Annotated in this window: 53 protein-coding genes; 28 read left to right on the top strand and 25 right to left on the bottom strand. The window is 64.3% G+C overall.

Features of this window, described 5'->3' with window-relative positions; all coding sequences use genetic code 11:
* Positions 1-144 precede the first annotated feature (144 nt).
* From VF992_10845 to VF992_10835, 3 genes are all read left to right on the top strand, one after another.
* The gene (locus tag VF992_10845) at positions 145-768 is read left to right on the top strand and encodes a hypothetical protein (GenBank protein HEX9341647.1); all 624 of its coding nucleotides are present in this window, start codon (positions 145-147) and stop codon (positions 766-768) included.
* A 740-nt stretch (positions 769-1,508) separates the two neighbouring features.
* Entirely contained in the window at positions 1,509-1,931 is a 423-nt protein-coding gene (locus VF992_10840; GenBank protein ID HEX9341646.1) for a hypothetical protein, read from the top strand.
* Positions 1,918-2,664 (top strand): hypothetical protein, encoded by a 747-nt coding sequence (locus VF992_10835; GenBank protein ID HEX9341645.1) that lies wholly within the window; start codon positions 1,918-1,920, stop codon positions 2,662-2,664. Before VF992_10840 ends, VF992_10835 begins: the two co-directional genes overlap by 14 nt.
* Positions 2,665-2,803: 139 nt before the next feature.
* On the opposite strand, the gene VF992_10830 is transcribed toward VF992_10835, so the two are convergent.
* Both VF992_10830 and VF992_10825 read right to left on the bottom strand, forming a co-directional pair.
* Positions 2,804-3,697: a DNA methyltransferase gene (locus VF992_10830; GenBank protein ID HEX9341644.1), complete on the bottom strand. Its 894-nt coding sequence runs from the start codon at positions 3,695-3,697 to the stop codon at positions 2,804-2,806.
* Positions 3,694-4,023: a hypothetical protein gene (locus VF992_10825; protein ID HEX9341643.1), complete on the bottom strand. Its 330-nt coding sequence runs from the start codon at positions 4,021-4,023 to the stop codon at positions 3,694-3,696. The genes VF992_10830 and VF992_10825 overlap by 4 nt, the downstream gene beginning before the upstream one ends.
* On the opposite strand from VF992_10825, the gene VF992_10820 reads away from it, so the two are divergent.
* The 3 genes from VF992_10820 to VF992_10810 all read left to right on the top strand — a co-directional run bounded on the left by VF992_10820 (position 4,022) and on the right by VF992_10810 (position 7,724).
* Positions 4,022-4,510, top strand: coding sequence for a hypothetical protein (locus VF992_10820; GenBank protein ID HEX9341642.1), 489 nt, complete (start codon positions 4,022-4,024; stop codon positions 4,508-4,510). The two genes, VF992_10825 and VF992_10820, sit on opposite strands and share 2 nt — an antisense overlap.
* Positions 4,503-6,794, top strand: a complete 2,292-nt coding sequence (locus VF992_10815; GenBank protein HEX9341641.1) for a hypothetical protein — start codon at positions 4,503-4,505, stop codon at positions 6,792-6,794. The genes VF992_10820 and VF992_10815 overlap by 8 nt, the downstream gene beginning before the upstream one ends.
* A 237-nt stretch (positions 6,795-7,031) precedes the next feature.
* Positions 7,032-7,724 (top strand): hypothetical protein, encoded by a 693-nt coding sequence (locus VF992_10810; protein HEX9341640.1) that lies wholly within the window; start codon positions 7,032-7,034, stop codon positions 7,722-7,724.
* On the opposite strand, the gene VF992_10805 is transcribed toward VF992_10810, so the two are convergent.
* Entirely contained in the window at positions 7,712-8,689 is a 978-nt protein-coding gene (locus VF992_10805) for a hypothetical protein (protein HEX9341639.1), read from the bottom strand. The genes VF992_10810 and VF992_10805 overlap by 13 nt on opposite strands.
* Before the next feature lie 8 nt (positions 8,690-8,697).
* Positions 8,698-9,567: a hypothetical protein gene (locus tag VF992_10800; protein HEX9341638.1), complete on the bottom strand. Its 870-nt coding sequence runs from the start codon at positions 9,565-9,567 to the stop codon at positions 8,698-8,700.
* A gap of 615 nt (positions 9,568-10,182) precedes the next feature.
* Here VF992_10800 and VF992_10795 point away from each other — a divergent pair.
* The 3 genes from VF992_10795 (at position 10,183) to VF992_10785 (ending at position 12,036) form a co-directional block, all read left to right on the top strand.
* Positions 10,183-10,644, top strand: a complete 462-nt coding sequence (locus tag VF992_10795) for a chlorite dismutase family protein (GenBank protein HEX9341637.1) — start codon at positions 10,183-10,185, stop codon at positions 10,642-10,644.
* 143 nt (positions 10,645-10,787) lie between these two features.
* On the top strand, positions 10,788-11,363 hold the full coding sequence (locus VF992_10790; protein HEX9341636.1) for a proteasome subunit beta: 576 nt from the start codon (positions 10,788-10,790) through the stop codon (positions 11,361-11,363).
* A 1-nt stretch (position 11,364) separates the two neighbouring features.
* Entirely contained in the window at positions 11,365-12,036 is a 672-nt protein-coding gene (locus VF992_10785; GenBank protein HEX9341635.1) for a proteasome subunit alpha, read from the top strand.
* A 126-nt stretch (positions 12,037-12,162) separates the two neighbouring features.
* Here VF992_10785 and VF992_10780 read toward each other — a convergent pair whose 3' ends face one another.
* Positions 12,163-12,828 (bottom strand): hypothetical protein, encoded by a 666-nt coding sequence (locus VF992_10780; protein ID HEX9341634.1) that lies wholly within the window; start codon positions 12,826-12,828, stop codon positions 12,163-12,165.
* A gap of 203 nt (positions 12,829-13,031) precedes the next feature.
* Between VF992_10780 and VF992_10775 the strand changes: the two genes are divergently transcribed.
* From VF992_10775 to VF992_10765, 3 genes are read left to right on the top strand one after another with little or no spacing between them, the layout of a single operon-like run.
* Entirely contained in the window at positions 13,032-13,949 is a 918-nt protein-coding gene (locus VF992_10775) for a cobalamin-binding protein (protein ID HEX9341633.1), read from the top strand.
* On the top strand, positions 13,946-14,494 hold the full coding sequence (locus VF992_10770) for a cob(I)yrinic acid a,c-diamide adenosyltransferase (protein HEX9341632.1): 549 nt from the start codon (positions 13,946-13,948) through the stop codon (positions 14,492-14,494). The genes VF992_10775 and VF992_10770 overlap by 4 nt, the downstream gene beginning before the upstream one ends.
* Positions 14,495-14,550: 56 nt before the next feature.
* Complete coding sequence (locus VF992_10765; protein ID HEX9341631.1) at positions 14,551-14,859, top strand: zinc ribbon domain-containing protein; 309 nt, start codon at positions 14,551-14,553, stop codon at positions 14,857-14,859.
* Between the two features lie 82 nt (positions 14,860-14,941).
* Here the strand turns inward: VF992_10765 and VF992_10760 are convergent, their stop codons facing one another.
* Positions 14,942-16,000: a glycosyltransferase gene (locus tag VF992_10760; protein HEX9341630.1), complete on the bottom strand. Its 1,059-nt coding sequence runs from the start codon at positions 15,998-16,000 to the stop codon at positions 14,942-14,944.
* Positions 16,001-16,146: 146 nt separating this feature from the next.
* Between VF992_10760 and VF992_10755 the strand changes: the two genes are divergently transcribed.
* Both VF992_10755 and VF992_10750 read left to right on the top strand, forming a co-directional pair.
* Entirely contained in the window at positions 16,147-16,623 is a 477-nt protein-coding gene (locus tag VF992_10755; GenBank protein ID HEX9341629.1) for an ester cyclase, read from the top strand.
* Between the two features lie 102 nt (positions 16,624-16,725).
* Positions 16,726-17,766 (top strand): DNA primase large subunit PriL, encoded by a 1,041-nt coding sequence (locus VF992_10750; GenBank protein ID HEX9341628.1) that lies wholly within the window; start codon positions 16,726-16,728, stop codon positions 17,764-17,766.
* Here VF992_10750 and VF992_10745 read toward each other — a convergent pair.
* From VF992_10745 to VF992_10735, 3 genes are read right to left on the bottom strand one after another with little or no spacing between them, the layout of a single operon-like run.
* Entirely contained in the window at positions 17,763-18,389 is a 627-nt protein-coding gene (locus tag VF992_10745) for a CDP-alcohol phosphatidyltransferase family protein (GenBank protein HEX9341627.1), read from the bottom strand. The genes VF992_10750 and VF992_10745 overlap by 4 nt on opposite strands.
* On the bottom strand, positions 18,380-18,901 hold the full coding sequence (locus tag VF992_10740) for an adenylate kinase family protein (GenBank protein HEX9341626.1): 522 nt from the start codon (positions 18,899-18,901) through the stop codon (positions 18,380-18,382). The genes VF992_10745 and VF992_10740 overlap by 10 nt, the downstream gene beginning before the upstream one ends.
* A 33-nt stretch (positions 18,902-18,934) precedes the next feature.
* Entirely contained in the window at positions 18,935-19,741 is an 807-nt protein-coding gene (locus VF992_10735) for a tRNA pseudouridine(38-40) synthase TruA (protein HEX9341625.1), read from the bottom strand.
* 53 nt (positions 19,742-19,794) lie between these two features.
* Between VF992_10735 and VF992_10730 the strand changes: the two genes are divergently transcribed.
* Together VF992_10730 and VF992_10725 are read left to right on the top strand one after the other, a co-directional pair.
* Positions 19,795-20,499: an RNA methyltransferase gene (locus tag VF992_10730; GenBank protein ID HEX9341624.1), complete on the top strand. Its 705-nt coding sequence runs from the start codon at positions 19,795-19,797 to the stop codon at positions 20,497-20,499.
* Positions 20,500-20,569: 70 nt separating this feature from the next.
* Positions 20,570-21,163 (top strand): hypothetical protein, encoded by a 594-nt coding sequence (locus tag VF992_10725; GenBank protein ID HEX9341623.1) that lies wholly within the window; start codon positions 20,570-20,572, stop codon positions 21,161-21,163.
* Between the two features lie 39 nt (positions 21,164-21,202).
* Here VF992_10725 and VF992_10720 read toward each other — a convergent pair whose 3' ends face one another.
* Positions 21,203-23,875: an ABC transporter substrate-binding protein gene (locus tag VF992_10720; GenBank protein HEX9341622.1), complete on the bottom strand. Its 2,673-nt coding sequence runs from the start codon at positions 23,873-23,875 to the stop codon at positions 21,203-21,205.
* A gap of 241 nt (positions 23,876-24,116) precedes the next feature.
* Between VF992_10720 and VF992_10715 the strand changes: the two genes are divergently transcribed.
* Complete coding sequence (locus VF992_10715) at positions 24,117-25,634, top strand: hypothetical protein (protein HEX9341621.1); 1,518 nt, start codon at positions 24,117-24,119, stop codon at positions 25,632-25,634.
* Here the strand turns inward: VF992_10715 and VF992_10710 are convergent.
* The 6 genes from VF992_10710 to VF992_10685 form a co-directional block, all read right to left on the bottom strand.
* A complete protein-coding gene (locus VF992_10710) occupies positions 25,594-26,535 on the bottom strand; it encodes an ABC transporter ATP-binding protein (protein HEX9341620.1) in 942 nt (313 codons plus the stop codon). The two genes, VF992_10715 and VF992_10710, sit on opposite strands and share 41 nt — an antisense overlap.
* A 76-nt stretch (positions 26,536-26,611) precedes the next feature.
* The gene (locus VF992_10705) at positions 26,612-27,853 is read right to left on the bottom strand and encodes an ABC transporter ATP-binding protein (GenBank protein ID HEX9341619.1); all 1,242 of its coding nucleotides are present in this window, start codon (positions 27,851-27,853) and stop codon (positions 26,612-26,614) included.
* Between the two features lie 14 nt (positions 27,854-27,867).
* Positions 27,868-29,271 (bottom strand): ABC transporter permease, encoded by a 1,404-nt coding sequence (locus tag VF992_10700; protein ID HEX9341618.1) that lies wholly within the window; start codon positions 29,269-29,271, stop codon positions 27,868-27,870.
* A 58-nt stretch (positions 29,272-29,329) separates the two neighbouring features.
* Positions 29,330-30,214 (bottom strand): ABC transporter permease, encoded by an 885-nt coding sequence (locus VF992_10695; protein HEX9341617.1) that lies wholly within the window; start codon positions 30,212-30,214, stop codon positions 29,330-29,332.
* Between the two features lie 345 nt (positions 30,215-30,559).
* Complete coding sequence (locus VF992_10690) at positions 30,560-31,129, bottom strand: hypothetical protein (protein HEX9341616.1); 570 nt, start codon at positions 31,127-31,129, stop codon at positions 30,560-30,562.
* 169 nt (positions 31,130-31,298) lie between these two features.
* Positions 31,299-32,318: a type II glyceraldehyde-3-phosphate dehydrogenase gene (locus VF992_10685; protein HEX9341615.1), complete on the bottom strand. Its 1,020-nt coding sequence runs from the start codon at positions 32,316-32,318 to the stop codon at positions 31,299-31,301.
* A 108-nt stretch (positions 32,319-32,426) separates the two neighbouring features.
* On the opposite strand from VF992_10685, the gene VF992_10680 reads away from it, so the two are divergent.
* The gene (locus VF992_10680; protein ID HEX9341614.1) at positions 32,427-32,636 is read left to right on the top strand and encodes a hypothetical protein; all 210 of its coding nucleotides are present in this window, start codon (positions 32,427-32,429) and stop codon (positions 32,634-32,636) included.
* 49 nt (positions 32,637-32,685) lie between these two features.
* Here the strand turns inward: VF992_10680 and yjjX are convergent, their stop codons facing one another.
* Genes yjjX through VF992_10660 form a run of 4 tightly spaced genes read right to left on the bottom strand, consistent with a single transcriptional unit; the run spans position 32,686 to position 36,873 of the window.
* Entirely contained in the window at positions 32,686-33,660 is a 975-nt protein-coding gene (yjjX, locus tag VF992_10675; GenBank protein HEX9341613.1) for an inosine/xanthosine triphosphatase, read from the bottom strand.
* A gap of 35 nt (positions 33,661-33,695) precedes the next feature.
* Positions 33,696-34,739 (bottom strand): homoserine dehydrogenase, encoded by a 1,044-nt coding sequence (locus tag VF992_10670; protein HEX9341612.1) that lies wholly within the window; start codon positions 34,737-34,739, stop codon positions 33,696-33,698.
* Position 34,740: 1 nt separating this feature from the next.
* Positions 34,741-35,727 carry an ornithine cyclodeaminase family protein gene (locus VF992_10665; protein HEX9341611.1) on the bottom strand — a complete coding sequence of 329 codons (987 nt, stop codon included), beginning with the start codon at positions 35,725-35,727 and terminating at the stop codon, positions 34,741-34,743.
* A gap of 12 nt (positions 35,728-35,739) precedes the next feature.
* Positions 35,740-36,873 (bottom strand): aminotransferase class I/II-fold pyridoxal phosphate-dependent enzyme, encoded by a 1,134-nt coding sequence (locus VF992_10660; GenBank protein HEX9341610.1) that lies wholly within the window; start codon positions 36,871-36,873, stop codon positions 35,740-35,742.
* 267 nt (positions 36,874-37,140) lie between these two features.
* Here VF992_10660 and VF992_10655 point away from each other — a divergent pair, with 267 nt between their 5' ends.
* From VF992_10655 to VF992_10645, 3 genes are all read left to right on the top strand, one after another.
* Positions 37,141-37,395: a Gar1/Naf1 family protein gene (locus tag VF992_10655; GenBank protein ID HEX9341609.1), complete on the top strand. Its 255-nt coding sequence runs from the start codon at positions 37,141-37,143 to the stop codon at positions 37,393-37,395.
* Positions 37,355-38,290 (top strand): transcription initiation factor IIB, encoded by a 936-nt coding sequence (locus VF992_10650; protein HEX9341608.1) that lies wholly within the window; start codon positions 37,355-37,357, stop codon positions 38,288-38,290. Before VF992_10655 ends, VF992_10650 begins: the two co-directional genes overlap by 41 nt.
* A gap of 150 nt (positions 38,291-38,440) precedes the next feature.
* Complete coding sequence (locus VF992_10645; GenBank protein ID HEX9341607.1) at positions 38,441-43,210, top strand: Ig-like domain-containing protein; 4,770 nt, start codon at positions 38,441-38,443, stop codon at positions 43,208-43,210.
* Positions 43,211-43,239: 29 nt separating this feature from the next.
* On the opposite strand, the gene VF992_10640 is transcribed toward VF992_10645, so the two are convergent.
* A complete protein-coding gene (locus tag VF992_10640) occupies positions 43,240-43,899 on the bottom strand; it encodes a hypothetical protein (GenBank protein HEX9341606.1) in 660 nt (219 codons plus the stop codon).
* A gap of 17 nt (positions 43,900-43,916) precedes the next feature.
* Positions 43,917-44,828 carry a PhzF family phenazine biosynthesis protein gene (locus tag VF992_10635; GenBank protein HEX9341605.1) on the bottom strand — a complete coding sequence of 304 codons (912 nt, stop codon included), beginning with the start codon at positions 44,826-44,828 and terminating at the stop codon, positions 43,917-43,919.
* Positions 44,829-44,852: 24 nt separating this feature from the next.
* Here VF992_10635 and VF992_10630 point away from each other — a divergent pair, with 24 nt between their 5' ends.
* The 4 genes from VF992_10630 (at position 44,853) to VF992_10615 (ending at position 49,206) form a co-directional block, all read left to right on the top strand.
* Complete coding sequence (locus tag VF992_10630) at positions 44,853-46,139, top strand: aminotransferase class I/II-fold pyridoxal phosphate-dependent enzyme (GenBank protein HEX9341604.1); 1,287 nt, start codon at positions 44,853-44,855, stop codon at positions 46,137-46,139.
* A 1-nt stretch (position 46,140) separates the two neighbouring features.
* On the top strand, positions 46,141-47,697 hold the full coding sequence (locus tag VF992_10625; protein HEX9341603.1) for an amidohydrolase: 1,557 nt from the start codon (positions 46,141-46,143) through the stop codon (positions 47,695-47,697).
* Positions 47,698-47,883: 186 nt separating this feature from the next.
* On the top strand, positions 47,884-48,336 hold the full coding sequence (locus VF992_10620) for a hypothetical protein (GenBank protein ID HEX9341602.1): 453 nt from the start codon (positions 47,884-47,886) through the stop codon (positions 48,334-48,336).
* 126 nt (positions 48,337-48,462) lie between these two features.
* Positions 48,463-49,206, top strand: a complete 744-nt coding sequence (locus tag VF992_10615) for an HAD family hydrolase (GenBank protein HEX9341601.1) — start codon at positions 48,463-48,465, stop codon at positions 49,204-49,206.
* A gap of 75 nt (positions 49,207-49,281) precedes the next feature.
* Here VF992_10615 and endA read toward each other — a convergent pair whose 3' ends face one another.
* Positions 49,282-50,334, bottom strand: coding sequence for a tRNA-intron lyase (gene endA, locus VF992_10610; protein ID HEX9341600.1), 1,053 nt, complete (start codon positions 50,332-50,334; stop codon positions 49,282-49,284).
* Positions 50,335-50,450: 116 nt separating this feature from the next.
* Between endA and VF992_10605 the strand changes: the two genes are divergently transcribed.
* Positions 50,451-51,392: a transcriptional regulator gene (locus tag VF992_10605; protein HEX9341599.1), complete on the top strand. Its 942-nt coding sequence runs from the start codon at positions 50,451-50,453 to the stop codon at positions 51,390-51,392.
* The gene (locus VF992_10600) at positions 51,392-52,003 is read left to right on the top strand and encodes a hypothetical protein (protein ID HEX9341598.1); all 612 of its coding nucleotides are present in this window, start codon (positions 51,392-51,394) and stop codon (positions 52,001-52,003) included. The genes VF992_10605 and VF992_10600 overlap by 1 nt, the downstream gene beginning before the upstream one ends.
* Here VF992_10600 and VF992_10595 read toward each other — a convergent pair.
* Complete coding sequence (locus tag VF992_10595; GenBank protein HEX9341597.1) at positions 52,000-56,013, bottom strand: FG-GAP-like repeat-containing protein; 4,014 nt, start codon at positions 56,011-56,013, stop codon at positions 52,000-52,002. The two genes, VF992_10600 and VF992_10595, sit on opposite strands and share 4 nt — an antisense overlap.
* 142 nt (positions 56,014-56,155) lie before the next feature.
* Between VF992_10595 and VF992_10590 the strand changes: the two genes are divergently transcribed.
* On the top strand, positions 56,156-57,247 hold the full coding sequence (locus tag VF992_10590; protein HEX9341596.1) for an ATP-binding protein: 1,092 nt from the start codon (positions 56,156-56,158) through the stop codon (positions 57,245-57,247).
* Here VF992_10590 and VF992_10585 read toward each other — a convergent pair.
* The coding region (locus VF992_10585) for a PAS domain-containing protein (GenBank protein ID HEX9341595.1) at positions 57,223-57,671 on the bottom strand (449 nt) is incomplete at its 5' end. The genes VF992_10590 and VF992_10585 overlap by 25 nt on opposite strands.

Below are 57,671 nucleotides of genomic sequence, written 5' to 3'. Positions count from 1 at the left end.
GGTAGCTTAGACCTTTTCCCCCGAGAAGGCCAGCAGGCGATCTAGAACTTGGAAGGCGAGACAATCGCATCATGCCGCCACTCTAGAGGCATAGGCCGAAAGAATTATGGCCCTACCGAAGGGGTTCGTGGCTGGCAAGCAAGCTTGACCGCTTTCGAGGATTTCGGGGAGAACATCAAGTCGGCACGCAACTTGATTGCAATCTATGACAAAACGGCTCGCACCGCCGGCCTTCTTACCGAGGACAGGAAGGAGCTTCTCCGGTCTGCTGTTGTCTTCTCGTTGAGCGCTCTTGATGCCTATTTCCACCAGAAGATTGAGGACGCCATCGTTCCGATTTTGAATGCGGACATCGAGAAAATGCCGGGGCCTCTAGGCAACATGGCCATGCCGGTCCTCGAGGTGGAGAGGATGCTGCGATACTACAACAGGCCACACGAGAAAATCAAAGCTGTCCTGAAGGATCGGCTGTATACGCTGTCCTACATGAAACCTGACAAGGTCCTCGACGCAGTCAAGCTTCTCGGCGTTGAGGATTTCTTCTCGAAAGTTGGAGAGGAAATAGACCTCGAGGAGGACACCATCAGATCCCGCTTGTCCAGATGGGCCGAAAGACGAAACCAGATCGCCCACGAACACGACCGCATAGGCAGGCGAAGGGGTGGTGGAAGACGACGAGATATCGCCAGGGCGGATGCAGAGTCCTGTGCTGACTTCATCGAGAGGTTCGTAAATGGAGCAGAAACAGTCCTTTCCTCGGAGCTCTGAATTCGCGCGATGCTCTTCATGCGAACAACTGAAATGGAGGAACCTGCGGGGAAGACAATCGCGTCATAGTGTTGCTATCGAATGCTGAGATTTCAGCCATATCGTATTATGGCGATGGCGCGCGAGATTATCAGTGACATATATCAGTGATATACTTATATAGTATCGTTGCAGTACGATATAGCATGCCGGCCCCAGAACCGCTCGAGTTCTATATCATCGATCGACTCCATCTCCCTGAGAAATCACTCAAACGCGAGCCTGCAGTCGACTCAATTCGACCAGATTTTACCGCAAGAGACGGTCGGACTCTCTACGTAATCGAAGTGAAAGCCAGGCGCGCTACACAGAGCGATGTTGCCCAACTCGCCTTGTATCGCGATTTGTACGAGGCTCGTTATCCAAATCTGAAGATCCGGCCAATCCTTGTGTCACGGGAGGTGCCCCCGAGTGTCGACGGCCTTCTGCGCAGGATCGGAGCTGATGCACTTGAGCCCCCGCCACAGCTCCTGTCCAGGGAGATCCAGCCTTCACAGGGTCCCGGGTCACGTGAGGCTTCACGGTTGACTGGTCCGAAGGCCTGGCGGGTAGTCTGCCGACTTCTCGAGCTTCGAACCACGAGCATACGCCAACTCGCTCTGAAGTCCAAGGTGTCGTATGCCTGGGCGCATGCGACGGTCCAGAGGCTAGTCAGAGAAGGCATTGCAGGTCGGCAAGGCTCAATGGTGCGATTCCTTGACGTGGAGAAGCTTCTCAATGGTGTTGCCTGGGAGAGGCCTTTCGAAAGCCTCAGAGTCGGCGTCTTTGCGTCAGAATACGACAATGCGTTCGAAGGAGCGCGACAACTAACGCGAATCCTCAAGCGGGCTGGGGCTCATTTTGCATTCACAGCGCGAACCTCTGCAACCCTTCGCACAGGATATTCTCGGCAGTTCAAGTCGATCGATCTCTATCTCGCTGAAGATGATCTGGGACTGGTAGGCTCGGGCGCAGGCAAAGTCACGGCTAACGTTTTCAAACCAGACCGGCCGTTGGAGGGGCTGGAATCCATCCAAGGTATCCTGATGGCCAGTTGGGAACTGACTCTATTGGATATCGCAGGGCTGGGGTTCAGCTCACGTGATCTTGCGCTCGAGATGGTGAAGCCCTATGCCCATCCGTGACACTCTCGTCGAACTCAGCTTTCGAGAACTCGAGATAATACTCGCAAAAGTCGCTGAATACAATAAGAGCGGCGGACCTGGCCTGCAGCCTGCCGTTCTCATCGGCGGCTGGGCGGTATACCTGTACAACGACTATTACGGTAGCGTCGACATCGACATCGTGACTAATTCTGAGACTCGAAAACGGCTTGGTTACTGGCTTGCCAAAAACCATGGATACACCGAAGACAGAACCGAGTCACGACGATGGCTTACGATGAGGAAGGGGACCCCTCCCGACGAAATCGTGGTCGAGTTTGCCCGTCGAGAGGCAGATGACTATTTCATGGGTCGAAAACACAGACTGAACTTCTCGATTTTGGAGGGACAGACCATAGAACGCACTCTCGGTAGGATACCCGTGCTGGTCCCTTCACGTGCGTTGCTCGTTCTGTTCAAGCTGAAAGCTGCCTACGACCGATCGTACCGCCTTGAGAATAACCAGAGTCGAAATCCAGCGTGGGAGAAAACAAAAGTCATCAAGGACCGAAGTGACATCATTGCGCTACTGGATCCAGATCGCGGAGGCCGGGAAGTTGATGTCTCGGTCCTCGGAGCTGCATTGAAGAAATTCGAGTTCCTCGTCGGCGTTCTCAAACATGCCGGAGAAGACCCTAATGCGGCCGCCAAGTACGAAATCTTGCAGAAAGAGGCTTCGCGCATAGTCAGTAACGCAGTTCGGCTCGTCACATAACCCTCGTGCGACCCGCATCATTTTTGAGGATGCTGCGCCCCAGATTGGGGTCCAAGACGATTGCGCCAAATCACCACCGTTCGCCAGTGAGTAATCGCTCCAAGTCGACACGCTCCCCAGTGTAAGAGTGAACGGAACCCTATAGTCCGTTCATGCCGAAGACTCGAGAAGGATTTGGTGCCGAGCGAACTGGTCGCTGGAAGATCAGTGCGTACTGATGATGGATATTCGGAACAAAGTCAAAGGGGTATCCGTAGGGAAACAACCGCTTTTCGCCTTGGATGAGCAGGAGTACCCCGCGAAGGCGGAAACCGGCTTTCTCGCCTTCAACCGCAGCGTGGATGTGGAATGGGTAGAACACGCTTTTGTGACGGAAGTCGCCGACAATCACCACCATGTATCGTCCACGCTTGAGAACCCCAAGGCATTGCCGGAATGCTCGACGCAACTTCATCAAATATGTGTCATAATCATCGACATTCCCCAGGTCCGACAGGCTCTTCGAGTAGCGAGTCTCTAGACCTCGATCTAATCTCTCGGAGATTACTTTGTGATCGGGATCCTTGTTGAGAATGTTCCAGTAGGGGGGGCTGGTTACAATGAAGTCCACGCTCTTCCTCGCGAGTTTCGGAAGCCTTCTTATGCAATCTCCGCGGATGAATCGGATTCGGACTTTGGATCGAACATGCTCTGGTAACTCCTCCTCAAGACGGCGTTTCCCCAAGCGTACCCAGCGAGGTGAAAGTTCGATCCCGATCGCATTCCTCTCGCACAACGCAGCGGCCTTCAATGTTGAAGCCACGCCGCAGAATGGATCGAGGACAGTCATGCCTGGCTTTGTGAAAAACTGCACAAGTTTGCGGATGTCGTGAAACGAGAATGGAGCGGGATGCATTGCCTCGATTGAGGCCTCAGGATGGTTCTTGCCAAGCCCCGTCTGGAACCACCATGAACGAGACAATTGTAGCCACTCCTTGCCGGTGAGATCATTCAACCGGTTGCGAGGGTCAACCGATCGCTTCGCTCGAATCATGAAGTCCTCTGATGGCCGGTCTTCTTACGTGCCCTGTTCTTAATCGCCTGAAGGGCGAACCCTTTCTCAATCAACCAGGAAATCACAATCGTCCTCACGGCCGCTGCGTCTCCTCTTCCCATTTCCCCTTTCAGCGACTCGATGATTCGCCATTGCTCTGGCGTAAAAGTCACAAGGACTCGTTTTGGAGCTGCCAGAGTATCGCCTGATATCGTTTTCGTATCGCGTAGGATATGAATTAGACATACAATACTCTTTCTGGCCGCCTCTGCGACCCAAACCGCCGTAAAGTCTATAAACATTATAGCGTATAGAGGATACGCCATGAAGGTCCGCGAAGAACGGTTGTTCAAGATTCCAGTCGAGGAGATTCGGGATCTCCTGAAGACACAGTATGGAGTTGACCTAGCTGGGGTAGATCCCTATCTGGAGAAGGACCATGTTGTTTTCGCAGTCCTCGTGGATGATGAATCCGGGGCCCACCCGGCGACGGAAAGGGTCCACCCATCGACGGAAAGAAGGCCTGGGAGAGCACGCCGGCGCAGACGCAAAAGGAACCGTGTCAGGACTCGTGGATGGAACGTGGTCGCGAAGATTCAGAATTCCAAAGGTCTTGTCGCGAACATTTACGAACCCCTCGTGAAGGCTCTCGAGCGGAGAGAAATCGCGAAATCGGAACAACGAAAGGTTGTTCGACAGATCCTCATCGCGAACGGTAATGATCCCTCCGAGGAATCAGTTGAATACTTCCTCACAAACACGCTGGAGTTTCTTGCGCAAAAGGAGACTGGAGCACTGGTAGCCGATGCGTGATTCTGAACTCAACGAGTTATTGATGGCGACTACAGCTGGAGATGTGGAGAAGGTAATCGAGCGTCTCAGTAACAGAATCGAATGGGTTCCCCTTGGCGGCAACGCGGGCAATTATGGGATTATTTCCATGGGCGCGGATCCCTACGATGGGATTACCGAGAGAATCACAAACGCCATCGATGCTATGATTGAACTCCAAGTCGAACTCCGACCTGAGCTCAAGAGAACCACTAGCCCGCGGAAGGCGGTCGAAGCGATTTACGAGTTGAAGGACGGCAAGCTAAGGTGGTGCGAGCAGAGGAGAATCGGCGAACTCGCTTCACACATCAAAGTCAAGTTCATGGATAGCGAGAGTTCGAAGCGCCCAACCATCGAAATACAAGACCAAGGCATCGGTCAACACCCACTTGACTTCCCCGCGACGTTGTTAGGGTTGAACGAGGACTACAAAGTGTCGAAGCTGTATCTGATGGGTGCGTTCGGACAGGGTGGACAGACTTCGTTCGCCCATTGCACGTACGGGATCATTGTATCAAGAAAAGAGTCGAGCCTATTGAAAGCCGGCCGGGACGACCTGGTCGGCTGGAGCATCGTCCGCTATCGAGACATGACAACACCAGACGTCATTTTCAAACGAGGTCGTTGGGAATATTGCGTTGAAGCTGGAACCAGGAGGGTTCCTACCTGTGACCCCCGCGAAATCCGTATAGCCTTCGAACATGGCACCTTGATTCGTCTGGTGTCATACGACCTGCCAAAGGGTACCAGCGACGTGCTTCAGCCGGCAAGTACGGCCTGGAGCTTTCTCAGCCAATCACTCTTCGATCCTCTCCTGCCAATGAGGCTCTACGAGTCTCGTGTACAATATGAGAACCGAAATCGAGCGCTCGCAGGCCTGGCAAACAGGCTCTGGAGTGGAGGGCGGGGAGACAAGGCGCAGATCTGGAGTTCCGACTCATACGAACTAAGGCTCGGGACAAGAGGTTCGGTGACAATCAACTATTGGGCTCTGTCGCCAGCGGACGAGCTAGAGAATTGGCGCGATATCAAGAAAGGTTATGTCTCGGGGAATCACGCGATCTATGTGACTCTGAACGGACAACGTCATGGAGTCGAACAAACGACCTTCCTGCGCGACCGGGTGAATCTAACCTATTCGCATGACTACCTGATCGTTCAGGTCGACTGTGACGGGCTAACAAATCAGTCGAAGAAGGAACTCCTGTCTAGTACGCGTGATCGACTGAAGGAAGGTGAGTTCAAGGAAGACCTAATGGAGGAGGTGGCTCAACACCTGCGCCAAGATCGAAACGTCCTGGCTTTTGAACGAGATAGGAAGGTCAAAATTCTGTCCGCGAGATCAGAGCGCGACACGTCGAAAATCCGAAGTCTTGTTGGCCGATACATTGGACAAAACCCGGAGCTTGCCGAACTGATTCTGGCACGGGGAAAAGAGCCCCTCGAGGGTCAGAAGCAAAAGAAGCAGGAAAGAGAATACGCAGGACCTGAGGAAATTCGAGAGGAGGAACTCGATCGTCCTGACCTTAAGCCAATTCCAACTTATCTCCGAATCACAAACGTGAAGGACCCAATCCCGATTGAGAAGGGTGGGAACTCTCTGGTAAGGCTAGAAACCGACGCCGTCGATTCATATTTCGAGTCGGATTGGGACTCACACTTCCGCGGAGTTCACAAGACCGGCTTGACTATTCGCAGAAGTAGCTCCCGTCTTCGCAACGGGAAAATCTCCTACTTTGCACATTGTCCCCCCTCAGGAAAGACCGGGACCCAAGAGGAGCTGCGTTTCGAACTCGACCTCCCAGACGGTTCAGTCCTCGCCGTTGAGAGAAGCATAGTAATCGTACCGCCCTTCGAGAGAAAGAAGGAACCCGGGGAGGAGAAGCTTCCGGAACCGAGAATTTTCCCCGTATCGAAAGCCGACAACGCTGCGGTGTGGGCCGCTTTTGGGTGGGACGAGAGGTCGGTAGGCAAAGTTGTCATCGAGAAAGCGAAACCGGAGGATTCGGGTATTTACGTGAGCTTGGACAACCTCAATCTCGCAAAGGCACTACGTAGAAGGAAGCTCGAAGCGGATGTCTCGCGTGCAGTCGAAGATCGGTACTTGGCCGGTGTCGCATTCTACTTGTTGCTGCGAAAGGTACATGAAATCAAGGGAAAGTCCTTGCCTGATTCGGAACCAAACGGCTCGAGCGACAGTTCAGCTGAACTGGATCGCGTGGCTCAGGTGGTGTCCGTTCTCTCTCTTCCTATCGAAGCTCTGTAGCGTTTCGCCGGACCACCGAACCCGATGGTGCGCCATCGGTAGTGATTGCTGTGAATCGTCTCCTGCCTGTCCGCCCCCTTATGTCCAGGAAGTTCGACCGATCTGTAATGCTCCACCTCCTAGCCAGCCTTTGGACCACAACGCTTTTAGCATCCAGAACCGAGTTCCTCCGCCTTGCTAACACTAAGGACGAACAATCCTGCGATTCTAAGGCTGTGGTCGAACGCGTTCCCTTCCGTGGCCTTCGAGACAATCTCGTTCCATTGGAACGCCACCCGACTCCGCTACGAGGCAATGTCGAAAAACCGCAATCTGGTCGGTCACCTCGACATAAAACCGTCCGCTTTTTCCAGCTATGAGTGCAAGGAGCCGGGAGACATCTGTCTTTTTTCTGCACATGTCTCAAGCGCATTGGATTTCGCGTTGATTGGCCGACACGAGAACGCACCGGTTGACGCAGCACTGCAGTTCGACAATGCTCGAGTCCGGGTTCGGGTTTCAGTTGAGGGTTGGGGCAGTCTGACCAGAATCTTGAGGCACGTCCCCGATGCGCTACTCGCGCCCAAAACCGACCTTGACTTTGGTAAGGCTGCCAGTTGCACCCCTCAGTCTGTTGAACTGCTTCGGGAGGTTCATGACGCGATGGGGACGACTGAGACGCTCAAGGTCTCGTTCAGGAAGGACGGAATATCCTTCGCTCACCCGAACTCGAAAGATGATCGATTTGAGCCCGCGAGCGTGACATCGAGCTCGGAGGCAACAACCCTTCTCGACAGGGCGGCTATTGACTATGCGTCAAGGATCATTCTTCACGAGAAGCCGTCAAGCCTTGAACTCTCACTGATTGACGACGGTCAAGCGCGGGTCAGATATCTCTACCCAAACGCAGTCTTGGTGTATTTCATCGGTGCGGTCATTCAGGATGAGTAGAGCGACAACGGACCGCCGTAGGGCCGCTCGTGCCACATAGTCACTTCCTTGCCATTGCGAACCTGCGTCACGTTAATCGCTCTCAGCACATCCTCCGGCTTGACGCCGGGCTTCGGATCGAGTCCGTGGCTTCTCTGCGCCGACTCGAACTTGTGTAGTCTGCCGAAAGACTTCACACGACTACCAACCATCTCTCCCTTTACAGCGCCGTGTTCCAGTACGAGGATCAGGGCTTTCGTCATCGAATTCACCCTATAAATGTCAAACCAGTGCTTGCGCATCGAAAAGCTGTCCGTAAGATTCTTGTCGACAATCCCTTCAGCACAGTAGAATCGGTTGTAGAAATCATGCCGATTCTGGATCGTCTTTGGATGAGGGAAGCAGTAGCGCGGACTTCCTTGGGGGCCGCCTACCGTAATAAGCTGTTCCTGAATCTGAAGCCAACGGACGTCGCTCCATAGCGTCGTATAGGTGGTACGAACGGTTCCGCTGCCTACAAGCCGACTGTAGAGTTCGGCGACATAGAGACCCGGACTGATCTGAAGTGTTGCAAAGATGGCTCTGTGTCTCGCTTGTCTGTTACGCACCTCCCGAGGTCCAACCGCCTTAAGAAGGTGGCTTGTGATTCTCTCGTACAGATCCCGGTATTCCGCCGTCGGCGCCAAAGACTCCTCCCTGTCCAGAAGGTACCGCATTCGCATCTGGACCGAAACGAGAACCTCATCCGCGGCCGAAAGATCCTTCCAGAAGCCTTCGTCGCGTTGTCGATTGCCAATCCTCTCAAGCAGCATCTTTAGGAATTCTGCGTCGTCAAGGTTTGAGGAAAACCTCGCAACAATGTCCCTCATTTCCTTGACAACTTCTTGATCGAACGAGAGAGTACCATTCGAAACCGCCTTCAACAGATCCTTCCGGAACTCGGCCACCTTGTGCGATGCTTCGAAGAGTTCGAATTCGTCACGCAAGTGGAGACTCATGGTTTCTCGAACCCCTCCGCCGCTTGATAGTTCATGGACAGTAACGCCGATCGTGTTCTGTCGCTTGTCCGACCTTGGTAGATGTCCTGCCAGAGCTGAGGATCCCGGCTCAGCCTAGAATAGCGCGGGAGAGCTTCAAGAACTTGCCGCTCCAGTCGTCGCTGGTCCTCGAGATCCTCGGGACGACAAACGACGGTCGACACCCTTCCGAGCTCTGCCAATGCAAATGCGTGCACTCGGCCACCTGGCCATATTTGGTCCGAAACGGCCTTCAAAATGGAGATTCTCATAGCCAAGCTTGGGTGTCGCCGATCAGGAAGACGAGCTGCCTCTGGGCCTACCAGCTCGACTAGGGCCCTGGTTGACATGAGAAAACAGGGTCCGGCGAGGCAGAGGGCAACCAGGTCGCAACAGGCCTCTCCAAGCCAGCGCACTCGAATAGAACTGTCTGCGACCAAGTTTCGGATTTCGAAATCGCAATGAGCGGCTTCATGAACGACCCGAGGAAGGAGAGGTAGCTTGTCGTAGCCGACTCCGGGTTTGACAAAGAGCACGAAACTGACTTCGTCGGACGAGACGTCCAGTTTCGATTCTAGACTACGAGTCTCCAAAGGAGAGTCTACCACCACAATGTCTCGGATAAGGGCCGCTCCCGAGATTTCTATAATGGATTCCTCGAGCAACTCGTGAATGACTCTGTTAGATGTGACGAGGCCTCGGGAAAGCGCATCCACCAACGCGCGGATTCTTAGGAAATGTGCCGAGATTGCAGAAATTAACCTGAGTTGCTCTTCGGCGCCGTAGGACGCGAGCTTCCGGATTTGCTTGTCAACATCCTCCGCCCACTCTTCGAGCAGGCGAGCCATGCCTGGTCGGGCTATTCGGCGTCGCCGAACCTTGACGAGGTCCTTTCGCAATCTCGCCCAGTCGGGGTCAAGCGGATTCGGGGACGGCTGTGGCATGGCTCTGCCATTTCATGGATTATGAGACCAGTACATAATAGTAAAGCGGTGTGAGATCCGTTGCCTGCTCAGAATCCCTGGCTCTTCAGCATCCCTGGACTGCTTGTCTGAGATGATTCCGTTCGAATATTGACAGACACATACTTTTCGCCGAGACAGATGCGTCCTGGGAGAGGGTTGACTCGTTCTCTCTATGGTCTCTCTGTCACACTCGGTGTGAAGTGCCACGGATGCACAGACGCCCATCAGATTGACCCTCGTCTTCAGTTGAGCGATTGCATCGAGTATCGTCTCCTGAAAAGTGTCTCCCAGAACTCACAACGAAGGAATGTTCTGCAGCTCTCTGTCAAGCCTTATGTAAACCTGTGACGTGCACCGTCTGTGCGAAGGCTCGCCTCACGGTCCATTCTGAGTACGAACCAAGAAAAACAGGCCCCCGGAATCATACAGACGACTTTCGTGGGAAGCGCGGTGGGGAAATGGAAAATCGTGAAGCGGGACGCCGTTCGCGGGCCATCGTTGGCCCCGGCGAGTCACCTCCAAGTCGTTCTCGACTCACCGCTGAAACCGCCGGGCGCCGCCTGGGTGCTCCGTGGAGTGGCCAGCCACGAGAGGTACGCGACACGGGCCGAGCACGAGCGGCTCGCCGCTCTACAGGCTCCCCTCGATCGCGCGGAGGCGACACGAGCTGCCCTCATCCCCATCAAGAAATCAGCCGAGTGGTGGGAGCTCTCCCAGGAGGAGCGGCGCACGATATTCGAAGAGGACTCACACCATATTGCGATCGGCCTCGAGTACCTCCCGGCCATCGCCCGACGACTCTATCACTGCCGCGACCTAGGCGAGCCCTTTGATTTCTTGACTTGGTTCGAGTATGCGCCAACCGACGCGGCCGCATTCGAACAATTGGTCCTGCGGCTTCGTGAGACGCGAGAATGGGATTACGTTGAACGAGAAGTCGACGTCAGGCTGGCGCGGTAGGCTCCGCTGGGCTTTGTCCCCCGACGGGCCATCCGGCTGCAAGAACCACTACTGGGAAGGAACGATTCATAGTGAATTGTGACTGAAGGCCCACGATTCGAGTCAACATACTCGACCACCGACATATGCCTTCGAGGTTCGACATGACCACAACGGTCGGAATACGAAGCAAGGACGGCGTCGTCCTCGCGGCCGACAAGCGTGCGTCGAAGGGGTTCTTCGTCGGATCCAAGGTGGTCCAGAAGATCTTCTCCCTCGACGGCGCGACCGCGGTGGCGATCGCCGGTGCGATGTCGGACGCGGAGTACCTCGTCAATCTCGCGAAAGCCGAACGCCGGCTCCTCGCGCTGCGACGCGGCTACCCGCTGTCCGTCAAGGAGAGTGCGAAGCTGATCTCGAACATCGTCTACTCGTCGATGAAGAGCTACAACCCGTTCTACGTGGAACTCGTCGTCGCCGGCGTGGACCGGGACGGCGCGCACGTGTACACGAGCGACATGAGCGGCGCGATCACCTCGGAGGACTTCATGTCCTCGGGCAGCGGCTCGCCGATCGCGTACGGCGTGCTGGAGCAGGGATTCCGGAAGGAGTTCTCGCTGGACGACGCGACGAAGCTCGCCGAAGCCGCCGTGCGGGCGGCGATGGAACGCGATCCGGGGAGCGGGAACGGCGTCGACGTGCTCGCGATCCCGAACGGCCACGCTTGGGAGGCGAACTGACATGGCGGCGGAAGTGGGACGGATGCCGTTCTTCTACAACCAGGAAGGCCGGCTCGTCCAAGTGGACTACGCCCTCCAAGCCGTCAACCGCGGCTCGACGACGCTCGGCCTGAAGACGAAAGACTTCGCGCTCCTGACGAGCCAGGTCAAGCCGACCCGGCCCCTGATGGAGCCCGCGGAGAAAGTCTTCGTCGTGGACGACCACATCGGTGCGACTGGGAGCGGCTACATCGGCGACGTGACGACGCTCCTCGACCAGCTCCGCGTCGCGGCGCAACGCCATCGTATCGTCTACGACGAGCCGATCGACGTCGGCACGCTCTCGCGGAACCTGTCGGAGTACCTGCACGAGTTCACGATGTACGCGGTGCGCCCGTTCGGCGCGTCGATCATCGTGGCGGGCGTCGACGACCTCGGCGTGCAGCTGATCCAGGTGGACCCGAGCGGCACGACGTTCAAAGGCTCGGCGTTCGCGATCGGCCAATCGTCGGACGAGGCGCTCGAGACGATCGTCAAGGGCTACCGCCCGAACCTGAACGTCGAGGAGGCGATCGCCCTCGCCACGCAGGCGGTCGAGGGCGTGAACGGCGGGGCGACGCAGATCGAGCACGGGGTCGTGACCGCGCAGGCGAAGCGGTTCGAGCACCGGCACAACGGGAACCAGGCCGGGTAAGCCCCGGCCTTCTCCCCCCCTTTTTGCCCCCGTCCGATTTCTTGATGCGATAGACTGCATGCTTCGCCCCCCGCGCCCTCAATCACGCCGCGGGCCTTGAGGTCGTCCGTGACTTCGCGAGGCAGCCTACCGCTCGGGCGGAAATTGAGGTGGTTGCGTTGGCGGTTGACCCGGCGGTTGCGGTGGCACCTGAGCGTAGGAGTACGCTGGGTAGACGGGAGTCGCGGGCGGAGGTTTCTTTCGGATGAGAACCACGACGACGGCGACGACAATCGCGATCGCAACAACGCCCACGAGCGCGATGATGCCGAGCGCGAGACCTCCTGAGCCTCCCACTCCGCCTGCCGTGGGTTGCGGGTACACGGGGAACTGGAAGTCGACAGCGTCCGAAGTGGGCGTTCCCCAACCTCCGAATAGCCCGGGATCCGCCGCCTCGATGCGGACGGTCGCAATGTGAATTGCGTTCGTCGTGATGCCCTGTGGGACGTGAACCTCGAACGAGAAAGTCCTCGTCAGGCCACTTGCTAGAGTCAGGGGGAGCCCGGACGCGAAGTAGTAATAGGACTCCGCAACCCAATCGAATCGAAGTCCGACGGATGAGATTCTCATCGAGTCGGGTCCCGTGTTGTCGATATCGACGGAGAACGCGTACGTGGTGTCCTCGTAGGTCGTAGACGGAGGGTGGAATATTACATCGGCCTGCCAGGCGGAGACGTCTGCCGAGCCCGCTACGAGAATCCCAAGAGCCACGACTACGATGATGCTACTCGAAAAAGCCCGAACCGAACGCACAACGCTCCCCCAAGACGGCGGGGCATGAACATTGTGCCTATTTAGGTCTATTCTTGATCCGGCAGTTCTTGGTCGGAGAAGGGCGAATGGGCGAGTCCGGCCACAGCGGTTCGAAAAATCTCAGACCGCATTCGCCCTGGGTCCCGATGAAGGGCGCATAAACCCTTTTAGCGGCTCGCGGGCTATCGTGCCGGTCGACTCGGATGCGGATCGTCTCCCTCCTCCCCGCCGCCACGGAGATCGTCTACGTCTTGGGCCTCGGGGACGACCTCGTCGGCGTGTCGCCCGAGTGCGACTATCCGCCGGCAGCCCGCGAGAAGCCGGTCGTCAGCCGCGCCCTCCTCCCGTATGAGGGGACATCGAGCGGCGAGACGAGTCGCATGGTCGGCGAGAGGCTGGAATCGGGCGGGGCGCTGTACCAAGTCGACGAAACCGCGCTCCACGCCGCACACCCGGACATCATCGTGACGCAGGGCCTCTGTGTCGTCTGCGCGCCGACCCTCGGCGACGTCGAAGACGTGGCCCGGCGCCTCCCGCAGACGCCGGCAATCCTCTCGCTGGACCCGCACCGCCTCGAGGACGTCTTCGAGGACATCGAACGGGTAGGGCGTGCTTGCGGTGTCGAGGATCGAGCCGCGCAGGTCGCCGCGACGTTGCGGGAGCGGGTCGACCGCGTCGCCCAGCGGGCCGCAAGGGCGATCGACCGCCCGAAGGCCCTGTGTCTCGAATGGCTCGACCCGCTCTTCCTCGGCGGCCACTGGGTCCCCGAGATGGTCGACCTCGCGGGCGGCGTCGACCCGCTCGGGCGGCCGGGAGAGAAATCGCGCCGGATCGAGCCGAAGGACGTCGTCCTCGCCTCCCCTGACGTTGCGGTCCTGATGCCGTGCGGCTTCGACCTCGAGCGCACGCGGAAAGAGGCGCCCATCGTCACGCGGGCCCGATGGTGGGCGGACCTCCCGGCGGCGCGCACGGACCGCGTATGGGCCGTCGACGGCTCGAGCTACTTCAACCGGCCCGGACCCCGCCTCGTGGACGGGCTCGAGATCCTCGCGCACATCCTCCAGCCGCGGTTGTTCCCGAGGCCTCCCGGAGCGACGGACGCGCATCGGGAGGTGGGCTGACGGCGAAGCTCTACACGCGGACCGGGGACACGGGCGAGACGGGGCTCCTGGGCCCGGAGCGTGTCTCGAAGGACGACCCGCGCGTGGAGGCGATGGGCGCGGTCGACGAGCTGAACGCGGTGATCGGCCTCGCGCTCGTCTCGCAGAGAGAGAAACGAATCCGCGAACTCCTCCTGAAGATCCAAGACGACCTCTTCACGGTCGGAGCGGAGATTGCGATGGCCCACGCCTCGAAGGAGACGAGGGTGCCGAAGATCACGGAATCGCACGTCGCCCGGCTTGAGGCGGGAATCGAGGCAATGGATGTTGGCCCAATCAAGGAGTTCATCCTTCCCCGGGGATCGGAAGGTCTTGCCCGACTCCATTGGGCCCGCACGGTCGCTCGCCGCGCGGAGCGCCGGGTCGTCGCCCTCTCGAAGCGAACGACGCTGAACCCCGATTTGTTGCGATACATGAACCGTCTCTCCTCCGTCCTCTACCAGATGGCGGTATGGGTCCAGCGCAGAGAAAGGAAGCGCGTCGAACATCCGACCTATCGTACCTAGCTCGCAAAGGCAGGATTCATTAGCCACGAAGCCGATCGGGAACGCGGAGGGATCGCGTGATCGTTCGGCACGTCTTGGTTGGAGGCTTGTTCACGCTGGTGGGGGTCTTCAGCCTCCTGGTCCCGGAGGTCCCGTTCATCTGCATCGGGGCGCTCATCTTCGGACCGATCGAACTCTTCGCGGGTCTGTTCGGGACCAATAAACCGCGTCGCTCGGGGCATCGCATCGCTGTCGCAAGGGGACAGGGCCCACCGTCCTCCTTCGTGCCGGCGAGCGAGGAGAGCGTAAGGTTCTGCACGCAATGCGGGATGAAGAACGACGCCGTTCAGACATACTGCACGAACTGCGGAGTCAGGCTGTCCTAGTTGATCCGAGCGGCGACCTCGGGGCGACTGAGGCGAAATCCCTGCCTGGCGGAGTTGTCCGCGGCCTCGTCCTACGGGCGATCTAGCGGTTCCCGACCGTCTCGAGGAATTCGGCCAGGAATCCGATAGCTTCGGCATTTCCCGTCCGCGCGGGAGGGAGCCGACCGAGGGCGAGTTTCGCGGGGATCATCTCCTTCAACCGCTGGACGTCTTCGTGTCCGTATCCGAGTGCCGCCGCGTTGCGCTCCGCCTCGGCGTGGCCCCTCGGCGGGATCGCGATTACCGGGGTGCCCGCCGCGAGCGCCTCGTTGACCGTCCCCTTGCCGGCCGTCGTGATGACAAGGTCCGCCGCCAGGACGTAGTCGTGGAGGTTCGGGAGGAACCCATACGTGTAGACGCCCGGGGCGGGCTCTACCTTTAACTTCGGACCGCTCACGACGACCATCGAGACGTCGTCGAGGTTCAGCTCGCGGAACGCGTCCATCGAGGCTCCAATCAGGAACTCGCCGATCGCCGTGCCGCCGCCCGTGACGAGGATCGTCTTCTTCCGAAAGAAGAAGTCGTCCCGCAACCGCTCGCGCGGCGCGCTGAACGGGCGCACGATCGGGCCGACGCGCCGCACGTTCGGCCACGCAGGACCGGGCTCGGCCGTCAGGACGAGGTCCACCTTCCGCGCGAATCGGGAGAGCCAGACGTTGCCGCACCCTTCGACGAATCGAGACAGGGGGTCGCGGGCGAACTCGTGCCGCGTCGCGTCGAGGATCAGCGCCGTCGGAATCCGTCGCCGGACCGCCTCCCGGGCGGTCGCGAGCTCGCTGTCCGAGATCACGAACCGGTAGTATCCCCAGTCCGCCTCCTTCCGTAGGAATCGCCGCGCGATCCGCAGATAGCGTGCGTAGTCGAGGTACCACCGCCACGCCGGCCCGAGGACTCCGTCTGCCGCGCGCCAGTCGGGCGCGGGCGGCATCGTGAGCGCATCGAACCCGTTCGCGACGACGAGGTCCAAGGCAGGCGAGCCGGCGAGGAAGAGCAGATCCACGTCCGGCCGTCGTTCCAGGAGGCCGCGGGCGAGGGCCACGGCTCGCGTCGCGTGGCCGAGACCCTGCGAATGGACCGCGACGTAGCCGCGAAGCTCGCCCATTTCGCGTGGCGCATCGTCCGATCCAAGAAAGACCTTAGGGCGCACCGCGGCGGACCGTGCCATCGACCCAGCGCCGGATCCACCGCGTCCCTACGGGCGCCGTTAAATACCAGACGCGCCCTTGGGGCGCTTACAGGGGGAGCAACATGGGAATCGAGGAGAACAAGGCAAGCGTGCGCATGTTCTATGACGAGGTCTGGAACCGAGGGAACCTCAGCGTGGTCGACAAGATGACGGCGGAAAACTTCGTGGACCACAACCCGCCGCCGGGCGCGACTCCGGGCCGAGAGGGCTCGAAGCAGACGTTCCAGATGATCCGTGCGGCGTTTCCCGACGGACTGACGACGATCGACGACATCATCGCGGAAGGCGACAAGGTCGTCGTCCGCGCGACGATGACCGGGACGCATCAAGGGGATTTCATGGGGATCCCTGCCACGGGGAAGCCGGTGAAGATCACCGGCATTGACGTCATGCGTTTCGAGCAAGGGCAGGCCGTCGAACGCTGGGGCGAATGGGACACGGCGGGCCTCATGCAGCAACTCGGCGTCGCGCCTCCGCCGCCACAAGCGCTGGAGACGCCCGAAGAATCGGAGACGCCGGGAGAGCCGGAGAACGAGTGAAGCGCCTCCGCATGGATTCGGGGCTCGACTGACCCCGCGCGGGCGACGCACTTTCGCGCGTCCCCGCCATGGGCTTTTATTGCGCCGCGCGTTCCCGAGGCCGTGGACCTCGCGCTCCTCGCGAAGTATCCCTTCCTCCGGGAAGCCTCCGGGTTCGTCCTCGGAGAGAAGGTGAGCCTCGAGGAGATCCTGCTCGAGCCGGCGTACGCCCGCGCGCGGAGCCTCGGCAAGGCGCGGGTGCTCGAGGCCCTCGAGAGGACGCAGGCGTCCGAGCGGATCGCGATCGCGACGGCGGACCAACTCGGGCTCCTGCTGGCGTACCCGGTCGCCCGCATGCTCGCCTCGGCGCTCGACGACACCTACCTGACCCGGCGGTTCGCACTGCGCGAGGCGATCGAGGCCGAGGGCCGCCTCGCCGGCGAGGGAGACGACTTCATCCTCCATGTCGCCGCGGAACTCGGGATGGAGCTCCGGCGGTCGGACGGCGGATTCCGGCTGCACTTCACGGACTTCCTGCGCTTCACGAACACGATGCGCGACGCGCCGTGGAAGCTGATCAACCAGCCCGTCGAGCGCGGATACGTCCTCCTGCGGCGGGAACGGGCGCTGCGCGTCCTGCGCAACGCGATCCAACGGCACATCGAGCAGGGCCTCCCGCTGCCCGTCAACGACGACATCCTCGCGGCGTTCCGCGCCGACCTCGCCGAGATCCGCGGGGTGCTCGAGGCGAAGAAGGCGACGTTCAGGGCGGAGGACATCGGGAAGGTGAGCATCACGCGCTTCCCGCCGTGCATGTACAACCTCCTCGCGCAGATCCAGAACCACGAGAACGTGCCGCACATGGGCCGTTTCGCGATCGTCGCCTTCCTGCATCACATCGGGCTGAGCAACGACGAGATCTTCCGGGTCTTCGGGGACGTGCCGGACTTCGCCGCGGACGTGACGCGGTACCAAATCGAGCACATCACCGGCACGTCGAGCCCGACGGAGTACACGCCGCCCGAATGCTCGACGATGAAGTCGTACGGCATCTGCCCGGGCCCGGACCGGATCTGCATGACGATCAAGCATCCGCTGTCGTACTATCGGGTGAAGGGGCGCGAGCGAAGGCCGCGGGGCGAGAGCGCGTCGACCGCCGTCTAGCGTGCGAAGCCGCGCCACGTCGACACGCCGCGCTGCACGGCCGTCGCGTTTCCCAGGACGGCGAACACGACGAGGACCCACTCGAGCGGCTGGAACGCAATCGGCGCGACGCCCCAGCGGACGCCGCCCGCGGGAGCGACGACGAGCTGGAGGACGCCGCCGACGAACAGGAGGACCAGGCGGTCCGCCCGACCGAGGATCCCCGCATACCGGCGTCCCTGGCCCACGGCCTGCGCCTGCGTGCCCATGTACGACGTCAGGAGGACCCCGAGCAGGGCGAGGGTCCCGACCCATAACTGGCAGTAGGTGGAGAAGGCGATCCCGCCGATCATGAACACGTCTGCATATCGGTCGAGCACGTGGTCCAAGAAATCCCCGCGCGCGGACGCACGTCCGGCGAGCTTCGCGATCTTCCCGTCAAGGGCATCGAGATACGAGTTCGCGAGGAGCAACACGAGCGCGAGGGCGAGGAACCCGGCGCCTCCGAGAGCGAACGAGATTCCCGCGCCCGCGGCCGCCAAGAGTCCCGCCCACGAGACCGCATCCGGGTTCACCCGAATCAGCCGTCGTGCGACCGGCACGAGGAGCCGATCCGCGGCGGCCCGATAGCGGTCTAGTACCACGAGAGCACCTCGTCGCTCCAGTCGACTGAACCGGGTTCGTGGCCCGCGACCCGGCCTTGCAGGATCCCGAGGACGGCCTCCGCGGACTCCGCCGGCGTCGCGCGGGTCGTGTCGACCTCGTAGACGAAGGGCAGGCGTTCGACGGCCTCTTGCACGATGACGTCGATCGCCTCCGCCTCGACGTTCTCGCGGACTTTCGCTTCCGGCCACCCTCGCGACTGCAGTCGTTCGGCGAGGACGCGCGGATGACACCGCAGGACGATCGCGAGGTCAACGCTCATCCGGTGCGCGTAGTGCGCGACGAGGAACCCGAGTTTCACGGGCACGCGGATCTCCCGGTCGAGCGCCTCGACATCGACCTCGCGGGCCCCGCGGGCCTCGTCCACGCCCGTCAGGAGGTTCCGTTCCGCCGCGAGCCGGTCGAGGTAGAGGACGTAGTAACCGCGTGCGGCGAGGAGCTCCGCGATGGAGGTCTTGCCAGTCCCCGGCGTCCCCGTGAGCGCGACGAGCACGCCCGCGCAATCCCGGGGCGCTATATTAAGCGTTCAGCGGACGCCGGAATCCCCCCTGAGGAACCGCGCCGCGAGCCGCTCGTAGAACGAGGCATCGAGCCGGCGCTCCGCGAGGATCCGATCGATCCGCGCCTCCGTCGTCGGATCGCGCACGCGCCGGAACTCGACATCGTACCGGACGTCCATGAGGAGGAGGGGCTCCGCGGGCGCGAGGCCGAAGTCCGCCCGCGTCCCCGGCCGGAGCGCCCGTTCGAGGTCTCGGATCGAACCCACGCCGGTTTCGACACGGACCGCCGCGGCGACGAGCCGGCGGACGAGGTTCCAGGCGAACCGGGGCGCGCGGAAGTCGAGGACGACCGCGTCGCCTTCCCGCGTCGCCTCCGCCCCGTCGATCCGCAACTCGGTCCGCGTGCGGTCGCGGGTGAAGTTGCGGAAATCGTGCTCCCCGACGAAGGCCCGAAGGGCGTCGGACAGGCGTCCCGCGTCGTGGTCCCCGGGGAGGACATACCGGTACCAGCGATCGCGCGCGCGTCGCGCGCTGAAAGCGAGCGGCACCTCGGCGACGGCCCACGCCCACACCCCGCGGGCCTTCCCGTTGAACGCCCGCACGGTCGGAATAGGGGCGAGCGACGAATCGAAGGCGACGACGTTCCCGAGCGCGCTCACGCCGCGATCCGTCCGGCTTGCGCTCTGGAATCGCGCGGTCCGGAGGTCGCGGATCGCCCGGGCGCGCGTCAGGGCCGTGGCGATCTCCCCTTCCACGGTCCGAAGTCCGGGCTGCCGGGCTTGCCCGTGAAACGCTCGGCCGTCGTACGCGATCTTCATCGCGATCCGAGGCACACCGCGCGGGATTCGAGCCGTTATATACAAGCCTCGCCCTCCGTCGAGGTCGCATGCCGAAGACCCGCGTCGTCCTCGTCGGCCCGAAGAATGAGGGCAACGTCGGCGCGGTCGCGCGCGCGATGAAGAACTTCGGCATCTCGGACCTCGTCCTCGTCGATCCGTGCGCGATTGGCGACGAGGCGTACAAGCGGGCGATGCGCGGCGCGGACGTGCTGGCCCGGGCGCGCACGGTCGGATCGCTCGACGAGGCCCTGAAGGACGCGGACCTGGTCGTCGGGACGACCGGGATCACGACGAAGAGCGAGAGGCGATTCCCCCGGATATCCGTCACACCGCGAGAATTCGCCACGCGGGTGGCGGCGATGGACGGGACGCTTGCGGTCCTCTTCGGCCGCGAGGACTTCGGCCTCCTCGACGAAGAGCTCGCTCGGTGCGACGCCCTCGTGTCGATCCCCGCGGCGGCGGGATACCCGGTCCTGAACCTCTCGCACGCGGCCGCGATCCTCCTCTACGAAATGTTCGCCGGCAAACCGGAGCCCCGGCCGCGCGAGGCGTCCGGCTCGGAGAAAGAACACCTGCATTCGGCGTTCCGGGACCTGCTGATCGCGACGAACTATCCGACGCATCTGCGGGCGCGCACGCAGATCATGTTCCGCCGCCTCGTCGGCCGCGCCGTCCCATCGAAATGGGAGTTCCACACCTTCATGGGAGTCCTCACGCGCGCGACGAAGACGATCCGGCGATCGAAGGACTGACCTCGCGCGAGACGTGCTTTGGGGAAGACGAAAGCTTCAACCGATGCCGGCTCCTGACGCTCGGGCCGCGATGAAATTCCAGCTCCCCGATTTCTTGCTGCGGGTGAGGAAGCGCATCCGGAAAATTCCGACCGCGTACACGATCGGGCCCATCCTGTTCGCAACCGCGAGCGGGTTGCTGATCATTTCCCTCACGATCGAGACCGCCATCGTGGGCACGGGATTCGCCGCGGGGGATGCCGGTCCCGGCATCAGCGAGCGGGAGGTGGCGTTCCGCGCCACGCCGCTATTCCGGGCATCACTCGTCACGGCCCCGTGCGGGGTCGAATTTTACCTCCTGAGCGATGCCGCATACCAAGCCTATCAGTCCGACGGCTCCCTTCCGCCCTCGACCCTCGACTGCAATCGGACGGAGGCCCTCGTCCAATACCGCGTCGGCCATCTGGTGACGAACTACAGCGCATCGCCGGCCGCGTCGAACGTCACGTTCGCGATCACCGTCGCGTTCCTCGGACCGCGCGCACCGTACGCGCTCCTCTCGATCCCCGGGGCCGGACTCGCGCTCGGCGTCACGATCTGGATTTCCATGACGGCCATGGCGCGCGGTACGGATCGACTTCTCGAGCGCTCTCGCCCGCAGTATGAGAAACGAATGAAGAAATAGGAAAGGCGGGCGCGCTGTTGCGCGCCCGATTCGCTTGGCTTAGATCTCCTCTTCCGCCGGAGGCATGCCTCCCTTCGGCCGCCGAGGCATCGACCGGATCCGGACGATGGCGACCACCGCGACGATGACGGCGATGAGCGCGACCGCCATCGACGCGATCACGAGCGTCTGGAGGGTCGCGACCTGTGCCTGCGCTTGCGCCGTCAGGTTCTTCTGGTCTTGCAGTTGGGTGTTGAACGACTGCTGCAAGCTGTTGATCTCGCCGCGGAGCTCATCGACAATCGTCACGACGTCCGGAATGGCGATGAACGACTGCGACACGATCACCGGCACCGCTGCCTCTTTGCCTACCGTGATCGTCCGAAGCTCGTATGCGCCCGCTGCCAACGCGTCCGTCTGGGTCCCCGTAAGGGTGATCGTGTACTCGCCGGCCGCTACCTTCGTCGGCTGGCCCTGGTACAGTACCCCGCCGGTTGCCGGGTTCACGAGGAGCCACGTCATGTCGAACAGGTCGTAGGCGCCGCCCCCTTGGAGCGTCGATTTCACTTCGAACTGCGCGGGTCGGCCGATCAGGACCAACGACGGCGGCGCGAACGAGATCTGCGGGATCCGCGGCACCAAGAATGCATCGTACGCATTCGCCGCGATCGGGTAGCTCGTATCGAGCGCCATAGTCGTCTGGAGCGTGGCCTCGTCGACCTTAGTCAGGATGTACGGCCCGTTGCTCACGAAGAAGTGACCGTACGTCGTCCTAAAGTTCGCAAGATCCGCCCATCGGGTTGCCGCTTCCGTGGGGTCGAAGCTCAGTCCGGGCGGGAGCGTCCCCGTCACCGTCGGGAGGTTCAGGTCCATCCGGGCCAGGCAGTTGCCTTTCGTCAGGTCGAGCGCGACCTTCGCTTCGTTCTCCGCCGTGACTTCGCTGATTCGGCACGTGTCGTCGAAGACGGTGCTGAGTGCGAGTTGGCTCGCGGGCCACGGGGTCACGGGGAACGCCGGGTTGATCTGCGCCGCGATCGTCGTCGGGTCTACGTTCCAGTAGTCGTAGTAGACGGTCAGTTGGTTCCCGGACACCGTGAACCCTCGGAGGATGTTCTTCAGCAAGATCGAGGCGAAGGTCGCCGCGTCGTTGTCCTTCGCGTAGACATCGCCTCCCGCGGTTCCACAGACTCCGCCCGCGGCCGGAGCACAGGCCCGGCGATACACCAAGGCGAGTTCGTAGAGCACGTCGTCCATCGTGAACGGCTCCCCGTCGTGCCACGTTCCGAACGTGAACGTGTACGCCACCGAGGACTTCGCGGTCACGCCCGTGCCCACGGTCGTGAAGCCGAGGGTCGTCGGGTCCCAGATCTGCGCGGTCGAGGGGACGTTAATCACATTCGTCGGGCTCGGAGCCGTCACGGCGAACGTCGAACGAATCGGCATGTAGAGGCCGGTGTGCGGGTGCGGCCAGACCGCGGGATCGGAGAACGCGTACTCCTGGAGAGCATCATACAGCCATCCAAATCCTTGCCACGGGTTCCACGGCGAGAGGTACTGCAGCCGCTGACCGACGTGCAGCGTGCCGCCGGGGTTCGTGAAGCGCGCGGTGCGCGACGCCAACAGGCCCCACGCACCTCCGGAGAGGTCGTAGACCATGCCCGTGACGCGCTTGCTCACCGCAAACGTCCCGCCGGCGGTGACCCATACGCGGACGGCGTTCCTCAGAGACAGCGACGTGGCCTCCTCGAACCACTGTTGCCGCTGTGCAAGGCTGGTGTAGTTCGCGTTCAGGAGGTTCTCGCAAACCGTCCAGAGCGGCGGATCTTCCACGGAAACGTCGTAGACGCCCCAGACATTGCTTCCTTCGCCACCGCAGAAGTAGAAGTTCGGGTCGGTGTCCGACCACGCCGTGAGCGCGGTCGCGGCCCATCCTTCCGTGTACAACTGCCATGCGCCGGTGTCGACCGGCCCGTTGTACACGATCGCGAACGCGGCGGAGCCCGAGAGGATCATGCGGTTCACACCGAAGCCGAGCTTCTCGAGCTGGCCCGCGATGTAGAGCCCGATGTCCTTCCGGATGTCCTCGGTCCGGATGACGAAGTTCAGCACGAGGTCATGATACACCCCGATGCTGTTCCTGATCTGCCACTTCCCGGCGCTGAACCGGTAGAGCGGAGTATCGGCGCTGAGCGTGCTGGATATGATCGACGCGCCCTTGTCGAAATCGAAGCTGTAGTTCCGCTCCAGCCGCGAGTCGTAGACGGCGTCGCGTCCGTACTCCGGATTGAGCCGGTTCTCCAACGTGATGTGCGGGAACTGACTTCCGCCGGCAATCTCCTGCGAGATGAAATCGCGGTCGATGATGTAGTTCATCGCCTCGCGAATTTCTCGGTGGACAAACGGATTCCCCACACCGTCGGGAGGGGCCGGGGTCGTGGACACCGCGACGGGGTTGATGAACAGGTTGTTCAGACTCCCTCCCACGTCGATGGTCCAGAGATCGGGATTCGACCTCGCGGCCGCGATACTCGCTGCGGTCCTCAACGGGAACATATACACATCCATCGTGCCTGATGTCAGATCGACCAGAGCCTGGTCCTGGATCGGTTGCTGATACCAGAGCAGGCTGTCGGTCTGACCTCCCACGCGCCCCTGCGCCCTCGCGTTCGGCAGGGAAATCAACCCCGCCAAAAGCAAGACGGCCACGAGCGCGCCTGCAACAAGGTGCTTCATAGTATTCCTCCAATGCTGACGGGAAAGACGAGAATAGGCTCCCCCTTCTCTCCCCGCCCGCATTCGAATCCGCCGGATGACTTGGACGGTATTTATCACTTTTCCCGGACGAGTCCCGAACCTAATTCGAACCGATTCGAACGGTGTCCCACAGGCGGCGACCGGAGACCTCCTCACTTCGAACCGCGTCCCATCGTCGCGCCACCTTGAAGAGGACGTCGCCCAATCGCCACGCATCTCGATGAAAGGACGTTTGATTCGGCGGCCCGTCGGGCTCGTGGGGATCCTCGCCGCTGCAATCCTTGCCGCGGCGTTGGTGTCCGTGTCCGGGACGCGGCTCACATGGCGTGTGGAAATCGTCGACGGAAGCGGGGACGCAGGGCGTCATTCGAGTTTGGCGATCGCCCCCAACGGGACCCTTTACGTTCTCTATCAAGACGATGGCGGGGGCACGTTGCGGCTGGCCACGTCCGCCGGAAGCGGCTGGTCGTCGGAGCAAGTGACGGGCCCGGGACTGTACACGGGCGATACGAACATCGCCGTGGACACATCGGGGGCGCTGCACATCCTGTATTACGACCAGAATCGAGACACGGTCCGCTATGGAGTCCGAGGCCCCTCTCCCGGGGCGTGGAACATCTCGGACGTGGACACGGGACACGTCGACGAATTCAGCGGGCTCGTCCTCGACAGGTTGGGAACGCCCCATGTCGTCTACACGACGTACAGCAACACCTTGCGGTACGCGCACTTCACCGGCTCGTCGTGGATCCGCGAAGATGTCGATGCCTCGGGGCCGGGTGCGGCGTATGAGTCGATCGCCCTCGATCGCAATGGCATTCCGCACGTCGCGTACTTCGGGTTCGGACACCTCCGGTACGCATCGAGACCGGGGAGCACGTGGATCGTCGAGGACGTTGGAGGCATGGAGCGCGCGTCCTGGTACGTACGATTCGGGCTCGATCGCGGCGGGACGCCGCACATCGTCTACTACGACGCCAAGAGCGCGAGCCTCGGGTACGCGAGACGTTCGCCGGATGCCTGGTTGTTTTCAACCATCGACGCCGCGGGGAACCCCGGGTTGGGGACGAGCCTCGTCGTCGGCCCGGACGACCGACTTCGCGTTGCCTACTACGCCCAACTTCAGGGCGTTCTCCGATACGCCGAATCCGTGAACGGCACGTGGGAGATCCAGACGGTCGACGACGACAGCACCGTCGGGTGGGAACCAAGCCTCGCGTTGGATCCCGGTGGGGCCCCGCACGTTACGTACTACGATTGGACGCGCGGCGCGCTGCGCCATGCGGTGGGCTTGTCCGTCCTGGGGACGAGGACGCTCGGAGCGTCAGAAGTCACGACGAGCTCAGCGCGGCTTCACGGTGAGGTCACGTCCCTCGGGAGCTACGCCGCCGCGAACGTCTCGTTCGATTGGCGGCCCCTCGGGGAGGCCGATTGGAGGAGGACGGGCACGACGTCCCTCGGCTCCGCCGATCCGTTCGAGATGCCGCTGCTCGATCTCATCCCTGGTGGGTCATATGAGTTCCGCGCGGTCGTGGAGGCGGGCGGGACGATGGCGATGGGTCGGATACTGAAGTTCAGCACGTCAATCCCCACGGTCCCGGATCCTCTGGCGTTCTTGTTGCTGAGCGCCACGGTCACCATCGCGACCATTGGCGTCGTCCTCGTGGCTCTGGTCGAGCTCGACGTTCCCTCGAAGATCAAGAAGCGAGGTGGCAGGCGGCGAGATGGCCAGGCCTGAGCTCCCGGAGCGGCGGTTCTACCACGTCGCAGAGGCCCGCCTTCGCGATCGGGCATCGCGGATGGAAGCGGCACCCGGGAGGGGGGGACGTCAGCACGGGGGGTTCGCCCGGGAGGGCAGGACGCTCCCGCAACCGGTTCTCTGGATCCGGGTCCGGAATCGCCTCGATCAACGCCTGCGTGTAGGGATGGAGGGGTTCGCTCAGCACGTCGGTGACGGGGCCCGTCTCGGCGATCTTGCCCGCATACATGATGGCGACGCGGTCGGAGAAGTGTCGCGCGGTCGCGAGGTCATGCGTGATGTAGAGGAACGCAATCCCGAATTTCCGCTGGAGTTGGCGGAGCAGGCGCAGGATCGAGATCCGCACGGAGGCGTCGAGCATCGATACCGGCTCGTCGGCCACGATGAATTCCGGATTGAGGATCATGGCGCGGGCAACGGCGACGCGCTGGCGCTGGCCACCGCTGAGCTGGTGCGGGAACTTCGCCTGGAACAGCTCGGGCGGAGTGAGCTTCACGTTCTCGAGCGCCTTGCCGATCATCTCGGCTCGCTCCCCCGGCGTGCCGAGGCGGTGGACCGCAAGCGGCTCCTCGAGGATCCGGTATATCGGAAACGTCGGGTTGACGGAGGAATAGGGGTCCTGCGGGATGATTCCCGCCTTTCGCCGAAGCCACATGAGATCTCGCTGCCAGGCGTGAGTGATGTCCATCCCTGCGTACAAGAGTCGCCCTTCGGTGGGCTCCAGAATCCGGAGGACGACGCGCCCCAAGGTTGTCTTGCCAGACCCGCTCTCTCCGACGATGGCGACGGTTTCGCCTTTCCAGAGGGCGAGCGAGACACCGTCCACGGCCTTGACGGCGAGCGGGGTGCGGAACAGGCCGCTGCCCACCATGAACCACATCCGCAGATCATCGAGCTGCAGGAGCGGGTAGTCCCCGCCATCGTCGAACGGGAGCCCTTCCGATTGCGGGGTCGGCTCAGCCGCCTGCATACCTCTTCCCCTCCTCCGTGAGTAACCAACACGCCGCCCTCTGGCCATCGGCACCCATGAGCTCCGGCACCGCGGCCGCGTAGAGGTCGATGACGACCCGTTCTCCCCGTTCTCGCACGGTCTCGATCCCTTGGAGCACAGGCGCCTTCGCACGTTCGACGTCAACGAGGGCCCGAATCTCCGAGGCGAGGTCGGCCGGCGCCGTCCCCGCTTTCGGTTTCACGACGAGCTTCCAAGAATCCTTCGGCTCGAACTTCGCGGCGCTCAACGGCTTCACGCCCGCCTGCCCAGTCGCACCGGATCGCGCCTCGAGAAACGCCTGAAGCTCGGACGCCGACCAGCCGCACATCTTGAAAGAGACGGGACAGCGCGGATGGAACCGGCAGCCCGCCGGCACGCTCGTGAGATCCGGCGGCACGCCCGGGATGAAGTCAGGCGCGACCTCGCCCCTTAGGAGCGGCACGCTTTGGATGAGCTTCTGCGTGTAGGGATGCTGCGGGGCCGGATACACTCGAGACGCAGTGCCTATCTCGACGATCTTCCCCGCGTACATGATCGCGACCTTGTCCGCGAGTTCGCTGGCGAGCCCCAGGTCGTGCGTGATGAAAAGGTACGCGAGACGAGATTCCTTCTGCAATCCCTTCAACAGGTTGATGATGTTCGCCTGGGTCATCACGTCGAGGGCCGAGGTGGGCTCATCCAGGATCACTACCTTGGGCTTCAGTACGAGGGCCATCGCGATGACGACCCGCTGCTTCATCCCGCCGCTCAGTTCGTGCGGATACCGCTTCGCGACATCTTCGGACAGGCCGACGTTCCGGAGGCCCTCGCGTGCGGCCTCAAGCGCCTCCTCCTTCTCGAGGTCGTAGTGGACCATCAGTGGCTCCGCGACCTGGAAGCCGCAACGGGTCGTCGGGCTGAGAGCGTTCATCGCGCTCTGAAAGACCATCGAGATACCGCGCCAGCGCACCTTATGCCGGAACTCTTCGTTCGAGTAGGCCATCGTGTCTTGTCCGTCGAGCACAACGCGGCCTTCGTACGTCTCCACGTTCCGAGGGAGCAGCCTCATGATCGCGTTCGCGGTCGAGGTCTTGCCACATCCGCTCTCCCCCACCACCGCGATCGTCTCGCCCGGTTCGATCGAGAATGAAACGTCGTCGACGGCCTTCACCGCTCCCCGACGTGTTCGATAGTAGTACCGTAGGTTCTCCACCTCGAGAGCCGGCACGTCCTGTCACGCCCTCATTCTTCGCGAAGACGCGGGTTCAGCACCTTGTCGAAGGCATACCCTAGGAGCGCGAAGCCTATCGTCGTGTAGATGATCCCCCCGGCCGGGAAGAGAATCCACCACCACCAGCCGTAGAAGAGAGCGCCTTGCGTATACGCCTCGCCGATGATGGCCCCCCAGGTCGGAAGGACCGGATCGCCCAAGCCGAGGAAACTCAAGGACGCCTCAACGAAAATGAAGGCAGGGACGCTGAGCGCGACGAGGGCAAACGTGTAAGGCATGATGCGCGGGATGATGTACTTGAACAGGATGCGACCTCGGCTCGCGCCGTAGGACTGGGCGGCCTCGATGAATTGCTCTTCCTTGATCTGAAGGACGATGCTACGGACGACCTTCGTGGTCGAACCGACCACCCCGAATGCGACGAGATAGAAGAGCAGAGCGACGATCCCGGGTCGATAGAACAGAGAGACCAAGATCAGGATGGGTAAGGTCGGGATGACGAGATAGAAGTCCGCGGCCCTCTGGACGAACTCGTCAATCGGACCTCCGTACCAGGCAGCGAGCGCCCCGAGAAGGGTCTGGATGAGCACCACGACGCCACCGGCTGCGACGCCGAACGCCAACGCAATCGGTGCGCCCCACAACAGTCCCGTCAGGAGGTCTCGGCGATGATCATCCGTCCCGGCAAGTCCGAACACCGTCCCGTAGACGATGAAACGGCCATTCACATCATCCGACAGGCTGAACCCTTCGTAGTCGATGACGAGTTGGTAGAACCCCTTGGCGATGTTCGCGTTGCGACTGCTGACCTGAGCAGAATCGTTTCTCGCAAAGAGGACCGTCTCCGGCGTGATGGATTGCCAATTGGGGACATTGCTCTCGTTGAGCACGCCCTCACGGAGGACCCAGGTTCGCAGGTTTCGTTTGAGCGGCTCGATGTACTCCGATTTCTGCGTGATTATCGTGGATACGTTCCTCTGTTCGTCCGTGGCCGAGTAGGGGAGGAGAAGGACATACTGGTTGTCCGGTCGCCACATGTATACTGAGATGGCCGGACTCTGGCCCGGAAAACTCGCGTTGACTGCGATCGAAATCTCGGAGGGAAATTCGTCGTAGTTCCAGTAGAAGTTCTTTGTGAGGTTAATGATGGTGAGATTTAGGGGACCCCCCTGCGACGGCGGAATGTACTTTCGCACAACCACCTTGCGGAAGCTGTCGCTTTCAAAAATCATAGTGCGAGGCTCGTGAATGCCCGAAGGATCGGACCACTCGGGGGCGGCGCGCTTCGGGTTGTCTTGCCAAGGCTCGAAGGACGACCAATGGCGGACCACGTCATATGGGGCGTAGAACGGGACAACCCCTGCGACGACGATCAGGGAGGCGATGATGCCGAAGCCCACGATGCCCGACTTCATCCGGACCGCCTCGCGGACCGCGGCCCTGATGCCAATCGGAGCCGGAGCCGACGCTTGCTCACCTCCGGAGCGCGCGAATCCTCGGATCGAGGAGACCGTACACGAGATCGAGGATGAATACGGTGATGACGAGGAGGTAGGCGTAAATCGCTGTCAGAGCGATGATGACGGGGGCGTCGAACTGGCCGATCGCGTTGAAAAAGAGCTGGCCAATGCCTTGGTAGTTGAACACTGTTTCCGTGATGATCGCGCCTTGCCAGGCGGAAATCAGGGTCAGGGCGAGGGACGTGACGATCGGGGGAGACGCCGCACGGAGCACGTACTTCGTGAGGACCGTCTGCTCCGGCAAGCCCTTCGCCCGCGCGGCCACTACGAAGTCCTCGTCCATGATCTGGAGGACCAAGTTCCGGGTCGTGTACGACCAAGACCCGAATGTCGCAAACGCAAAGGTGAACATCGGCAGCAACATGTGGTACAGCACGTCGGCATACCAGTTGATCGTGCCCTGCGGCGGCGCCGGGACGCCGATCCAATCGCCCGTGGGGAACCAATGGAGCGAGTAGCCGAACAGAAGGATGAAGAAAAGGCCGTACACCCAGGGTGGCACGATGAACGTCGTGACGGAGAGGACCGTCATCCCTCGATCGAACACCGTGAGCGCCCGACGCGCCATCCATAACCCGAGCCAAATCCCGAATACGGCCCCGATTGCGTTTGCCATTGTGAACAGCGTGAGGGTGCGCGGCAAGCGCTCCCCGATGATGTCGCTGACTAGGAACGACCCGTCGTTCGCCTGAAGGTACTGAGCCCGACCGAGATTGAGGGTGAGCGCATCGAGCGTGAAACGGAAGGACTTCTCGAGGAACGGTTCGTTCAGACCCCTCGCCTCGACGAGGTTGTTGTACGTCTTGTTGAAAAGCGCGTCCTTCTCCGTCTGGTTCATCAGATTGTATGCCGGATTGTTGTGGAGTTGCTGGGTAACGTCGTTCTTGATTTGGGCCTTCAGGATGTCATCGATGAGCCCGCCCCCGTTCGCGATGAGGACCGTGATGTAAATCGCGATGACGAGCGTCAGGGCAAGGAATATGGCTCTCTTCGCCAGGTGGCGGCCAAGGCCCAGGGACGCTCCACCCCCTTGATATACCGTTACACGGAATGGTCATTATAATGTTATGCCTTTAAGCCGGGAAGTCCGGAACCGATGGGGTGCATCGTCGTCCACGATGCGGACGCGGGCCGGGGGCGGGCGAGAACCGCGGTGCGAGGGACGGAGATCGAACCGGGCTCCTCAGATTCGCGCGCGCTCACTCGCCGCCTTCTTCAGCGCGGCCAAGACCGTATCGAACAATCCTCCCACGAGGACGAGGCCGCCCGCCGCGACGCCAACCAGAGCGCCGGGCAACTTGCCAAGGGCCACGAACATCAGGCAGAAGGCAATCGAGAGGATTCCGAACGCAATCCATGCGCTGCCGGCCTCGGTCTTCTTCCGGAGGACCAGGACGGCCGAGTACGCCGCCGTGGCGACGAGGGCGATTCCCGTGAATATCCAAAGCGTCACGACCAGCGAAACACCCGCGGCGCGGAGGAGGTCTCCGACACTCTCCCCGCGGGCATTGGCGAGCAGGACGATTGCCAAGGGCATCGACACCGCGAACAATCCTGCGGCAGTAAAGCCCAACAATGCTTCGGCGAGGCGCGTCCTCGGATCCGTCAGCACGGGCAATCGGACGGTCTCCGCGCCGTACAACCGACGGTTCGTCGACGCGCTGCCTTCGTCCGTCGGTGCGAGTCGGGCCCTTTGAGGCGGAAGGTACGTCAGTTCCCCGCAAGACCGACACCGGAGCCAGTACGGCGTCACTTGTTGGAGGTCAATCGAGCCGCACGAGCGACATCGCAGAGCTGTCGACGGAGCCTGCTCGATCCAGCTCGCCCCGACAACGGAACGTCGTACGAGAGAAAAGCTTAGCGGCCGGTCTCTGCATCTCCGCGGAACCGCTCCGGTCGAGTGGGACCGGATGCGTCCCGCGTCATCCCGCGAGGCCGATGCCGAGGGACCGATCCGTCTTCTCCATGCTTCGCCGGCCCTCTTTCTCGAGCTCGAGCAACGCGCGGATCGCGTCGACGTTTTCGGGGACGACATCTGACTCTTGGTGGACCGCCTGGAAGTAGTAGAGCCGCTTCCCGTCGACCACATGGACGCCGTCGCGCCAGACCGCGACCTCGTAGAGGTCGGACCGGTTCCGGGAGAGGTCGCGGGCCATTTCCATGATCTGCGCCGTCGACTTGACGCCCTCGCCCCCCTCGACGAACGCGATGCGGGGCTGCCGTTTCCAGAGCTCGGCGATCCGCTCCTCGTCCGCGGCCTTCTTGAGGTCCACGCTCACGGCGTGCACGTGCATGAGCGTCGTCGGGACCTTGAGGGCGATCGTGTGGATGTCGAGCTGCGGGAGGACGGTCTGCACGTCGGGCCCGTGGTGGCTCGGCATCTCGAGTTCCGGCTCGATCGCGTTGATCGGACCCTTCTTCGAGTCGCCTGGGTCGGTCGCGCGGCGCACCATCACCGCGAGCGCGCGCTCCACGCCGAGCCCGGCGTCGAGCGGATACAGCGTGCGGATGAGCCCCGTCGTGTTGCACGACGGCACGCGGACGAACGTCGCGCCGAGGCACTCGGCGTAGTTCACCGCGGCGTTGAACGACAGGTTCGTCAGGGCGTGTTCCTCGCCGCCTTGCCAGATCGCCTTGACGCCCGCCTTCTCGTAGAGCTTCTTGTATCCGCTTTCCTCGGGCGTGCAATCGACGACGAGGTCCGCTTCCTTGAGGACGTCCTCGAGGACGCCGGACGCCTTGACGCCCGCCTTCTCGAACTTTCGGAGCGCGTGCTCGCTCGCGGCGTAGAGCGCGTACGACTTCCGCGCGGCGAGCTTCGCCTCGAAGTCGGGTCTCGCCTTCACGACGCCGACGACGTGCATGTCGCCCTGCAGTGCGACGGCGTCCGCCACCCGCTTTCCGATCGTCCCGTATCCGTTGATCGCGATCCTCGCGGGCATGGCGGACCTTCAATCGCAGCGAAGGGTCGCGCGGCCTAAAAGGCTTATGTGGTCGCGCCGCCCGGAGAGGCCGCGGAAGGCTCTTCCGAGACCCGGAGATTCCGGGCCATGCAGTGCTATTATTGCGAAAAGGAGGCGCGGGCCATTTGCCGATTCTGCGGCGCCGCGGTGTGCTCCGATCACACGAAGGCCGGTCGGTTCGTGAGCGGCTGGGCGTCCCACGGCGAGCTGAGCGGGACGCGAGCCGATTACGTGATCGTGAGCAATGCGATCTGGTGCGGCCACTGCTCCGTGCAACCCGTGTACGCGACTCGGTAAGGCGGACAGCCTGCGCCGTATGATAGGCATCCGGCACCGAAATGAGGATCTACGACCCGTACAGGTCCCGCCGAATGCGAGGGACCATCGCCATGAGGACCGCGGACTCCGTGAGCGCGTCGCGATCGAGCCGCCGATCCGTCAGGTGGCCGATCGCGCCCTGCTTCGAGCCGATCCCTCGGATCCCGGTCAGGTGCGCCATCGCCTCGCCGACCGTCAAGCCCTCCTTCACCCGGCGGACGACGGAAGGCGGATAGCCGAAGCCGGGACCGTGGCCGACCGTCACGCGACCGGCTCGGTCGACGATCGCGCAGTACTGGACGTCGAAGTAGTCCCCGACCATCGGCTCCCAGACGAGCCCCGCCTCGATTCCGACGCCGAAGTCGGCGGCGCCGAGCGCGGCCCGGGCGCGCGCGACCGCTCCGCGGATCGCCTCCGAACCGAACGGTTGCTCGGGCACTTCCGTCGGAACGCGGACGCGCGCGATGGCGGCCCGCCATCCCAGGGACTCGAAGGCGCGTCGGACCGCCCGGACCTTGACCGGGTTGTCGGTACCGACGCGGATGGCGAGCGGCTTCGTCCGAACGCCGTGCGAGTCGATCACGCCGGTGCGGATCCGGCGCGAGGCGATCGGGAGTCCGTCCTGGGCCAAGACCATCGGCACGCCGCGAATCTCCAGGGGACGGAGGGCTTTCCCGACCCGGGCCTCGTTCAGCGCCACGGCGACCTCGTGGCGCTCTGCCGACACGACGAGCACATCGAGGTCCGGCAGATCGTCCGCGGGGCCGTACGGATCGTCGATCCGCTCGACCTGCACCGGGCGCCATCGCCGGGCGCTCAGGAACCGCGTCAGGTTCCGTTCCCGCGCGCGGTACGGGTTGACGCGGTCCCGCGACTCGCGGGCGAACCGATCTGTCGTCAGGCCAATCAGCACGAGCGCCGGCCGCCCCTCGAAGGCGGCGCGGAGGAGCGCCTCGTGCCCATCGTGAAGGATGTCGAACGTCCCTCCGAGGACGACGCGCATCGACCGCGAATCCGGTGCGCGCGATATAAGCGTGCTCAAGGGGCGAGGCGGCCCTCGTGGATCGCGATCAGGTCGGCGTACAGCGCGTACGCGGTCTGCCGCAACCCCGGGTTCCTCTCGATGATCTGAAATTCCTTCAACATGTCCGTGCGTGCGAGCAGCGAGCTCGAGGTGCCGGTGACGGGGAAGAGCGGTTGGTCGGGGGCGAGCACCTCGATCGCGACCGCCGCCTTCACGCTTCGCCCTTCGCGCCATCCGCGGGCGACTTGCGCGAGCCGCCGCCCGTCGACGCGCGCCCCGCGGACGGCCGTCGCATCGACGGAGGAGACGCCCTGACGCGGGACGTCCTCCGGCCGGAGGGCTCCCCCCATGAGGACGTTCGCCAGGAGGCACGCCTTGACGGTCGCGTCCCAACCGTCGAGGTCCATGGCCGGGTCCGTCTCGAGCAATCCGATCGCCCGAGCGGCCGCGACGGCCTCGTCGTACGTCCGGCCCGCCTCGATCTCCGAGAGGACGAGGTTGCTCGTGCTGTTCAGGATCCCTTCGAACGACTCGATCCGCGCGCCGCGCATCGCCTCGAGGAACAGGCTGAACACCGGGGCGCCGTCCATCACGGTCCCTTCGAACCGGAAGCCGAGCCGCTTCGTCCGCGCGAGCTCGGCGAGCCGGCGGTAATGGTACACGACGGGACCTTTGTTCGCCGTGATGACATGCTTCCCGCTGGCGAGGGCCGCGAGGAGATGGTCCAAGGCGACCTGCGCCGAGGCGATCCGGAGCGACGTGACCTCGATCATGACGTCGGCGCGGATGCGGCGGACGGCATCGACGGAGGCGTCCCGCACCGGACGTCCGCACGCCTCGATCGAACCGCCCGCCTCCGCGGCCCGGACCGCTCTGCGGAGATCGATACCGCTCGCGCGCTCGACGCTCCCGTGGCGGGCCGTCAGGATGCCGACGACCACCGGATCGAGGCCGTGCTCCCGCGCGAGCTGCCCGCGCCGTTCGAGGATGAGGCGCGCGAACTCCCGCCCGACGTTCCCGAATCCCACGAGGAGGATGCGACGCCGCGCGCGGACCACCTCAAACGTCCAGGACCTTCCCCATCCCGCGACGGAGTGCGGCGTCCACGACGACGTTCGCCACGGCGGCGTCCTGGACGCCTACGCCCGTCAGATCGGCGACCGTGATCTCGTCGTCCCGCTCGCGGCCCGGTTTCATGCCGGCGACGATCTCGCCGAGCTCCCCATGAACGTCCTCGCGGCGCATTGCACCGGCCTGGATCGCGTGGTGGATCTCGCCGAGCCGCGCGCATTGATCGATGCGGTCCGCGACGACCTTGTCCGCCTTCCGAAGGACGCCGACGTCGAGCTCCTGCTTCTGCGGGCCGTCCGAGCCGACCGCCGTGATGTGCGTCCCGGGGAGGACCCAATCCGCGCGCACGAGCGGCTCTCTCGACGCCGTCACCGTGACGACGACGTCGGACCCGCGGACGGCTTGCTCGACGGTCTTGGCGGGGAGGACGGTGACGCCGTGACGGTCCGCCATCTCCCTCGCGTAGGCCGTCGCCTTCGCCTCGGACCGGCCGTAGGCAATGATGCGCTCCGGCGTCCGGACGCGGAGGAGCGCCACGACCTGATGCCTCGCCTGCGCCCCCACCCCGACGACCCCGACGCGCTCGACGTCCCGCTTGGCGAGCAGGTCCGCGGCGAGGGCGCCCGCGGCGCCCGTGCGGACCTCCGTCAGGTAGCCGTTGTCGAAGAGCACCGCCCGCGGGAACCCGGTCGTCGCGTCGAAGACGAGGACCATGCCGCCCCCGACCGGCATCCCGCGGCTCGGGTTGTCGTACGATCCGGACGCGACCTTCACGGAGAAGTACGGAGAGCCGAGGAGGTGCGCGCCTTTCACGTGCGCCTCCACCCGCGAGGACGGGACGTCGAGGTTGATCACGTCGGGGAGGATCGCCTCGCCGCGCGCGAGGGCCGCAAAGGCGTCGCGCACTGCCGCGAACGCCTCGTCGGGCCCGACGATCGACCGGATATCTGGCTCGAAGAGGAGGAGGACCTCCACCTAGACCTCCACCTATCGCGTCCCCCGGCCCGCCTTCAGCTCGCGCAGGAGCTCATCGATCCGTCGGAGCCCGCCGATCACGTACGACGTCGCCTCGCCCATCCCGATCCGGATGTAGCCGTCCATGCCGAAGTGATCGCCCGGCACGATCAACGTCGACTTCTCCTTCAGGAGCCGCGCCGCGAGGTCCGACGAGTTGATGTCGAGCGCGTACCGCAGGTAGCAGATCGCGCCCGCGGCGGGCGGGACGTGGGAGAAGAGCGGACCGTGCTCCTCGATCCAGTCGCGCAGGATCGCGTAGTTCCGTTGCAGGATCGTGCGCGTGCGGCCGAGGATCGCCTCGCGGCGCGGCGGCGCCAAGGCGATTTGCGCGAGCCGGTCGGAGAGGTACGTCGGCGCGAGCGTGGTGTAGTCGTGGTAGCCCCAGAGGGTCGCGATCGTGTCCGGCGGCCCGACGAGCCACCCGATCCGCAGGCCCGGCAGGCCGTACGCCTTGCTCAGGCCGTTCGTGATGAGCGTCTTCTCGTACCCGCCCCAGAGGCTCGCCGTCCGCGGCCCTTCCCGTTCCGCGCCCAGGTACACTTCGTCGGAGAGGAGCCACGCGTCCGCATCGCGCGCGGCATCGAGGACGGCCTTGCGCGGCTCGGAGGCCATGATCGCCCCCGTCGGGTTGTTCGGGTTGCAGACCGCGATCGCCTTCGTCTTGCGCGTCACGAGGGCCGCCAGGTCGTCCGGGTCGAACTGCCAGCTCCGGTCCTCGCGGAGGCGGAGCGGCCGCACCGTCCCGCGGAAATTCTGGACGAGGCCCCAGATCTCCATGTAGTTCGGGAGCATGACGAGGACCTCGTCGCCCGGCTCGACGAGGTGCCAGGTCGCGAGGAAGTTCGCCTCGGACGATCCGTTCGTCACGAGGACGTGGTCCGGCGTCGCGTCGCCGTACATCCCCGCGATCGTCGCCCGGAGTTCCGGCGTCCCGTTCCCCTGCGAATACGCGAGCGGATGATCGAGGAACCGCTCCGTCGCGGCCGGGTCCCCCAGGAGCTCCCGCAGCGGAATCGGCTGGACGCCGCTTTCCGAGAGGTTGAACTCGACGCGGTTCTCCCAGGTCGACTGCCACCGCTCCATCTCGAACGGGACGATCTTCATCGCGCCCGCGGCTATCGGAGAAACGCGGTTAAATGTTCGCGGAGCGTGCGGTAGGCACCGTCCCCCGCACAGGACGAGCGGCCGTTGAGGCGGGTCGGACGTTCAACCTGGTTTGAGGTTACCAGGCCGGATCGGCCTGCCGGGCACGTCGGACGCCCGAAACAGGCCGGTTGCACACGACTGCCCCTACAAAAGTATTCCGCTGTCCTTAAATAGGACCTGCGCTCTCCCTCCAGATGGACGAGAGGGGGCATGCGGAGGCTCGGCGTGGTCGAGAACATCGCCCACGACGGAACCTTGCTCATCCGCTCGAACTTCGCCCCCTCGCGAGGCGCCGACGTGTTGGACAAGCGGAACCGGGCCTTGGGCCGCGTGGTCAAGGTCTTCGGCCCGGTGCGGGAGCCCTTCACCGCCGTGCGGCCCGCCGGCGCGGTCTCGCTGTCCCTGATTGGAGCCGACGTATTCGTTCCGGAGGGAGATCATGCCGACAAAGAAGATCGAAGAGGCCGAAGAAGTCACTAGATGCCCAGAGTGCAACTCGGGTCACCTGTCGTTCGACTACGAGCGAGGCGAGCTCATCTGCGAACAGTGCGGCCTCGTGCTGACCGACCAGATGATCGACCAGGGGCCCGAATGGAGGGCGTTCGACGTCGAGCAAGGCGAGAAGCGCGCCCGGACCGGCGCGCCGATGACGTACACGATCCACGACAAAGGCCTCTCGACGACGATCGGCTGGAAGAACAAGGACTCGTACGGCAAGTCGATCCCGACGAGGAACCGCGCGCAGCTGTACCGGCTGAGGAAGTGGCAGCGGCGGATCCGCGTGAGCAACGCGACGGAGCGGAACCTCGCGTTCGCCCTCTCCGAGCTCGATCGGATGGCGAGCGGGATGGGCCTCCCGCGGAACGTCCGCGAGACGGCGGCCATGGTGTACCGCAAGGCCGTGAACAAGAACCTCATCCGCGGGCGGTCGATCGAGGGCGTCGTCGCGGCGTCGCTGTACGCCGCGTGCCGGCAATGCAACGTCCCGCGCACCCTCGACGAGATCGCGAACTCGTCCCGCGTCGGCCGCAAGGAGATCGGCCGCACGTACCGCTTCATGACGCGCGAGCTCAAGCTGAAGCTCATGCCGACGAAACCCCAGGACTACGTGTCCCGGTTCTGCTCGGAGCTCAAGCTCACCGGCGAGGTGCAGTCGAAGGCGGTCGAGATCCTCAAGGACGCCCAGGACAAGGAGCTCACGTCGGGTCGCGGGCCGACCGGCGTCGCGGCCGCGGCGATCTACATCTCCTCGATCCTCTGCAACGAGCGGCGCACGCAACGGGAAGTCGCCGACGTCGCGGGCGTGACGGAAGTCACGATCCGCAACCGCTACAAAGAGCTCACCGAGAAGCTCGGCATCAAGGTCGAGCTGTAGCTCTCAATCGGCCTATTGACGACCGCAAGCGGTCCCGATGCCGCGGGAATCGCTTCCGACCGCCAACCGCCGCCCGCTTCGTTTCATTCGGCCGGCCCGGTGGGTTTATACGGTGAGAACCCCGTGGGGCGCTGCCGGCGGGAGCAAATCGTGGGGGGAGAGCTCGCCCCGAGCGGGCGCACATTGAGATCGATCGTCCTGACGGCCACCCTACTCGCGTCCGCTCTTGTCGTGGCAACGCGCATGCCGACTGCTGCGGGGAATGAGGGAGGCCCCCTTGATTGCGGTTACCGGTGGACGGATACCTACGAGCCGCCCCCGAAAGTCGACTTCAGTTGGATTGACATCACTTCAAACGGAACCTACATTCAGGATTCCGATTGGGCGAATAGCAATTCGGATGACAGCTATGCAGGCCCTTACAGCCTCGGGTTTGACGTCTCCTATTTCGGGAACGTCTACTCCCAAGTCTACGTCGACACGAACGGGTACGTCAGCTTCGCGCAAGGGTACTGGGACATCCCATATCAAGGAATGCAGATCCCTTCGGCCGACACGCCGAACAACTTCCTCATGGCGTTCGGGGCGGACTTGTATCCAGGAATTGTGGACTCTCCCAATGGCGTGTATTACGAGTTCCTCCCCGCTACCAACCAGTTCGCGGTGGAATGGTACAATGTACCGCATTATGGCGACAGTGATTCGCTCACCTTTGAAATCCTCGTGAACCAAACGGGCGAGATTTGGTTCCAATACGAGTCGGTGAGTGGATGGATCGGCGCGGTCGGGGTCGAAAACGCCGATGGCTCTCTTGGGACGGCCTACTCCACCTCGAACGTGACGGGCGGAGTTGCCGTCCGATTCGTGGGCCCATCTTCGACGCCGGGTCCGGTGTCCGTCGATCTCTCTCCTTGCAGTGAGACGGTGCGATCGACGCCCGGGGAGCAAGTCGACGCAACCCTGACCGTGACGAATACGGGCACCTCGGGCAATGATACATTCGACATGGAATACTCTTCACCGTCGGGCTGGACGGCCTCCTTCTACCGAGCGGACGGTGTCGACCCGCTCCCGGACACGAACAACAACTCAATCCCGGATACGGGCGCCCTCGAGCCGAACGGGGGTTTCGTCGACGTCATCCTTCGAGTCAACGTCTCGTCGAACGCGTCGGGGCGGGAAGCGATCTCGGTGACCGCCACGTCGACAGCGGATCCGTCCGTCTCGGATTCCGGGGAGGTCGATGTGATAATCGGGCCCGCGGCGTTCGATCCGCCGCATTTCGACTACGGCTGGGATACGGACGGCGATGGTCAGTACGATTACCTCACGGTCGAAATCAACGTCACCGTGACGGAAGGGAATTACTACGAACTGAACGCGGAACTGTACAGCGAGTCACGCAACCTCGACCTCTGGAACGGCGTCTACACGTACTTGGGCGCTGGCCCGAACACCGTCACGTTGTCCTTCCTCGGCTTGCAAATCAATGCGTCTGGCGAGGACGGGCCGTACCTCGTTGGTCTCTGGCTCTACGAGGGGTACTATCCCTACGAGTTCCTCGATACGGACACGCACACCACGGCGGCGTACAGCCACCTCGATTTCGAGACGCCCCCGGCGCACCTGTCGCCGCCCCATCAGGACTCCGGACTCGATACGGACGGAGACGGGCAGTTCGACTACCTCGAGGTCGACGTAAACGTCTCCGTGTACGTAGCCGGCACCTTCGCCGTGGACGGATACCTTCACGATCCGACCTACCAACTGAGCGATTCCGCCCTCACTGCGGTATACCTGGACGTGGGGAACCAGACGGTACGCCTCCTCTTCCGGGGAATCATCATCAACGTGAGCGGTGTCGACGGGCCGTACAGCGTCGACCTCTCGCTCTACGACTGGTCGAGGGGCTTGTACCTCGGGTCGAGCAACCATACGACCGCGGCGTACAACCATCTCGATTTCGAGTCGCCCCCGATCGTCCCGTCCCCGCCGCACGACGACGTGGGCCTCGACCTCGACGAGGATGGCCTCTTCGACTTCCTCGCCGTGGACATGAACGTCACGGTGAACGGTCCCGGTTACTTCATGGTGCAGGCGTGGGTCCACGACGCCAATGCGTCCTTCTCATCGTACGACGACAATGTCACGTACCTCGATCCCGGCGCGCACTCGATCCGCCTGTTCTACGACGGATCGGTGTTCAATCAGAGCGGAATCGATGGGCCCTATTTCGTCGACTTCAGCCTTTACTACTGGGACAACGCGTCGGGATGGGTGTATCTGACGAGCGACAACCACACGACGGCGGCGTACGACCATGGGGACTTCAACGGGCCCGGGCCCCGAGCGTACTTCCGCCCGCCCCATGCGGACGCCGGACGCGATACTGACGGAGACGGGGACTACAACGTCCTCGAGGTCCGCACGACAGTCGCGGTGCGACAGAGCGGCTATTACTACGTATCGGGGTACCTCCACAACGCGGACTACTCCTTCTCCCTGTGGGCGGAAAACGCGACCTCCCTGAACCCAGGTCTCGGCCAAATCGGCCTCCCCTTTGACGGGCAATCGATCAACGCGTCCGGCGTCGACGGCCCGTACACGGTCGACCTCACCCTGTACTATTACGACCCGTACTACGGGTGGGTGTACCTCGACAGCGGGACCCACACGACGGCCGCGTACCTCCACACGGACTTTGACGGACCGCCCGCATACTTCGTCGGGCCGCATCGCGACTTCGGACTCGATACGGATGCGGACGGTCGGTACAACTATCTCGTCATCGACGCGAACGTGACGACCGAATACAACGGGAGCTTCGTCGTCATCGCCTACGTCTACTCGAACTACACGAACGGCTCGGCGAACCTCTCCCTCTACGCCGAGAACTACACCTGGCTCAACGCGGGCACCCAGTCCGTCCGCTTCCAGTTCGACGGCGCGATCATCAACGCCACGGGGATCGACGGCCCGTACCATGTCGCCCTCTATCTGTACGACGGCTATTCGTGGCGGTTCTTGGACAACGACACGTTCGACACGGCCGCGTACGCGCATACCGACTTCGAGGAAATGCCCTCGATCCAGTCCGTCCAGACGCCGACGAGTCCTACGATCGACGGCGTGATCTCGTCCGGGGAATGGAACGACGCGGTCGCGGTCGACCTGTCGTCGATCTCCGGGAACCAACTGTCGGGGACGCTCCTGGTCAAAGACAACAACACGATGCTGTACGTGGCGTACGACGCGACGGGGGATCAGACCCAGGACTACTACGACTACGCGTCGATTGCGTTCGATACGGGAAACGACGGGAACTACACCGCCGGGCACGAGGATGTCTTCCTCCAGGGCGCCGGCAGCGCGACGAACCAGTGGCATTACGTGTGGGACTCGACCTATGGCTGGGTCGTGGAGGACTCGCCGTACGATCCGGACCTCCCGAACCACGCCGGCCTCGCGAGCGCGGCCGGGTTCGGATCGAGTCCGAGGAGCGGCACCCGCCACCGGATCTACGAGTTCGCCATCCCGATGGCGCTCCTCGGCGTGCGGCCCGGAGACTCGATCGGGTTCGACGGAGGCGGGCCCTTCAGCGCCGGCATCTTCGACTCGTACTGGTACCGGTACAGCTCGTGGCCGTGGGCGTACTCCGTGCCGCTCTACCTGTACGGCGATCTCGTGCTGAGCCGCGACACGACCGCGCCGTCCGTCGCGATCACGAGCCCCGGTTCCGGGAGCATCTTCGTCACGGACCGCGTCGATCTGGCGTGGACCGCATCCGACGTCGGTCTGGGGCTCTCTCGAATCGAAGTCTCCGTCGACGGCGGCGCGCCGGTGATCCTCGGCGCCGACGCGACGACCTACGCAGTGACGGGGCTGTCGGATGGCACCCATGCAGTCGCCGTCACCGCCTACGATGGTGCGGAGAATGCGCAATCCGCGAGCATTTCGGTCATCATCGATACGACGGCGCCGGTGGTTTCGGTCCTGACCCCCGCAAACGGCGCGAGCCTCGCGATGAACGACGTGACCGTGACGTGGTCCGCATCGGACGCGGCCTCCGGGGTATCGCAGATCGAGATCTCCCTCGACGGAGAACCACCGATCGTCCTTTCGCCCTCGGTGTCCACCTACGCGTTGCCGGCCCTTTCCCAGGGATCGCACCGGGTCTCGATCCGTGTCATCGATCGAGCGGGACTCACCCAAGTCGCCGCCGTCGCATTCACGATCGACACCGTGGCGCCATCCCTCGCCATCCAGTCGCCGTCCTCCGGCGCTCTCCTCGCGACGAGGAGCGTGACCGCCTCGTGGATCGCCTTGGATCTCGGCTCGGGCCTCGACCGAATCGAGGTCTCCCTCGATGGCGGTGCCGCCATCGTGCTGTCGGCGGGCGCGTCCGGATACACGTTCTCGGACCTCTCGGACGGGGCCCATACGATCCACGTCGTTGCGTTCGACCTCGCAGGCAACCGGGAGACGCGGGCCGTGGACGTCTCTGTGGACGCCACGCCTCCGAGTCTCGCGATCTCCTCGCCGGCGGCCGGGATCATCATCACGTCCTCGTCGGCGACAATCACGTGGACCGCATCCGACGCAACCTCCGGGTTGCAACGCCTCGAGTTGAGCCTCGATGGCGGGGCGCCGCTGAGCGTGTCCGTGACGGGTTCGACGTCGCACACGTTCTCCGGGCTTCGCGATGGCAGCCACGCCGTCATCTTGTCGGCGTTCGATCGCGCCGGGAACGTCGCGACCGCTTCGGTGACGTTCTCCGTCGACACGGGCGTTTTCAGCCCGAACGGACCGTACGGGCTGGCGCCGACGATCGGCGTGGCGGCTGCAATCGTCGCGGTCATCGGCGCGTTCGCGTTGGTCCGCGCCCGGTCCCGTCGTCGACCGCCCGCGGCCGAGCCCTGACCGGGGTGCCGCGCTCGATTCCGGATGCTTCAGATGTCCCGGGCCGCGGCGACGGACGCCGCGGACCACCCGACGGCGCCCGAGACCGCATACGCGATTTCGAAGGCCGGAATCGCGTACGGCAGCACGACGACGAACGCGATTGCGAATAGGACGGCGGCCGACCAGTAGGGCCACCCGGCGGTCGCCTCGCGGGGCCGGATCCTCAGCCCTGCCCGCACGATGAGGACCGAGGCGCCGAAGGCCATGAGCAGCTTCTCGCTCAGGCTCGCCACGACCGGTGGCTCGACGCCGGACGCAATCAACGCGACATGGTACGCGAGGAACGCGGCGAAGCCGAGGAATCCGAGGGCGACGACCCACCGAACCACGCCCCAGACCCTCGACGTCTCGAACCGATCCCGGATGCCCCGGTACAGGAGGTAGGGCGATCCGAGTCGGAGGCCCACCGTGATCCCGGCGATTGGTATGAAATTGACCGGATCCGACGTCGCCGCGACGACAAGGGCCAACGCGCCAATCGCCACGAGTGCGACCACGGCGATCAAGAGGCCCAGGGAACGGCGGCTCGCGGCGTACGTCCACGCGTGGTGCAACGCCGGCAGGAAGACGAGGAAGACCGCACCCAGGACGAGCATCCCCGAAAAGACGTAGACGAGTTGGACTTCGGCGGCGGAAACCACGATCATCCCTGCCTCGCGGCGGGTCAGGGCAGCCGGAGATTTCCGCGGATAATCGCGACGCATTGGCCGCCGACGCGGACGACCTTCGGCTTCCCGCCCTCCGTCTCTACGGTCACCTCGATCCGCGATGCATGGTGAATCTCAATCCCCTGTTCGATGACGAACGTCGGCGCGGGCAGCGTCCCGTTCGCCGCGAGGTACGCGCCGCACGCGCCCGCTGCGCTGCCCGTCGCTGGGTCCTCGATGCCGAGTTCCGGCACCAACCCCCGCGCGTGGACGTGGGCTCCGGGCGTCTCGGCCTCGAGGGCGAACACATAGCATACGATCTTCTCGCCGAACTTCGAGAGGATCTTCTGGAGCGCCCTCCGATCCGGATCCAGTTCCTTCACGACCTCGAGGCTCCGGAAGGGCACTTGCAACGATGGGATCCCCGTGGCCGCGACCTGCGGGACGAGCCCCTTCGGCCCGATGTCTCGGCTGCGGACCTGGAGCGCCTTCGCGAGCGCCTCGACGTTCTTCACCTTCGGCCCGAGGACCGGTTCGCCTTGGGTCATGATGAATTTCTTCACCTGGCCGCCCTCGCAGAGCAGCTCGAGCGGCAGGACGCCGATTTGCAGTTCCTGGTGCACGACGGACGAACCCTCGGGATGCGGGACGATCCCTTCGAGGGCCGCGACGAACGCCGTGCCGATCGACGGGTGCCCGGCGAACGGGATCTCGCCGCCCGGGGTGAAGATGCGGTTGCGGTAATCGGCCGCGGGGTTCGTTGGCGGAAAGACGAACGTCGTCTCGGAGAGATTCATCTCCCGGGCGACCGCCGCCATCTCCGTCGGCCGTAGGCCCGTGGCCCGGGGGAACACCGCGAGCGGGTTTCCCGTGAGCGGAACGCCTGTGAAAACGTCGACCCACCAGAAGTCGAAGAAACGGTCCGACATCGCGCTCGGCCCCTCGGGGTGCGGATGGCTTTGCGCACCCTAAATTCTCGCCCGACAGGTTTTTGCGCCTCTCGACGTTCCGCGGACGAAGGAGACGACGCCATCGCCGCCATCGAGACGAAAGAGCGCGAGGACCTCGCGATCCGAGATCGCCGCGTCGCCGACCGCGTCCAGAAGTTCCCCGAGTCCGTCATCCGGGAGATGACCCGGATCGCGACGTTGCACGGTGCCGTGAACCTCGCCCAAGGCTACCCGGACTTCGAGCCGCCACCCGAGGTCACGGAGGCCGCGAAGCGCGCGCTCGACGGCGGCTACAACCAGTACTCGATCACGTGGGGGGCCCGCGAACTGCGCGACGCAATCGCGCGCCGGGCGAAGGCTTTCAACGGAATCGACGCGGACCCGGAGGCGAACCTCGTCGTAACGTGCGGCTCGACGGAGGCGATGATGGCCGCGATGCTCTCCCTGATCAACGAGGGCGACGAGGCGGTGATTTTCGAGCCGTTCTACGAGAACTACGGCCCCGACGCGATCGTGAGCGGTGCACGGCCCCGATACGTCCGGATGGCGTGGCCCGACTGGACCGTCGACGAGGAGGCGCTGAAGGCCGCCTTCACGGACCGCACGAAGGTCCTGATCCTGAACACGCCGAACAACCCGACGGGGAAGATCTTCACGCGCGACGAGCTGCGCGTCATCGCGGACCTGTGCGCGGAACACGACGTCGTCGCGGTGACGGACGAGATCTACGAGCACATCGTGTTCGAGGGCGCGAAGCACGTGTCCCTCGCGACCGTCGGCGACATGGCCGAGCGGACGATCACGATCAACGGACTCTCGAAGACGTACAGCGCGACGGGATGGCGGGTCGGGTGGGCGATCGCGCCGCGGACGCTCGCAAGTGCGATGCGCCGCACCCACGACTTCCTGACGGTCGGCGCGCCGCACCCGCTCCAGATCGCGACCGTCGCGGCGTTGAATCTCCCGGAGTCGTACTACCGCGAACTCGCGCGCGCGTACCAGGCGAAGCGGGACGCCTTCGTCCGCGGCCTCCAGGAAGTGGGCCTCGATTGCCGCCTCCCGGCCGGCGCGTACTACGTCATGGCGGATTTCTCCGCGTTCCCTTTCCCGGACGACTGGTCGTTCGCGATGTACCTCGTCGAGCGGCTCCGGGTCGCGGTCGTCCCGGGGAGCTCGTTCTACGGGAACCCGACGGACGGACAGCGGTTCGTCCGGTTCATGTTCTCGAAGAAGGACGAGACGCTCCGGGAGGCGGTCTCGCGGGTCCAAGGCCTGCGGGACGTGCGGTGACATGCCGGGCGACGCGGACGTCGTCCTGGTAGGCGGGAGGATTTTCACCGCGGCGCCGGAGCGGACGTGGGCGCACGCCCTAGCGGTCCGGGGAGAGCGGCTCGTCGCCGTGGGCACCGACGCCCAAGCCGAACGCTGGTCCGGCCGGCGCACGCGGCTCGTCGGCCTGCGCGGCCGCACCGTGGTCCCCGGATTCGTCGACGCGCACGCGCACATGGCGGAGTCGGCGGGGGAGCGCGGGTGGACGCGCCTCGACGGGGCTCGGGACCTCGCGGACGCCGTCGACCGGCTCCGTCGGGCGGCGGCCGCGACGCCGCGCGGCGGCTGGGTCATCGGGATCGACTGGGACGAGTCGAAGTGGCCGGAGCGGCGATACTTGGCGCGCGAGGACCTCGACCGGGCGTCGACCGATCACCGAGTCGTCGCGCGGCGGGTGGACTGCCACATGGGATCGCTGAACTCGCGGTCGCTCGAGGCGGCCGCGGACCTCGCCGGCACGCGGGGGTTCGAGGTCGACGGGTCCGGACGGCCGACCGGCATCCTGACGGAGGACGCGTTCGCGGCGTTCCACGCGCGGTTCGAGGCGGACGAAGCGGCGATCGAGCGGGGGCTGCCGTCGATGGCGCGGATGGCGCACCGGCTCGGCGTCACGTCGATCCACGACATCGTCGGCCCGGCGGAATGGCGGGCGTACCAGCGCGCGCGACGCGCGGGCCGGCTCCGCCTCCGCGTGTACGCGATGCCGCGCCACGCCCTCCTGGCGCCCCTGATCGAGGCGGGCCTCCGGACGGGATTCGGAGATCCGTGGTTGCGGCTCGGGGCGATCAAGATCTTCTCCGACGGCTCCCTGGGCGCGCACACCGCCGCACTCCGGGATCCGTACGCGGACCGCGCCGGCGAGAAAGGGATGCTCGTCCACGCGCCCTCGGAACTGCACGGCCTCCTGGAGCGAGCGCACCGGGCCGGATTCCAGACGGCCACGCACGCGATCGGCGACGCCGCGGTCCGCCTCGTCGTCGAGAGCCTCGAGGCGATCCAAGACGCGGGACCGCGGGACGACGCGCGCCATCGGATCGAACACTACGAGCTCCCGGACGAGGACGTCTTGCGGCACACGAAGGCCGCGGGCGTGATCGCCTCCTGCCAGCCGAATTTCGTGGGCCAGTGGAGCGCGCCCGGAGGGTTGTACGAGACGCGCCTCGGTCGCGCGCGCGTCGTCCGGAACAATCCCTATCGCCGGATCGTCCGCCGTCGGATCCCGCTCTGCTTCGGCTCCGACGGGATGCCGTACGGTCCCCTGTACGGCGTCCACTGGGCGGTCAACGGTCCGTTCCCGGACCAACGGATCTCCCCGGAAGAAGCGTTCCGGGCCTACACCGCGGGCGGCGCCTACGCCGGCCACGAAGGCGACGGCGCAGGCTCGCTCGTCCCCGGCGCCTCGGCGGACTTCGTCATCCTGGACGGCGACCCGTTCCGAAATCCGGAGACGATCGCCCGGTGCCGCGTCCGGGAGACGTGGCTCGGAGGGACGCGCGCCTTCGCCGCGACGAAATCGTGAGGCGTCCTACCGAGGCCTCCGTCTTTCGTCTTCGGATCGAACGACACGATGCGAAAGGTCGACGGATTCGGTCGGCCCATCCGCGCCGACAACGGCTCGAGGCTTATTTCCCGGTTTCCTGCGAGCAAGAGCATTATTACCCACCGTCCCATTCGCGAGCCGATCCCCGGATCGGGGGGAGGGAGAATGAAAATCGGCATCGGCATGATCCTAGGCATCGTGGGCGGGCTTGTGACGGCCATCGGTTCGTACTTGCCATGGGCCACCGTATCGGGCGGCAGCCTGACGAGCCCCGTCGTCTTCATGGGAGTCGGGGTGGGATGGGGAGGCGTCCTCGTGCTGGCGTTCGGCGTCTTGGGGCTCATCTGCGTCGCGATCCCGAGGAAGGCGACAGCCATCTTGGCGCTCGTGTGGGGGATCCTCGCGTTCGTCTTCGCGCTCCTCGTGATCGGCGTGCAGGCCTCGCTCGCGCAGCAGTACGGCGGTTCGGGCGTCGTGGTCACGACGGAGTACGGGGCGTGGGTGAGCCTCGCCTTCTCGGTCCTCCTCATCCTCGGATCCGCGATCGCCTACCGTGAGGCCAGGAAGGCCGCGTCTCCGCCGATGGCGCCCCCGATGTCGCCACCGCCTATGCAATGAGGACGTGCCGGGCTCCGTCGGTCCGTACGAGCCCCCGTCCACAATCGGCTCCGGCGAGCCTTTCCGGCCCTGCGTGCGGCGTCGCGGCACGAACCCTTAAGGCCTAGGGCCCTTCCCGCCCGATCCGTGGACGTGCTCCTGGACCTCTGGGGCGTCCTCCTCGATTCCGGGCGGATGGCCTCCGCCTACCGCGCCCGCACCGCGAGCCTCCTCGCCGCGCGGTACGGCGGCACTCGGGAGGACTGGAGCCGGGCGCACGACGTCGCGGGCGGATGGTACGCGGACCACATGGACCGTCCGGAAACGTGGGCGCGGGGGACGTGGCTCGAGGTCGTCGATTCGGCGGACGCGGAGCACCTCGTCCGCCTGTTCCGGGAGGCGGGCATCGCGCGGCCCCCGGATCCGCTCCTGACCGCTCGCTCCCTCGAGCGGGAAGCGATGTCCGGCATCGACGCGGCGTTCCCCGACGCCCGGCCCGCCGTGGCGCGCCTGAAGCGGAGCGGCCATCGGGCGTTCGTGGCCACGAACGCGACGGAATCCAACGCGCGCGGCGCCCTGGCGGGAGCCTCCCTCCTCGAATCCATGGACGGCGTATTCACGGGAGAACGACTCGCGACGGGCAAGGCCCGCGATGCGTACTGGCGGGCGGTGCGGACGATCGTCGGCGGGCGGCCCGTGCCCCCCGTCATCGTGGACGACCGGCTCGACTACCTGGAGGCGGCGTCCACCGTTGGGATCGTCGCGCTCCTCCTCGACCGGAAGGCGGCGCACCGCCCCGAGGCTATGCCCGCGTACGTCCAGGCCACGTTGCGGAACCTCGCGGGCCTCCCACACTGGGTCGAGCACCGTGCGGCTTCGACGCCCAACTGAGACGGGACGCACGGGATCGGGGCCCTGTGCGAACGTACCTCTACTTAGAGGTATACCGCCGGGCGGACCGCATCCTCACGGGCGGACGCGCTCGAGCTTCACGTAGCGCACGCCGTCCCCGACCTCACCGAAGAGGATCTGCTTCTTCACCCCATGGGCGAGCCGGACGGCGCGGCTGATCTCGGGCCACGCGCCTCGATGGCCCTTCGGGACGACGTGGACGAGGTACTTCGCGTGGTGCGTCTCCGGATCGCCCTCGTATGCGCGGAAGTGCGACCCGAACTTGAAGCCCGTCTTCGAGATCACCCCGCGATCGATCAGGTCCTCGTAGGCCCGGAGGCGCAACGAGAAGTCCGGCTGCACCGCCGCCGCTTCCTTGACGAGGCGCGCCAGGCGGATCGGCCGATCCGTCGTCCCGTTCCGCACCTCGACGAAGCCGGCCTTCGCCAGGTACGCGGTCTCGAGGAGGCTCAGCTGAAGCCGACGTCCGATCACCTTGCCGAAGAAGCCTGCCGCGTGCAAGGCCCTCGCCTCGTCCTCGTCGATCACGACCGCACGGTCTCCGAGGAAGTGCGCGACGATGCGCCCATTCGGCCGCTCGACCGGCCGGTGCCCCTTCGGTTGCGCCTCCCGCACGCTGTAGTACGTCAGGTCGCTCTCCTCGTCGACGAGGCCGAGGAGGAGCGTCTTCCGGACGCCCGCCGCCTCCTCCGCGCGCTCGAGGAGCTCCGCGAGATCGAACACGGCGCGTTCGCTCACGGCCCGGACCCAGTAGCGGCTCGGCGTCTTCCGGGGCGCGCCGCCGCGCGGATACACCTGGAAGTCGACGGGACCGGTGCGCGCCTCGACGACGTACCCGCGCTGCCGCAGGTCCCGGTAGACGAGATACCGGATCTCGAACGAGTCGACCGCCGTGGTCGCCGCGCGGAACAGCTCCCGCGCGGGCACCGCCCGACCCTTTCTCCGGACCTCGAGGCGGTCCGCTTCGACGAGGTAGATCGCCTCGAGGAGGTCGAGGTCCAAGCCTCCGCCGGCGCGCGGCCGCCCGAAGAACCCGCGGTTGTGGAGGGCGCTGCCTTCGGCGGGATCCTCGACTACGACGCGGTCCCCGACCAACTCGCCCGCCATGCGAGACGGCGAACGGCCGGCGCGCGATAAAGGGTTCGGGGCGGAGGCCGGTCGGGGCGCAGCCGCCGCGACGGTTCCGCGGCGTTTATATAGAAGCATACACGATGAATGACGTGATGAAACGGGACCGGCTCCTGGAGGAGACGCGGGAGACGCTCGCGAAGACCGGCTTCTTCCTCTCCCGCCCGCACGGGGAACGTGGACTCTCGTTCGACCTCGTCGCCCGACGCGACGACACGCTCCTGATCGTCAAGGTGCTCCAGAACGTCGACGCGCTCGCCCGGGAGATGGCGCGCGAACTGAAGGTAATCGCTCGGACGCTCGAAGGATCGCCGCTCGTCGTCGGGGAGCGGACCGGGACGGGAGGGCTCGAGGACGGCGTCATCTACAACCGGTTCGGCGTGCCGATCCTGTCACGGCCCACGCTCCTGGACTTCCTCGAGGAAGGCGTGCCGCCCTTCCTGTACTCCGCTCCCGGCGGCCTGTACGTGCGGCTCGACGCCAGCGCGTTGCGCCGCCTCCGAGGGGACCGCCAGATCTCCCTCGGAACCCTCGCGGACATCGCGGGCGTCTCGCGCCGGACGATCCAGATGTACCTCGAGGGGATGTCCGCCACGATGGACGTCGCGCTCCGCCTGGAGGATTACCTCAACGAGCCGCTCGTCCTTCCGGTCGACCCGTTCCGGTTCTTCGACGAGCCGACGGGGTCGGGAGCCCCGCCGCCGCGGGCGGAGGGCTTCGAGCGAGAGCTGTTCCGGCGGCTCGAGCGACTCGGCTTCGCGGTCCTGCCGACGGTCAAGAGCCCGTTCGACGCGCTCTCGAGCCGCGAGGCGACGACCCTCCTGACGGGTGTCGCGGACGCGGATCTCGAACTCGACCGGAAGGCGGAGGTTGTGTCGAACATCAGCCGCGTGGTCGAGAAGGGCTCCGTGATGTTCGTCGTGCGCCGGTCCCTTCGCATGAGCATCCGCGGCGTGCCAGTCATCGCCCGCGAGGAGCTGCGCCGGATGCGCGACTCCGACGACATCGAGGAGATGATTTCCGAGAGGAAAGGCTGATGGAGGAGGTCCGCCTCGGGGCGACATCCGTCCGCATCCTCCCTGCGGTCCGCGGCCTGAGCTCGGAGGCCGTCGCGGTGCGCGACGCGATCGGGTCGATGCGCCCTTCCGCCGTCGGGCTGAGCATCGGGGCCGAGGAGCTCCAGACGCTCCGCCACTACGATGGCGGGCCGCTCGAACCGGACAACTTCGAGGAGGAGGTCTACGTCGCCGGCCTGTCGGCGTGGGAGCCGCCGATCAAGCCCCCGCCTTGCTTCTCCGAGGCGATCCGCGCGGCGGACGCCCTCCAGATCCGCGTAGAGGCGCTCGACATGGACGACGTCACGTACACGGAGAACTACGTGGACTGCGTATCGACGCTCGAGGTGGTCTTCCAAGGCCGGCTGGAGCGCAAGCTCCTGAAGAAGCGCTTCGAAGCGACGAACCCGCACGACTTCGTCCTCGAGTGGGATGCGGAGGTGAACGGCTCTCCCGGCTTCGCGCGCCTCCAGGCACGTCGGGAAGCGTTCATCGCCTCGCGGCTTCGCGAGATCGCTATCTCCGCGCCGTCCGTCCTCGCCGTGATCGAGGTGGAACGGGTCCGCGGCGTGCTGGCCGCGCTGGGTGGCTAGCGGCCGACGTACTGCGACTTGCTCGCGTCGCCGAGATCGATCGAGTAGACGTTCGCACCGAGCGATGCGATGTTGACCGGGGCCGTCCAACCGACCCCGTTGTTCGTGTTCGACCAGTACCAGACGTCGGTCGATGTGCCCACGACGACGTCGTCCGGTCCGTCCCCGTTCACGTCCCCGACCCCAAGCGCGGTGATCGCATTCGCGGGCGTGTACGCGGGGAGCGCGCTGATGATCACGCCACCCGTCGTCCCGAACCCGGTGAGGATCCGGACCGTCGTCCCGAAGGCGATCGCCACTTCGAGGCCCGCCTGCGTCGTCGAGAAGTTCCCCATCTTTAGGCCGACGATCGGGGACGGCGCGGTATAGAACGCGCCCGACGGTGTCTGGAGTCCGCCGGATCCGCCGAGGTACTTGAACACGTTGTTGTTCGCCGTCCCGATCATGAGATCGCCGAATCCGTCGCCGTTCCGGTCATCCGCATCGATCGCGTTCACGGTGCCGGCATCGCCCGGGTTCGAGAGGCTGACGCCCGTCGTCCCGGACGGCGTCGACGCGCGGACGTAGATCTGATCGGCGTAGAGCGTGTCGAGGTTCGTGTTCCCGACCGTGTGGTCCATGTCCAGGACCCGAATCCACACCTGTTTGCCGGCGACCGACGACGGGAGGATGAACGAGTACGTCTGGTCCGAGGTCGCATTGACCCAGAACACCGACGCGTACGTCCCGGTGGTCGGATCGTTGCCCACGACGTTGCTCGCGAACGCGACGGCGAAGTTGTCGCCTTCCGAGTTCGTGCTGTGCCGTCCCTCGAAGTTGAGCGTGAACGTGGTCCCGGGTCGGTTCGGAACTTGCGTGATGCGCCAGTACTGCTCGAGCTCGCTCGTCAGGCCGCCCGTGGAGGACCACGACAGCGCGACGTTGTCGAAGCCGCCCGTCGTCGTGGTGCCGCTGCCGGCATTCTGCGTGCGCACCGCGATCTTCAGGTAATACGTCCCGGGAGCGGGGACTTTCGCGCTCACGTCGATCGCGCTGACCGTCGCCCAGTTCGTCGTGCCCGTCTGGTCGGTCGAGGACCAGACCTGCTGGCCGAAGGTAGGCGCGCCGCTCGTCGGGTCGACGAACGCATAGAGGTCGACCTTACCGCCGCCCGTCGCTCCGAAGGCGACGACCTTCCAGTCGAGGCTGACCTGGGCCGTGAAGGGCGGCGAGCCGGTCGCCGTGAAGGGCTGGTAGAAGTACCCGGAGACGACTTGGTTGTTCACCCAGTTCGTCGAGATGGACGCGTATCCACCGGGGTTCCCGCCGCTCGAGGCCCACGTGCCGCTCGCGTAGGTGCCCGGGTCTTGCCAGTCGGCGTACGTCCAACCGCTCAGGTCGGACGTGAACGCCCCGTTCGTCGTGGCGCCCGACTGGACCGGTTCCGTGAACGTGTACTCGCGCACCTGTTCATAGCTGTCGTCCGAGACGAACGTGTTCAGGTAACTCCCCGAGGTGACGTTCCCTTTCTTCGCCACCTCGCCCTCCGCGAACCAGTCGTCCGTGATCCCGGCGTTCTGGAACTTCCCGAGCTTGTCCAAGTTCGGGTACCACGTGAGCCGACCGGACGCGCCGGCGACCGCGATGTCGTTCCCCCCATCGCCGTTGAAGTCGCCGATCGCGACGGAAGAGATCGATTGGGTACGGGAGTTGTCGACGGCGATCTTCGTCGCCGCCCCGCCTTGCCAGCTGCCGTCGTTCTTGTAGTACCACACGGCCCCGTTCGAGGCGCCGCAGACGACCTCCGGAGCGCCGTCTCCCGTCAGGTCGCCGACGGCGAGCGCGTTGCAGAAGATGCTGGCGAGGTTCTCCAGGACGAAGCGGGTGAAGACGACGTTGCCCTGGGAATCCAGGTCCCGGCGGTGCAGGACGACTTGTCCGTTGCCATTGTCGACGAAGATGCTGCTCACGGTGTCCAGGTCCCCGTCGCGGTCGAAGTCGATGTAGACGATCGAGATCGTGTGATACGACGACTTGCAGGTGCCGGAGAGGCCGCAGTACTCGATCCGGTCGACGCGCCACCGGTCCAGGCCGTTCAGGTTCTCGTAGTAGTACGAGTAGTCCTTCGTCCCCCATGCGTTGTTCGTCGCCGGATCCGTGCCCGAGACCACGTCGAGCTTGTACAACGGCGCGACGACGACGAGCTGGGTCGCGACGTTCGCGTACGATTCGTCCGTGTCGCGGATGCTCGAGATCGTGAGGGCGTAGTTCTGGGTGCCTTCGATCCACGGATCCTGACTCGCGCGGGTGAAGTTGATCGCGAACCGGTAGACCCGCTGGACCCCGTTGATCGTCACGGCGGTGCCGGAGCACGGCGGACTCACCGGGCAAATCGGGATGTTCGTGTCGTGGCCGCTCACGGGCGCGCGCATCAGCTGCACGCCCCCGGCGTAGTCCTTGATGATGACGTTCCCGAAGACCACATTCGTGATCGTCGCATCCGTGGTGAACATCTTCATCTGGACGTACGCGACGTCCGTCGAATTGAACCGCGTCGCGGGCTTCGTGAATCCCACGTCCTTGAAGGTCTCGACCTGCGGGAAGTCACGCAGGTATCCGTCCTCGTCCGTGATCTGGATCGAGTCCGTCGTGTTGAAGCGGACCGCGCTCGACGAGAACAGGAGGATGTCGAGCGTGTACTTCGCGAAGAAGTACTGGGGCGGGTGGGCCGGGACCTTGTAGTAGTTCGTGCCGACGAGCGGGTCGCTCGGCGCGTTCAGTTTGAACCGGAACGTGTAGATGTAGTACCCGTTGATGAATTCGAGGAACGTGAATCCCTGCGCCGACGACGGCGTGCTCGCGGAGGTCACGCCCTTGTTCGTCCCGTAGACGACGGGCTGCGAGGGGAATCCGCTGTACGGGTCGTAGAGGGTGAACCTGTCCGTATCGAAGGTGTTCTCGAGGTCCAGGCTGCCGACCACGACGATGACTTCCTCGGCGCCCCGGAACGTCCGGGTCTCCTTCGCCGTGTACTTGAACCGGTCCCACTCCGACGAGTTGAAGATGTTGTAGCCTTGCCGGCCGTTCCAGCGGAGATTCGCGGGACGGCCCGTGCCGTTGATGCCGCCTCCTCCGCCGCTCCCCGGCGGGCCCGCCGTGACGCCGAGGACGAAGCGGGATTGCGTCGCGTGTCCGGCCTTGTCCGTCGCGTTGAACAGGATGATCGTACCGGCCCAGTCGAGGCTCGGATACGGAGGCTTCATGCACGAGATGCCGCCGAGGGTGAAGACGCCGTCGCCCGAGACCTTGTCCGGGAAGAGGCCGTCGTCCCGCATCGCCTGCGGCCTGGAACAGGGGTCGGGCGTGCCGTACCACGCGGTAATCGTCGCGTACACCGACTTGGTGTTCAAGTCGTTGTCCGGATCCGCGACCTTCGCGAACAGGTAGAAGCCGAGTCCCGATTGGACGGGGTCGATCGCGTCGGTCGAGTAGAGGCCGTCCGCCCACTTCTCCACGAACACGGGCGGGCGCGTGCCGACGGAGGCGCTGACTTGCGACGTCCACAGGATGGCGCTTTTCTGGGTGTCGACGATCGTGACGGTGACGAGGTCCGTGGACCGGAGCGTGGTGTTCTTGTACGCCCACCGCTCGCCCACGTTCCACACGCTGTCCTTCCCGTCGACGAGGCCGTTCGGACTCCCGAGGAGTTTGTTGTAGAGGTGCAAGCGGATGATGTCCGTCTTCAGGGGATTCGCGCCGCGCTGCGACGTGACGTAGATGAGCGTCGGGAGGGGCTGGAGCGCCTCGCCGCCCTGGTGCGTGAGGGTGATGTTCACGCCAATCTCGATCCCGAGGTTGTACAGCGGCGCCTCCTCGGACCGGACGTCGAGGCGGGTCTGCGCGGCGGGGGTCGGGATGCTCGAGACCCAAATGATGATCACGGAAAACAGGACGACCGTCATCGCGAGGATGAGGATCGTGCCCATCACTTCGGAGACCCCGGACTTGTCGTCACGAAGGACCGTTTTCAAGGCGTGGCCTCCCGGTGGGCGGGGAGATTACATCGCACAGCCGAGCCGACGCTATATAAAGTGTTCGCGCTCGTTACCATCCATCGAAAGCGTGATTTTCAGGGGCCGCACACTTAAGTAAACGGGACCGCATCGGAACGCCGTGGAGCTCACCGCGGCGGAACGCGTCCTCCTCCACCTCCATGGATTCTGGAACGTCCCCGAGCCCGGACGGCACGCGACCCAGGCGGGCATCGCCGAGGGCGCCCGCGTCCTGCGGAGCCACGTCCCGCGGACGCTCCGGTCCCTGCACGACGAAGGGCTGATCGACTCGCGAGAGACGCGACTCCGCGGGCAGACGCGCAAGATCCGGGTGTACGCGCTCACGGAAGCGGGCGTGCGCCGCGCGCGGCAACTCCTGACGGATGTCGACGGCACGAGCGTCGAGGTCGACGGCCGTGCGACGACGCTCGGCGACGCGCGGAAGGCGTTCGGCCTGACGCCGCTCGCTGCCCTCGGCACCATCGACGCACGGGGCCGCCTGACCCCGAGCGTGACGGAGCTGGAGCGACCGTCGCTCCTCGGCCGGGACGAGGATCTCGCGGCCCTCCGCCGCTGGCTCACCGGGAGCGCGCCCGTGGCGGTCGTCTACGGCTCCCGGGGGATGGGAAAGACGGCGCTCGGATGGGCGTTCGGCGAGGCCGTGCCGAAATCCGTGTGGGTCGTCATCGAGGACGGCGCGCGGCTGGAGGATTTCGCGGAGTCCCTCTCGTCGGCCACGGGGACGCCGGTGGAAGCGCCGGACGATCCGGGGGACGTCGCACGGGCCCTCGGCCGCCCCTTCGCTGGCGGGACGAAGCTCCTCATCGTCGACGGGTACGGCGACGTGGCGGAGCCGATCGTTGAGGCGTTCGTCGGCTTCCTGAACGGGGCGGCCGGGACGAAGGCGAAGGTGCTCCTGCTCGCTCAAGAATCGACGCCCGCGTACTGCCGATTCTATGCGAAGAAGGACGTCGACCGAGGGACGGTGGTGGAGCGCCACCTCCGCGGCCTCGATCCCGAGGACTGCCGCGCGATCCTCGGGAATCCAGCAATCGAGGACGAAGCGTTGCGGCGGGTCTTCCTCCTGACGAAAGGATGCCCGCTCTTCCTCCGGGCGATCCGCGAAGGCGACGAGGCGACGTTGCGGGCGAACAGCCGCTTCACGACGGCGGAGATCCGCCTGCTGCTCTATTCGGGCGGGTCCGCGGCCTGAAGCGGCCCGAGCTGATCGATCGAGTCCATCATCCGTTCCGAATAGCCCTTCGTCCCTGCCTTCTTGCGGAGCGCGAACAGGATCTGGATCAACTCGCCGTCGTCCCCGCGCACCGCGATCGCCTGCGCGTTGCATTGGACCGTGACGCCATCATGAGCCCGGAGCCGGAGATCCTTCGGCGCCAGGGCGGGACGGCTCTTCTCCCTCGTCCAGGCGACGCTCGCCTCGGCCTCGGAGATGTCGAAGACATCGTGCATCCGACGACCGCGGACCTCGGACGATTGCCAACCGAGGAGCGCCTCTGCGCCGCCGTCCAGGTACAGGACGCGGAGGTCGCGGTCTACGACGACCAGGCCGTCCGCAAGCGCGGCCACGAGCGCCTCGAGCCGGCGTCGCTCGAGGTCGAGCTGGACCGCGAGTTTCG

The organism is Thermoplasmata archaeon (assembly GCA_036395115.1).
GTDB lineage: Archaea > Thermoplasmatota > Thermoplasmata > RBG-16-68-12 > RBG-16-68-12 > RBG-16-68-12.
The sequence above is the reverse complement of the archived record's forward strand: the minus strand, read 5'-3'. Positions and strand labels throughout refer to the sequence as shown.

Coding starts and splice junctions, on each gene's coding strand:
- VF992_10835 (HEX9341645.1), top strand. CDS start 1,918: ATGCCCATCCGTGACACTCTCGTCGAACTCAGCTTTCGAGAACTCGAG.
- VF992_10830 (HEX9341644.1), bottom strand. CDS start 3,697: ATGATTCGAGCGAAGCGATCGGTTGACCCTCGCAACCGGTTGAATGAT.
- VF992_10820 (HEX9341642.1), top strand. CDS start 4,022: ATGAAGGTCCGCGAAGAACGGTTGTTCAAGATTCCAGTCGAGGAGATT.
- VF992_10825 (HEX9341643.1), bottom strand. CDS start 4,023: ATGGCGTATCCTCTATACGCTATAATGTTTATAGACTTTACGGCGGTT.
- VF992_10815 (HEX9341641.1), top strand. CDS start 4,503: ATGCGTGATTCTGAACTCAACGAGTTATTGATGGCGACTACAGCTGGA.
- VF992_10800 (HEX9341638.1), bottom strand. CDS start 9,567: ATGGCTCGCCTGCTCGAAGAGTGGGCGGAGGATGTTGACAAGCAAATC.
- VF992_10790 (HEX9341636.1), top strand. CDS start 10,788: ATGACCACAACGGTCGGAATACGAAGCAAGGACGGCGTCGTCCTCGCG.
- VF992_10785 (HEX9341635.1), top strand. CDS start 11,365: ATGGCGGCGGAAGTGGGACGGATGCCGTTCTTCTACAACCAGGAAGGC.
- VF992_10775 (HEX9341633.1), top strand. CDS start 13,032: ATGCGGATCGTCTCCCTCCTCCCCGCCGCCACGGAGATCGTCTACGTC.
- VF992_10760 (HEX9341630.1), bottom strand. CDS start 16,000: ATGGGCGAGCTTCGCGGCTACGTCGCGGTCCATTCGCAGGGTCTCGGC.
- VF992_10755 (HEX9341629.1), top strand. CDS start 16,147: ATGGGAATCGAGGAGAACAAGGCAAGCGTGCGCATGTTCTATGACGAG.
- VF992_10730 (HEX9341624.1), top strand. CDS start 19,795: ATGCCGAAGACCCGCGTCGTCCTCGTCGGCCCGAAGAATGAGGGCAAC.
- VF992_10725 (HEX9341623.1), top strand. CDS start 20,570: ATGAAATTCCAGCTCCCCGATTTCTTGCTGCGGGTGAGGAAGCGCATC.
- VF992_10720 (HEX9341622.1), bottom strand. CDS start 23,875: ATGAAGCACCTTGTTGCAGGCGCGCTCGTGGCCGTCTTGCTTTTGGCG.
- VF992_10715 (HEX9341621.1), top strand. CDS start 24,117: ATGAAAGGACGTTTGATTCGGCGGCCCGTCGGGCTCGTGGGGATCCTC.
- VF992_10710 (HEX9341620.1), bottom strand. CDS start 26,535: ATGTGGTTCATGGTGGGCAGCGGCCTGTTCCGCACCCCGCTCGCCGTC.
- VF992_10700 (HEX9341618.1), bottom strand. CDS start 29,271: ATGAAGTCGGGCATCGTGGGCTTCGGCATCATCGCCTCCCTGATCGTC.
- VF992_10695 (HEX9341617.1), bottom strand. CDS start 30,214: ATGAACCAGACGGAGAAGGACGCGCTTTTCAACAAGACGTACAACAAC.
- VF992_10685 (HEX9341615.1), bottom strand. CDS start 32,318: ATGCCCGCGAGGATCGCGATCAACGGATACGGGACGATCGGAAAGCGG.
- VF992_10680 (HEX9341614.1), top strand. CDS start 32,427: ATGCAGTGCTATTATTGCGAAAAGGAGGCGCGGGCCATTTGCCGATTC.
- yjjX (HEX9341613.1), bottom strand. CDS start 33,660: ATGCGCGTCGTCCTCGGAGGGACGTTCGACATCCTTCACGATGGGCAC.
- VF992_10660 (HEX9341610.1), bottom strand. CDS start 36,873: ATGAAGATCGTCCCGTTCGAGATGGAGCGGTGGCAGTCGACCTGGGAG.
- VF992_10650 (HEX9341608.1), top strand. CDS start 37,355: ATGCCGACAAAGAAGATCGAAGAGGCCGAAGAAGTCACTAGATGCCCA.
- VF992_10640 (HEX9341606.1), bottom strand. CDS start 43,899: ATGATCGTGGTTTCCGCCGCCGAAGTCCAACTCGTCTACGTCTTTTCG.
- VF992_10635 (HEX9341605.1), bottom strand. CDS start 44,828: ATGTCGGACCGTTTCTTCGACTTCTGGTGGGTCGACGTTTTCACAGGC.
- VF992_10630 (HEX9341604.1), top strand. CDS start 44,853: ATGGCTTTGCGCACCCTAAATTCTCGCCCGACAGGTTTTTGCGCCTCT.
- VF992_10625 (HEX9341603.1), top strand. CDS start 46,141: ATGCCGGGCGACGCGGACGTCGTCCTGGTAGGCGGGAGGATTTTCACC.
- VF992_10620 (HEX9341602.1), top strand. CDS start 47,884: ATGAAAATCGGCATCGGCATGATCCTAGGCATCGTGGGCGGGCTTGTG.
- endA (HEX9341600.1), bottom strand. CDS start 50,334: ATGGCGGGCGAGTTGGTCGGGGACCGCGTCGTAGTCGAGGATCCCGCC.
- VF992_10605 (HEX9341599.1), top strand. CDS start 50,451: ATGAAACGGGACCGGCTCCTGGAGGAGACGCGGGAGACGCTCGCGAAG.
- VF992_10600 (HEX9341598.1), top strand. CDS start 51,392: ATGGAGGAGGTCCGCCTCGGGGCGACATCCGTCCGCATCCTCCCTGCG.